The sequence below is a fragment of the Rhizobium sp. L51/94 genome (genome assembly GCF_019355555.1).
GTDB lineage: Bacteria > Pseudomonadota > Alphaproteobacteria > Rhizobiales > Rhizobiaceae > Rhizobium > Rhizobium rhododendri.
The window spans coordinates 226,894-284,178 of record NZ_CP072144.1 but is presented as its reverse complement, the minus strand read 5'-3'; the positions used below and the strand labels follow the sequence as shown (position 1 = coordinate 284,178).

General features: G+C 60.9%; 53 protein-coding genes and 1 riboswitch (1 of these 54 only partly in view). Of the genes, 28 read left to right on the top strand and 25 right to left on the bottom strand.

The window, feature by feature from the left end:
• Positions 1–13: 13 nt before the first annotated feature.
• The 6 genes from ptsP (at position 14) to J5274_RS27080 (ending at position 7,960) form a co-directional block, all read left to right on the top strand.
• Entirely contained in the window at positions 14–1,978 is a 1,965-nt protein-coding gene (ptsP, locus tag J5274_RS27105; protein WP_142825008.1) for a phosphoenolpyruvate--protein phosphotransferase, read from the top strand.
• Positions 1,979–2,096: 118 nt separating this feature from the next.
• A complete protein-coding gene (locus tag J5274_RS27100; RefSeq protein WP_224128035.1) occupies positions 2,097–3,113 on the top strand; it encodes a sugar-binding transcriptional regulator in 1,017 nt (338 codons plus the stop codon).
• Positions 3,114–3,312: 199 nt separating this feature from the next.
• Entirely contained in the window at positions 3,313–4,638 is a 1,326-nt protein-coding gene (locus tag J5274_RS27095) for an NAD(P)H-dependent oxidoreductase (RefSeq protein WP_142825009.1), read from the top strand.
• A 2-nt stretch (positions 4,639–4,640) separates the two neighbouring features.
• Complete coding sequence (locus tag J5274_RS27090) at positions 4,641–5,675, top strand: thiamine pyrophosphate-dependent dehydrogenase E1 component subunit alpha (RefSeq protein WP_307877655.1); 1,035 nt, start codon at positions 4,641–4,643, stop codon at positions 5,673–5,675.
• On the top strand, positions 5,675–6,673 hold the full coding sequence (locus tag J5274_RS27085) for an alpha-ketoacid dehydrogenase subunit beta (RefSeq protein ID WP_142825011.1): 999 nt from the start codon (positions 5,675–5,677) through the stop codon (positions 6,671–6,673). Before J5274_RS27090 ends, J5274_RS27085 begins: the two co-directional genes overlap by 1 nt.
• Before the next feature lie 3 nt (positions 6,674–6,676).
• Positions 6,677–7,960: a dihydrolipoamide acetyltransferase family protein gene (locus tag J5274_RS27080; RefSeq protein WP_142825012.1), complete on the top strand. Its 1,284-nt coding sequence runs from the start codon at positions 6,677–6,679 to the stop codon at positions 7,958–7,960.
• A gap of 118 nt (positions 7,961–8,078) precedes the next feature.
• Here the strand turns inward: J5274_RS27080 and J5274_RS27075 are convergent, their stop codons facing one another.
• Complete coding sequence (locus J5274_RS27075) at positions 8,079–8,729, bottom strand: hypothetical protein (RefSeq protein WP_202617147.1); 651 nt, start codon at positions 8,727–8,729, stop codon at positions 8,079–8,081.
• 91 nt (positions 8,730–8,820) lie between these two features.
• The gene (locus J5274_RS27070; RefSeq protein WP_142825013.1) at positions 8,821–9,561 is read right to left on the bottom strand and encodes a hypothetical protein; all 741 of its coding nucleotides are present in this window, start codon (positions 9,559–9,561) and stop codon (positions 8,821–8,823) included.
• A gap of 361 nt (positions 9,562–9,922) precedes the next feature.
• Positions 9,923–10,034: riboswitch (TPP riboswitch) on the top strand.
• Between the two features lie 94 nt (positions 10,035–10,128).
• On the opposite strand from J5274_RS27070, the gene thiC reads away from it, so the two are divergent.
• Genes thiC through thiD form a run of 6 tightly spaced genes read left to right on the top strand, consistent with a single transcriptional unit; the run spans position 10,129 to position 15,338 of the window.
• On the top strand, positions 10,129–11,964 hold the full coding sequence (thiC, locus tag J5274_RS27065) for a phosphomethylpyrimidine synthase ThiC (protein WP_142825014.1): 1,836 nt from the start codon (positions 10,129–10,131) through the stop codon (positions 11,962–11,964).
• Positions 11,964–12,950 (top strand): glycine oxidase ThiO, encoded by a 987-nt coding sequence (gene thiO, locus J5274_RS27060; protein WP_142825015.1) that lies wholly within the window; start codon positions 11,964–11,966, stop codon positions 12,948–12,950. Before thiC ends, thiO begins: the two co-directional genes overlap by 1 nt.
• Positions 12,947–13,147: a sulfur carrier protein ThiS gene (thiS, locus tag J5274_RS27055; RefSeq protein WP_142825016.1), complete on the top strand. Its 201-nt coding sequence runs from the start codon at positions 12,947–12,949 to the stop codon at positions 13,145–13,147. The genes thiO and thiS overlap by 4 nt, the downstream gene beginning before the upstream one ends.
• Positions 13,148–13,150: 3 nt before the next feature.
• Positions 13,151–13,924 (top strand): thiazole synthase, encoded by a 774-nt coding sequence (locus J5274_RS27050; RefSeq protein ID WP_142825017.1) that lies wholly within the window; start codon positions 13,151–13,153, stop codon positions 13,922–13,924.
• A complete protein-coding gene (locus J5274_RS27045; RefSeq protein WP_142825018.1) occupies positions 13,921–14,544 on the top strand; it encodes a thiamine phosphate synthase in 624 nt (207 codons plus the stop codon). Before J5274_RS27050 ends, J5274_RS27045 begins: the two co-directional genes overlap by 4 nt.
• Positions 14,541–15,338: a bifunctional hydroxymethylpyrimidine kinase/phosphomethylpyrimidine kinase gene (thiD, locus tag J5274_RS27040; protein ID WP_142825019.1), complete on the top strand. Its 798-nt coding sequence runs from the start codon at positions 14,541–14,543 to the stop codon at positions 15,336–15,338. The genes J5274_RS27045 and thiD overlap by 4 nt, the downstream gene beginning before the upstream one ends.
• A gap of 66 nt (positions 15,339–15,404) precedes the next feature.
• Here thiD and J5274_RS27035 read toward each other — a convergent pair whose 3' ends face one another.
• The 5 genes from J5274_RS27035 to J5274_RS27015 are packed head-to-tail and all read right to left on the bottom strand — an operon-like array spanning position 15,405 to position 20,229.
• Positions 15,405–16,310 carry a MurR/RpiR family transcriptional regulator gene (locus tag J5274_RS27035; RefSeq protein ID WP_142825020.1) on the bottom strand — a complete coding sequence of 302 codons (906 nt, stop codon included), beginning with the start codon at positions 16,308–16,310 and terminating at the stop codon, positions 15,405–15,407.
• Positions 16,311–16,361: 51 nt separating this feature from the next.
• Entirely contained in the window at positions 16,362–17,285 is a 924-nt protein-coding gene (locus J5274_RS27030; protein ID WP_142829472.1) for an ABC transporter substrate-binding protein, read from the bottom strand.
• 54 nt (positions 17,286–17,339) lie between these two features.
• Complete coding sequence (locus tag J5274_RS27025; RefSeq protein ID WP_142825021.1) at positions 17,340–18,392, bottom strand: iron ABC transporter permease; 1,053 nt, start codon at positions 18,390–18,392, stop codon at positions 17,340–17,342.
• Positions 18,389–19,384, bottom strand: coding sequence for an iron ABC transporter permease (locus J5274_RS27020; RefSeq protein WP_219276068.1), 996 nt, complete (start codon positions 19,382–19,384; stop codon positions 18,389–18,391). Before J5274_RS27020 ends, J5274_RS27025 begins: the two co-directional genes overlap by 4 nt.
• 8 nt (positions 19,385–19,392) lie before the next feature.
• Positions 19,393–20,229 carry an ABC transporter ATP-binding protein gene (locus tag J5274_RS27015; protein ID WP_142825023.1) on the bottom strand — a complete coding sequence of 279 codons (837 nt, stop codon included), beginning with the start codon at positions 20,227–20,229 and terminating at the stop codon, positions 19,393–19,395.
• Between the two features lie 388 nt (positions 20,230–20,617).
• Between J5274_RS27015 and J5274_RS27010 the strand changes: the two genes are divergently transcribed.
• Positions 20,618–22,822, top strand: a complete 2,205-nt coding sequence (locus tag J5274_RS27010; protein WP_142825024.1) for a TonB-dependent siderophore receptor — start codon at positions 20,618–20,620, stop codon at positions 22,820–22,822.
• 188 nt (positions 22,823–23,010) lie between these two features.
• Here J5274_RS27010 and J5274_RS27005 read toward each other — a convergent pair whose 3' ends face one another.
• The 11 genes from J5274_RS27005 to J5274_RS26955 all read right to left on the bottom strand — a co-directional run bounded on the left by J5274_RS27005 (position 23,011) and on the right by J5274_RS26955 (position 34,040).
• Positions 23,011–23,718, bottom strand: a complete 708-nt coding sequence (locus J5274_RS27005) for a hypothetical protein (RefSeq protein ID WP_142825026.1) — start codon at positions 23,716–23,718, stop codon at positions 23,011–23,013.
• Positions 23,719–23,723: 5 nt separating this feature from the next.
• Positions 23,724–25,250 (bottom strand): glycosyltransferase family 2 protein, encoded by a 1,527-nt coding sequence (locus J5274_RS27000; RefSeq protein WP_142825027.1) that lies wholly within the window; start codon positions 25,248–25,250, stop codon positions 23,724–23,726.
• A gap of 18 nt (positions 25,251–25,268) precedes the next feature.
• Positions 25,269–25,994 carry an HAD family phosphatase gene (locus tag J5274_RS26995; protein ID WP_219276066.1) on the bottom strand — a complete coding sequence of 242 codons (726 nt, stop codon included), beginning with the start codon at positions 25,992–25,994 and terminating at the stop codon, positions 25,269–25,271.
• Positions 25,991–26,653: a hypothetical protein gene (locus tag J5274_RS26990; protein ID WP_142825029.1), complete on the bottom strand. Its 663-nt coding sequence runs from the start codon at positions 26,651–26,653 to the stop codon at positions 25,991–25,993. Before J5274_RS26990 ends, J5274_RS26995 begins: the two co-directional genes overlap by 4 nt.
• A 235-nt stretch (positions 26,654–26,888) precedes the next feature.
• Positions 26,889–27,389, bottom strand: coding sequence for a hypothetical protein (locus tag J5274_RS26985; protein ID WP_142825030.1), 501 nt, complete (start codon positions 27,387–27,389; stop codon positions 26,889–26,891).
• Positions 27,390–27,499: 110 nt separating this feature from the next.
• Positions 27,500–27,952, bottom strand: a complete 453-nt coding sequence (locus tag J5274_RS26980) for an RpiB/LacA/LacB family sugar-phosphate isomerase (protein WP_142825031.1) — start codon at positions 27,950–27,952, stop codon at positions 27,500–27,502.
• 39 nt (positions 27,953–27,991) lie between these two features.
• Complete coding sequence (locus J5274_RS26975) at positions 27,992–28,759, bottom strand: triose-phosphate isomerase (protein WP_142825032.1); 768 nt, start codon at positions 28,757–28,759, stop codon at positions 27,992–27,994.
• Between the two features lie 81 nt (positions 28,760–28,840).
• A complete protein-coding gene (locus J5274_RS26970) occupies positions 28,841–29,773 on the bottom strand; it encodes a sugar phosphate isomerase/epimerase (RefSeq protein WP_142825033.1) in 933 nt (310 codons plus the stop codon).
• Positions 29,774–29,837: 64 nt separating this feature from the next.
• Positions 29,838–31,349 carry a glycerol-3-phosphate dehydrogenase gene (locus J5274_RS26965; protein WP_142825034.1) on the bottom strand — a complete coding sequence of 504 codons (1,512 nt, stop codon included), beginning with the start codon at positions 31,347–31,349 and terminating at the stop codon, positions 29,838–29,840.
• Positions 31,350–31,431: 82 nt separating this feature from the next.
• Positions 31,432–33,000 carry an FGGY-family carbohydrate kinase gene (locus tag J5274_RS26960; RefSeq protein WP_142825035.1) on the bottom strand — a complete coding sequence of 523 codons (1,569 nt, stop codon included), beginning with the start codon at positions 32,998–33,000 and terminating at the stop codon, positions 31,432–31,434.
• 74 nt (positions 33,001–33,074) lie between these two features.
• Positions 33,075–34,040, bottom strand: coding sequence for a sugar-binding transcriptional regulator (locus tag J5274_RS26955; RefSeq protein ID WP_142825036.1), 966 nt, complete (start codon positions 34,038–34,040; stop codon positions 33,075–33,077).
• A 687-nt stretch (positions 34,041–34,727) separates the two neighbouring features.
• On the opposite strand from J5274_RS26955, the gene J5274_RS26950 reads away from it, so the two are divergent.
• From J5274_RS26950 to J5274_RS26915, 8 genes are all read left to right on the top strand, one after another.
• On the top strand, positions 34,728–35,384 hold the full coding sequence (locus J5274_RS26950; protein ID WP_142825037.1) for a DUF2291 family protein: 657 nt from the start codon (positions 34,728–34,730) through the stop codon (positions 35,382–35,384).
• Positions 35,381–36,925 (top strand): sugar ABC transporter ATP-binding protein, encoded by a 1,545-nt coding sequence (locus J5274_RS26945; protein ID WP_142825038.1) that lies wholly within the window; start codon positions 35,381–35,383, stop codon positions 36,923–36,925. The genes J5274_RS26950 and J5274_RS26945 overlap by 4 nt, the downstream gene beginning before the upstream one ends.
• A gap of 23 nt (positions 36,926–36,948) precedes the next feature.
• A complete protein-coding gene (locus tag J5274_RS26940) occupies positions 36,949–38,049 on the top strand; it encodes an ABC transporter permease (protein WP_219276064.1) in 1,101 nt (366 codons plus the stop codon).
• A gap of 70 nt (positions 38,050–38,119) precedes the next feature.
• Entirely contained in the window at positions 38,120–39,079 is a 960-nt protein-coding gene (locus tag J5274_RS26935) for a D-ribose ABC transporter substrate-binding protein (protein WP_142825039.1), read from the top strand.
• Between the two features lie 309 nt (positions 39,080–39,388).
• Positions 39,389–40,282, top strand: a complete 894-nt coding sequence (locus J5274_RS26930) for a DeoR/GlpR family DNA-binding transcription regulator (protein WP_142825040.1) — start codon at positions 39,389–39,391, stop codon at positions 40,280–40,282.
• Between the two features lie 172 nt (positions 40,283–40,454).
• Positions 40,455–41,987, top strand: coding sequence for an FGGY-family carbohydrate kinase (locus J5274_RS26925; RefSeq protein ID WP_142825041.1), 1,533 nt, complete (start codon positions 40,455–40,457; stop codon positions 41,985–41,987).
• The gene (locus J5274_RS26920; RefSeq protein WP_142825042.1) at positions 41,984–42,757 is read left to right on the top strand and encodes a DeoR/GlpR family DNA-binding transcription regulator; all 774 of its coding nucleotides are present in this window, start codon (positions 41,984–41,986) and stop codon (positions 42,755–42,757) included. The genes J5274_RS26925 and J5274_RS26920 overlap by 4 nt, the downstream gene beginning before the upstream one ends.
• Positions 42,754–44,469: a glycerol-3-phosphate dehydrogenase/oxidase gene (locus J5274_RS26915; RefSeq protein ID WP_142825043.1), complete on the top strand. Its 1,716-nt coding sequence runs from the start codon at positions 42,754–42,756 to the stop codon at positions 44,467–44,469. The genes J5274_RS26920 and J5274_RS26915 overlap by 4 nt, the downstream gene beginning before the upstream one ends.
• Positions 44,470–44,582: 113 nt before the next feature.
• Here J5274_RS26915 and J5274_RS26910 read toward each other — a convergent pair whose 3' ends face one another.
• Complete coding sequence (locus J5274_RS26910) at positions 44,583–45,068, bottom strand: helix-turn-helix domain-containing protein (protein ID WP_142829415.1); 486 nt, start codon at positions 45,066–45,068, stop codon at positions 44,583–44,585.
• A gap of 107 nt (positions 45,069–45,175) precedes the next feature.
• Here J5274_RS26910 and J5274_RS26905 point away from each other — a divergent pair, with 107 nt between their 5' ends.
• A complete protein-coding gene (locus J5274_RS26905; RefSeq protein WP_142825045.1) occupies positions 45,176–46,417 on the top strand; it encodes an MFS transporter in 1,242 nt (413 codons plus the stop codon).
• A 166-nt stretch (positions 46,418–46,583) separates the two neighbouring features.
• Entirely contained in the window at positions 46,584–46,910 is a 327-nt protein-coding gene (locus J5274_RS26900) for a DUF1236 domain-containing protein (RefSeq protein ID WP_142825046.1), read from the top strand.
• A 68-nt stretch (positions 46,911–46,978) separates the two neighbouring features.
• On the opposite strand, the gene J5274_RS26895 is transcribed toward J5274_RS26900, so the two are convergent.
• The 3 genes from J5274_RS26895 to J5274_RS26885 form a co-directional block, all read right to left on the bottom strand.
• Positions 46,979–47,980, bottom strand: a complete 1,002-nt coding sequence (locus tag J5274_RS26895; protein WP_142825047.1) for a sulfate ABC transporter substrate-binding protein — start codon at positions 47,978–47,980, stop codon at positions 46,979–46,981.
• 171 nt (positions 47,981–48,151) lie between these two features.
• The gene (locus J5274_RS26890) at positions 48,152–49,075 is read right to left on the bottom strand and encodes a glyoxylate/hydroxypyruvate reductase A (protein WP_161990950.1); all 924 of its coding nucleotides are present in this window, start codon (positions 49,073–49,075) and stop codon (positions 48,152–48,154) included.
• A gap of 100 nt (positions 49,076–49,175) precedes the next feature.
• A complete protein-coding gene (locus J5274_RS26885; RefSeq protein ID WP_142825049.1) occupies positions 49,176–50,534 on the bottom strand; it encodes an aspartate aminotransferase family protein in 1,359 nt (452 codons plus the stop codon).
• 271 nt (positions 50,535–50,805) lie between these two features.
• On the opposite strand from J5274_RS26885, the gene J5274_RS26880 reads away from it, so the two are divergent.
• The 4 genes from J5274_RS26880 to J5274_RS26865 all read left to right on the top strand — a co-directional run bounded on the left by J5274_RS26880 (position 50,806) and on the right by J5274_RS26865 (position 54,144).
• The gene (locus J5274_RS26880) at positions 50,806–51,132 is read left to right on the top strand and encodes a hypothetical protein (RefSeq protein ID WP_142825050.1); all 327 of its coding nucleotides are present in this window, start codon (positions 50,806–50,808) and stop codon (positions 51,130–51,132) included.
• A 151-nt stretch (positions 51,133–51,283) separates the two neighbouring features.
• Positions 51,284–51,988 carry a TIGR02117 family protein gene (locus J5274_RS26875; protein ID WP_142825051.1) on the top strand — a complete coding sequence of 235 codons (705 nt, stop codon included), beginning with the start codon at positions 51,284–51,286 and terminating at the stop codon, positions 51,986–51,988.
• A 70-nt stretch (positions 51,989–52,058) separates the two neighbouring features.
• A complete protein-coding gene (locus tag J5274_RS26870) occupies positions 52,059–52,727 on the top strand; it encodes a response regulator (RefSeq protein ID WP_111221015.1) in 669 nt (222 codons plus the stop codon).
• Entirely contained in the window at positions 52,717–54,144 is a 1,428-nt protein-coding gene (locus J5274_RS26865) for a sensor histidine kinase (protein ID WP_142829412.1), read from the top strand. Before J5274_RS26870 ends, J5274_RS26865 begins: the two co-directional genes overlap by 11 nt.
• A 53-nt stretch (positions 54,145–54,197) precedes the next feature.
• On the opposite strand, the gene J5274_RS26860 is transcribed toward J5274_RS26865, so the two are convergent.
• The 3 genes from J5274_RS26860 to J5274_RS26850 form a co-directional block, all read right to left on the bottom strand.
• Positions 54,198–55,079 carry an ABC transporter permease gene (locus tag J5274_RS26860; RefSeq protein ID WP_142825053.1) on the bottom strand — a complete coding sequence of 294 codons (882 nt, stop codon included), beginning with the start codon at positions 55,077–55,079 and terminating at the stop codon, positions 54,198–54,200.
• Between the two features lie 14 nt (positions 55,080–55,093).
• Positions 55,094–55,912, bottom strand: a complete 819-nt coding sequence (locus J5274_RS26855) for an ABC transporter ATP-binding protein (protein WP_142825054.1) — start codon at positions 55,910–55,912, stop codon at positions 55,094–55,096.
• 97 nt (positions 55,913–56,009) lie between these two features.
• Positions 56,010–57,023, bottom strand: a complete 1,014-nt coding sequence (locus J5274_RS26850) for an ABC transporter substrate-binding protein (RefSeq protein ID WP_142825055.1) — start codon at positions 57,021–57,023, stop codon at positions 56,010–56,012.
• Positions 57,024–57,226: 203 nt separating this feature from the next.
• Between J5274_RS26850 and J5274_RS26845 the strand changes: the two genes are divergently transcribed.
• On the top strand, positions 57,227–57,285 hold the 5' end (the start) of the coding sequence (locus tag J5274_RS26845) for a hypothetical protein (RefSeq protein WP_142825056.1). The gene runs 244 nt beyond the window's last position; only the first 59 of its 303 coding nucleotides appear in the window; its start codon is at positions 57,227–57,229; the stop codon falls past the right edge of the window.

Below are 57,285 nucleotides of genomic sequence, written 5' to 3'. Positions count from 1 at the left end.
AATGGATGTTTTTATGGAACGCTCAACAATTGTGCGCGTGAAGGAAGGTCTTCATGCTCGTCCGGCAACTCGCTTCGTCAAGCTGGCGAAGAGCTTTGCGAGCGAAGTGGAGATCGTCAAGGATGCGAAGGTCGTCAGTGCGAAAAGCTCGGTAAAATTGATGCTGCTAGCGGTCAAGGAAAATGACTCTGTGGCGCTGCGAGCGACTGGCGCCGACGCACTGGAAGCGCTGGATGCACTGGTGGAGTTCCTGGAGAATCCGGAGTCGGGTCTCGACGGCGTCACAAATGCCTCTGCGGCCCCAGCTGCAAGTGACGCTACCGGCAATGCAGCGCCTGAGCGCGCCGGCGTGCTTCAGGGGATCGCCGCCAGCGAGGGCGTCGGCCTGGCGAAGATATTTCGCTATTTTCCGAAGAAATTCAAACCTATGCAACGCCGGTTGCGGGACGATGAAATCCTCTTCGAAATCGAGCGATTCGAGAAGGCGATCTCGTCTGTCAGACAGCAGATGGAGGCAGCCCTCGCTGCCAAGGGATTGTCTGAAACGGACAGCAGCATCATTTCCGCGCTTGTCGAGATTGCCGGCGATCCTGAGATCATCGACGGCGTCGTGGTTGCGATCGGCGAGGGCCTCGATGCGACCGATGCCGTCTTGAAGGTTACGGACGAAACGGCAGCCTCCTTCGGTCGCGTTTCCGATGCCTATCTGAATGCAAGAGCCGACGACGTAAAAGCCATTGCGCGACAGATCTGTCTGGCGCTTGCCGGCGAGCGAGATATCGGTCTCGATGAAATCACGGAGCCATCCATTGTGCTGGCGGAAGACATCGGCGCCTGGGACCTGGCGCGCGCACCGGTTAAACTGATCAAGGGCGTTATCTGCGCCCACGGTGGCGCCACGTCGCATATCGCCATCATTGCAAGGGCGCACGGCATTCCGGCTGTCCTCGGTCTCGGCAATGGTATCGACGCCCTCGTCGCGGCCACGGACGTTGCCATCGATGGCGGCAAGGGACTTATCTATCCCGATCCGGATGCGGCGTTACGCGAGACGTTCGCCCGGCGTCTTGACGCGGCGGCGAATGAGGAAGTTCGTCTGCGTGCATTCAAGGATGTGCGGCCGCATCTCGCGGACGGCACGCCGATCGAGGTTGCCGCAAACATAGGCTCCATCGAGGAACTCGAAGCCGCCAAGGAAGCCGGTGCGATGGGCATCGGCCTGTTCCGTACCGAACTCCTGTTCATGAAGCACGGCGGATTGCCGAGCGAGGACATGCAGTTCGATATCTATTCTCAGGCAGCGCGGGGAATGGCACCCGATCCGGTCATCATCCGGACGCTCGACATCGGTGGCGACAAGCCAGTGTCGGGCATCGTGTTTCCCGAGGAGCAGAACCCGTTCCTGGGTTGGCGTGGTGTGCGCATGTGTCTCGACAGGCCGGATATCTTCAAGCCGCAACTGCGGGCACTGCTGCGCGCCGCAACGCAAGGCAATATCAAGGTGATGTTGCCGATGGTATCCACCATCGAAGAGGTCAAGCGCACGCGGGATCTGATCGGCGAATGCACGCGCGAACTTGCCGCGGAAGGAAAGCCTTTTGCGAGCTTCGCTCTCGGCGTGATGATCGAGACGCCCGCAGCGGTGATGATTGCGCCGTCGCTGGCAAGAGAGGTCGATTTCTTCTCGATCGGCACAAACGATCTGACGCAATACATCATGGCGGCCGACCGGATGAACCCGCAGGTGGCGGCACTCAATGACGTCGGCAATGCGGCAGTCCTGACGGCAATCGAGATGGCAGCGAGGGCCGGCAAGGAGGCTGGTATCATGGTCGGCATGTGCGGGGAGGCCGCTGCCCGCCCGGACCTGATCCCGTTGTTCCTGAAATTCGGTTTGACCGAACTCAGCATGAGCTCCGCCTCCATTCCGCGCGCGAAGAAATGCATTTCGGAACTCGGCTCCGCAAGCGCCGGTTGATCTGCCGGAGCCGGATATCGAAACCGTAATGACGATTTCCAATTGCGCCTACTGTTGTTAAGGGTAGTTTTTTACTTCCTAAGACGCGGGAGCCAACTTGGCACGTTCGAAGAAAGACATCTCAAAATCCGAAGGCGCAGAAGATCAGGCCCCATCGGCCGGCCAGACTTCGGGCAACCGGGCTGACAGAATGCGCATTCGGGCTGCCTGGATGTATTTCGTCGAGCAAATGACCCAGAACGACATCGCGGATATTCTGGGCGTCGGGCGCGTCACCGTCGTTCGCATGCTGGCGGAGGCGCGAATTCGCAACGAAGTAAAAATCGCCATTGAGGGAGAGCTTGCGGAAATCGTCGGGCTCGAGCGATCGCTCGAGATCGCCTTCGGAATAGAGCAGGTGGTCGTGGCACCTTTGTCCGATCCGGAAGCGGACCCCATCCCGACGATCAGTGCAGCAACCGGTGCGTTTCTGTCTAACGCGATGAAGCCGGGAATGACGGTCGGTGTCGGCTGGGGCAGGACGTTGTTTGCCTGTCTTTCGTCGATCAATGCCCGTAATCTTCAGGATTTCAAGGTGATTTCGCTTCTGGGCGGTGTCAGCCAGGCGCGCCGATTCAATCCTGCCGAATTTGCCTGGCGCTTTGCCCAGGTGTTCCAAGGCGACGGCTACCTCATTCCGGCGCCAGCGATGGTCGACAGCCTGGAAACGAAGGAAGCGCTGATCAAGCGATGCGGTCTCCAGGATATTTTGGACATGGCCGACAATATGGATGCGGTGGTTGTCAGTGTCGGCGGCATCGATTCTGCAACAACCTTTTATCGCGGCGGCTTTCTTACCGAGAAGCAGAGAAGCGAACTGGAAAAGCTGGGCGCGGTTGGCGACCTGCTATTCCATTTTTACGATCGAAATGGCGATGTGCTGAATCATCCGATCAACAATCTCATCATGTCGGTCGAGGTCGATCGTATCCGCCGAACTCCCTTGCGGATCCTCGCTTCGGGCGGAATAGACAAGCGCGAATCGATGCTCGGCGCCATGCGCCTTGTCCAGCCAACGGTCCTCATCACCGATGAGGAAAGTGCACGGCGCCTGTTGCAGGGCGCAGATGATTTCCTGGCAGCAGAAGCGCCATAAACCTCGCCTGAACTACCCATTTATCCGTGAAATTCGAGAGCCGGCCGATCCCACATCGGTGGCATGCGTACGCTGTTGCCTGATCGGAGCAGCGCATCTTTGAGGTCTCGAAATGAACATTCGCGTTGACAGAAAGACAAATGTACGAATACAGTCGTACTGAAAGACACGGTCATTAATTAACTTGGGAGGAGTTTCTATGGCTATCAACGTCGCGCCAACGGGCTTGGCGCGTGACCTCATTGCACGCGCTGAAACAGGACGTCCGGTTCGTATCGGCTTGATCGGCTCAGGCGAAATGGGAACCGACATCGTTACTCGCGTAGCCCACATGACGGGCATCGAGATCGGTGCAATCTGCGATCTCAATCTTCCCGCCGCGTCACGCGCGGTCGACATTGCCTACCAGGAAACCGGACATGCACGCGAAGCCGACAGCGCAAGCGCGCTGACGGCGGCGATGGAAAGCGGCAAGATCGCCGTCACCAGCGATGCCAATCTCATCCTGCAGAATGGCCTGATCGACGTCGTGATCGATGCGACCGGCGTGCCCGCCGTTGGCGCTGAAATCGGCCTCTCCGCCATGGAAAATGGCAAGCACCTCGTCATGATGAACGTCGAAGCCGACGTGACGATAGGGGCTTTCCTGAAGAGCGAGGCCGAGCGCCTTGGCGTTACCTACTCGCTGGGCGCCGGCGATGAACCGTCTTCCTGCATGGAGCTGATCGAATTCGTCTCGGCGATGGGGCATCCGATCGTTGCGGCCGGCAAGGGAAAGAACAATCCCCTGAACATCGATGCCATACCGGACGACTATGCAGAGGAGGCCGCGCGCCGACACATGAATGTCCGTATGCTCGTCGAATTCGTCGATGGATCGAAGACGATGGTCGAGATGGCGGCAATCGCCAATGCGACCGGGCTGGTTCCTGACAAACCCGGCATGCACGGCCCGGCAGCAACGCTCGACCAGCTTGCAAAGACGCTTGTGCCTGAAAAGGACGGTGGCGTGCTGTCGCGCATCGGAGTCGTCGATTATTCCATCGGCAAGGGTGTGGCGCCCGGCGTTTTCGTCGTTGCCGACATGTCGCATCCGCGGATTTCGGAGCGAATGGAAGACCTGAAGATGGGCAAGGGCCCGTACTTCACATTCCATCGGCCCTACCACCTGACGTCTCTCGAAGTGCCGCTGACCTGCGCGCGCGTCGTGCTTTACGGCAAGGCCGACATGGTGCCCCTGTCGAAGCCGGTCGCAGAGGTCTGTGCTGTCGCCAAGAAGGATATGAAGCCGGGCGAAAAACTCGATGCAATCGGCGAATATTGCTACCGCGCCTGGATTATGACGGCGCCAGAGGCGCGCAGCGCGTCGGCCATTCCCTGCGGCTTGCTGCAGGGCGGCACTGTGACGGCCGCCATCAAAAAGGGTGAGCTGATCACCTATGCCAACGCGGCAGTGGCGCCGGGCTCGAAGATCGCAGCGCTGCGGGCGCGTCAGGACAAGCTTGTTTACGGGGCAGGAGCTTAAGGATGCCAAACAGTCCGACAGCCGAGGCAATTGTTGCTGAAACAGGCAACATGCCTTTTCTCTACAGGAATTTCAGCCGCGAGCAGCTCTTGAAAGCCTTGCGGAAGATGCATCTGATCCGGAAGTTCGAGGAAGGCGCCGAGGAGAGTTATACGCGTGGTCTGATTCATGGCACCATGCATCTTTCCATCGGTCAGGAAGCGAGCGCCATGGGCATCTGCCTGGCGCTGACCAACGAAGACCAGATCACCTCGACGCATCGCGGTCATGGCCATTGCATTGCCAAGGGTGCGGATGTGAAGCGCATGTTCGCGGAGTTCTTCGGCAAGACGACCGGCTATTGTGCCGGTCGCGGTGGATCGATGCACATCGCCGATGTGACGACTGGAAACCTCGGTGCCAACGGCATCGTCGGCGGCGGCATTCCGATTGCGGTCGGCGCTGCGCTGACATCGAAGCGGATGAAAACCGGCAAGGTCGTCGTCTGTTTCTTTGGCGACGGCGCCAACAACGAAGGCGCATTCCATGAGGCGCTGAACATGGCGGCGGTCTGGAAGCTGCCGGTCGTCTTCGTCTGCGAGAACAACAAATACGGCATGTCGACTTCGACCGAGCGCTCGACCGCCGTCCCGAACATTGCCGATCGCGCGGCCGGCTATTCGATGCCGGGTGTCATCGTAGACGGCAACATCCTGTCGGATGTCGCGGAAGCCTCGCAGGCTGCCGTCGAGCGGGCGCGATCCGGTCTGGGGCCATCGCTCATCGAGTGCAAGACTTACCGGCATCGTGGCCATTCCAAGAGCGACCGCAACCGCTACCGGACGAAGGACGAGATAGACGACTGGATGACCAATCGCGACCCGATAGACATGTTCGAGAAGCAGCTGGCCGAATTCGGCATAGCGGACGAGGCGACGCTGGCAGGCATTCGCGACAGCGTTCGCGAGGAGATTGAAGCAGCCATCGAATTTGCCAAGTCCAGCCCATCGCCCGAAACGGCTGATCTCGGACAGAACGTATATACGGAGCAGTCGTAATGGATGCGGCAGTGAGAGAGCTGAGCTATTCCCAGGCTATTCAGGAGGCGATGGCGATTGCCATGGAAGCCGATGAGCGCGTGTTTCTCATGGGCGAGGATATCGGCGTGTACGGTGGCGCCTTCCAGGTGACCGGCGATCTGATCGAGCGGTTTGGCCCCGACAGGGTCATGGACACACCGATCTCCGAACTCGGCGGCGCGGGCGTGGCGGTGGGCGCTGCCCTGACCGGTATGCGTCCGATTTTCGAATTCCAGTTTTCCGACTTCGCGGCCCTGGCCATGGAGCAGATCGTCAACCAGGCGGCGAAAATTCGCTACATGCTGGGTGGAGCGGTTTCCGTACCGCTGGTCATGCGCTTTCCGGCAGGCTCGGGAACCGGTGCGGCAGCACAGCACAGCCAGAGCCTCGAGGCATGGCTCGGTCACGTTCCCGGCCTGAAGGTCATCCAGCCGGCCACGCCGCACGATGTGAAGGGCATGCTGCTGGCGGCCATCGAAGACCCGGACCCGGTGATGATCTTCGAGCACAAGCTGCTTTACAAGATGAAGGGACCCGTTCCCGAAGGCCACTATATCGTGCCGATCGGTAAGGCTGCCATCGCGCGCGAAGGCCGCGACCTGACGATCGTTGCGACGTCGATCATGGTGCACAAGGCGCTGGAGGCTGCCGATACGCTGGCGGCCGAGGGTATCGATGTCGAAGTCGTGGATCTTCGCACCATTCGCCCGATGGACCGGGAAACCGTCATCGCCAGCGTCAAGAAGACTTCCCGGCTGATGTGTGTCTACGAGGGCGTCAAGACCCTCGGTGTCGGTGCCGAGGTCAGTGCGATGATCGCTGAAAGCGATGCCTTCGATTACCTCGATGCACCCATCGTGCGGCTTGGGGGCGCCGAGACACCCATTCCTTACAATCCCGAGCTGGAGAAGGCAGCCGTGCCGCAAGTCGCCGGCATTCTCGCGGCGGCACGCGATCTGGTGAAGGGAGTGCGCTGAGCCATGGCAATCGAAGTCATTCTTCCGAAGGTTGACATGGACATGGCAACCGGCCGGATATCCAAGTGGTTTTTTGAAAGCGGCGCCACGGTTAAGAAAGGCGATGTGCTTTTCGAGATCGAGACCGACAAGGCAGCCATGGAAATCGATGCCCCGGCAAGCGGCATCCTGCGCGACGTGGTAGGCGCCGAGGGTGTCGATATCGCCGTCGGAGCGCCGGTGGCGTGGATCTACGAAGACGGCGAGGCTTATTCGCCGGGCTCCAGCGCTGCACCCGCCGCGCCCCAGGCAACAAAAACTGAGGCCGTTCCGGAGCAGCCGGCATCCGTTGAAGCCCCTGCAAGCACCGTGGAAACGGGCGAGGGCATCCGGGCCACCCCGCTTGCCCGGCGATTGGCGCGCAATGCCGGGATAGACATCAGCCGCATAACCGGATCCGGACCAAATGGCCGGGTGACACGCGCCGACGTGGAAGGCTACACACCGCCTGTTCAGCAGGAAGAACCCGTTGCCGCGCCTACCGCTGCTCCGAAGCCTGTGGTTGCCGGACCGTCGAGCGAGCAGACCCGCAAGCTCTTTGCCGAGGGAAGCTACGATCAGGTCGCCCATAGCAACATGCGCCGGACGATTGCGCGCAGGCTCGTCGAGGCAAAGAGCACCGTACCGCATTTCTATCTGACGATCGATTGCAACATCGACGCTCTTTTGAAACTGCGGGCCGAGGTGAATTCCTCGACGCTTCCGATCGGCGGCAAGCCAGCCAACAAGCTTTCCGTCAACGACATGGTCATCAAGGCCTACGCAATGGCACTCGCCGCAGTTCCTGATGCCAACGTGTCATGGACTGACGACAGCCTGATCGTCCATCGGCATGTAGATATCGGCGTTGCCGTATCCGTACCCGGCGGGCTTATCACGCCGATCGTGCGAAATGCCGAGACAAAGACCTTGTCTGTCATTTCGACCGAGATGAAGGACCTCGGTGCCCGCGCCAAGGAAGGCAAGCTGAAGCCCGAGGAGTACCAGGGGGGGACCGCCGCGATCTCCAATCTTGGCATGTTCGGCATTCGCGAATTCGCAGCCATCGTCAATCCGCCGCACGCCACCATCCTTGCCGTCGGCGCCGGAGAAAGACGCGCCGTGATCTCCGGGGAGGCCGTGGTACCCGCGACGCTGATGACCGTGACGCTATCGACCGATCACCGTGCAGTGGATGGCGCGCTCGCGGCAGAGTTGATCGGAGCTTTCAGGACATACATCGAAACGCCGATGGCGATGATCATATAGTGCAAGTCCGGGTGGATCAGATTCACCCGGATGCCCCAAAGTCTCTTTGCGAAGATAGCCTGGAGGAAAAGTCTAACTTCCATGCCGGAGCGATCATGAAGGCCGATCGCCGCGGCGCTCAAATTGTCGGCGCTACCAGCCGTTCTGTGCTCGGGGCCCGATCGAGCTTGTTTTCCGCATTTTGCCGGGCGAGCATGCCGACGCGCATCTCTGGCAGATCAGGTGTCGCCCAGTTGGGCTCGCCGCCAAAAAACTTATCGAGAAATGCGACCGCATAGGCAGGCATCTCGCTGGTGTTCTCCTTGAACGACCACCAGGTCCGCAGATCATCCACACCGCCCGACAGGGGTAATGTCGACTGGAATTCCTGCTGATGCACCGCTATGACCGCACTGATGCAATAGTTGGTATAAAGAAAACCCTCGGGCCAGAAGGCCACAATCCCGGGGACCGGAACGGCACTTTTTGCCTCTACCAGATCGACTTTCGCAGGCCGCGCCTTGATCAGTTCTTTCAATGCGAGACCGCCGGCAAAAACGATGAAATCCGCACGGTTCACAGTCGCCAGGCTCTTCTTCGCATCCAGCACCTCGACCCAGTCGATGAATACCTTTGCAAGCTTGTCCTCGTCGATGGTGACAGACAGTCCGTAACGCGCAGATAGCGTCTGCGCACTGCTGCGAAATGACTTTCGAAACCATCTGAGTTGGCGGAGCCGATGTCCGAAATCAGGCTCTGCTGCAATCTCATTCTGGGTGAGCAGATCCAAGCGCGTAACTCCGGCAGGACAAATTATCCCGAATGTTGCGCTTAATTTGTACAATATGCATAAGAAACTGTCAAATGTTCAGCGCACAGCTTCAGGGAAGGTGTCTGAGAAGGCTCGTGCAGGTTTTAATCAGCGCTTCGGTTCGCGAGCCGGACCTGATGGCTTCCTGAAAGACCTCGCTGCGGAGATTGCAAACCGTGATCGCATCCGGCGTAAACGACTGAAACTCGCTTCCCGTGAGGCGATCTGAAATCGAAAGTGCGAACGCAAGCGACAGGGCCGCGTAGAGTTTCCAGGTTTCGCTGTCATGGGCATTACCGACGCTCGCGATTGGCTCGTGCTTTACGAACGCGATGAAAACTGTTGCGCAGCAGGTGCCGAGGTCGTCCACGGTCCATCGCTCGCTTCTGGACATCGTCATGACTTGCCTTGCCGCTGCCGTGACACGCGCTTTCAGGATGAGCCGGGCCGGGCCGACGCCCTTGGTGATGAGCTTGAGCGCCGCGTAAAGGTCGTCGGTGAGTTCGTCCTCGTCGCCAGAGATTGCTCCGCCCGCTGCACCGAAGTAGAAGGAGAACTCCCGGAACCCTGCCTCCGGCGCCCGCAGATCCCGCAAAGGCGTGACGAGCGATTGCAACGTTGTCATCACCCCATCCACCGTCTGCAAAGTGCCGCCGACAAGACGGCTTAGCTCTGCCGGAAGGGGTGGCAATGGCTGGTTGGCGACGCTGATGGCGGGTGCCTCGGAGCTCAACGTGTGGATGAGATGCCGGAAGCCCCGAAACTGGTCACCGATATTGTCTTTCAGGTCCCGTCGAATGGTAGAAAGCATGGCACAGCCTCTATCTGAAGAACGCCCGGCCGAGCCGAGGCATTTCGTCAGATTATATCCTATGTCAGGGCAATATTGTACGCCCTTCGTCGCAGAAATAGTGCCTTCCGGTTCACTTGTATGACACTTCGCAACCACGCCAGGATGCGTGTGCGGGTGTAGTGGCCGTTTGGTCGCAATGGGCCTTGATGCGCGCGCACCTAAAACGCAGCGCCCGGCCAGCGCATATCTCTGCCCGCATCAGGAGTTCCAACTTCCACCGGTTCAGCTCTCATCAAGCCCCGCGGCTGTGTTTCGCACTGTGGCAATGACATCATCTTTCATCCCCTTGACGCCTTCGTCGGGCTGCCATAGGCTTTGTCGTATTCACCAGGGGTGTCCCGTCAAGGGGCTGAGATTCTGCTATCGCGCGCAGTGACCCGTTGAACCTGATCCAGTTCATACTGGCGTAGGGACGGTGCAAAGCGCTGCTGCAGTTACAGATCCGCATCCCGGATTCCGTGTCGGCGTTCTTCCATCATTCCGGCTCTAGGACTGGGTCTCCAAACGCAAACTTGGAGCCTCACGATGAATATTGCCGCTAAAAACCAGAGCCCGACGGTCACCTCGGGCGCATTCCCGGCCTCCCGCAAAATCCATGTCGAAGGCCAGCGATATCCCCACATTCGCGTGCCGATGCGCGAAATCTCCCTGCATCCGACTGCGGGGGAGCCGCCTGTTATCGTGTATGACAGCTCGGGCCCGTATACCGATCCAGGCCATATCGTTGCGATCGATCGCGGTCTTTCGCGCCTGCGGGAAAACTGGATCCTGGCGCGCGGCGATGTTGAGCGTTACGAAGGCCGCCACGTCATGCCGGAGGATAACGGCTTTGCCACCGGCGAGCGATTGACGCCGGAATTTCCCGTTCGCAATGCGCCTCTGAAGGCCGCTCCCGGCCGGGCCGTCACCCAGCTTGCCTATGCTCGCGCCGGCATCATCACGCCCGAGATGGAATTCATTGCCATCCGCGAAAATCTCGGACGCCAGGCTGTCCGTGAAGCCTCGTTGCGGGATGGCGAAAGTTTTGGCGCTCACATCCCGGATTTCGTAACGCCGGAATTCGTGCGCCGCGAGGTGGCCGAGGGCCGCGCCGTCATTCCGGCCAATATCAACCATCCCGAAAGCGAGCCGATGATCATCGGCCGTAATTTTCTGGTGAAGATCAACGCCAACATCGGCAACTCTGCTGTCACCTCGTCCATGGAGGAGGAGGTCGAGAAGATGGTCTGGGCGATCCGCTGGGGCGCCGATACGGTGATGGACCTGTCGACCGGCCGCAACATCCACAATATCCGCGACTGGATCGTCCGCAATTCGCCCGTGCCGATCGGCACCGTGCCGCTCTATCAGGCTTTGGAAAAGGTGGGTGGCATTGCCGAGGATCTTTCCTGGGAGGTCTATCGCGACACACTCATCGAGCAGGCCGAACAGGGCGTCGATTATTTCACCATCCATGCCGGCGTCCGTCTCGCCTATATCCACCTCACCGTGAACCGCGTGACCGGCATCGTGTCGCGCGGCGGGTCCATCATGGCCAAGTGGTGTCTGCACCACCACCGCGAAAGCTTTCTCTACGAGCACTTCGACGAGATCTGCGATATCGCCCGCGCCTACGACGTGACGTTTTCGCTGGGCGACGGACTTCGTCCGGGCTCGATTGCCGACGCCAACGATGCCGCCCAGTTCGCGGAGCTGGAGACGCTGGGCGAACTGACGAAAATCGCCTGGGCAAAGGATTGCCAGGTGATGATCGAAGGACCGGGCCATGTTCCGATGCACAAGATCAAGGAGAACATGGACAAGCAGCTGGAGACCTGTGGCGAGGCGCCGTTCTACACGCTTGGACCGCTGACCACCGATATCGCCCCCGGCTACGACCACATCACGTCGGCAATCGGCGCCGCGATGATCGGCTGGTTCGGCACCGCTATGCTCTGCTACGTGACACCGAAGGAACATCTGGGCCTGCCCGACCGCGACGACGTCAAGACCGGCGTCATCACCTACAAGATCGCCGCCCACGCCGCCGATCTCGCCAAGGGACATCCGGGCGCACGCCTGCGCGACGATGCCCTGTCTCGCGCCCGGTTCGAATTCCGCTGGGAGGACCAGTTCAATCTTTCGCTCGACCCGGATACGGCGCGCAGCTTCCACGACCAGACGCTGCCTAAGGAGGCGCATAAGGTGGCGCATTTCTGCTCCATGTGCGGACCCAAATTCTGTTCGATGCGGATTTCGCACGATATCCGAGCCGAAGCGCAGAAGGAGGGGCTGGAGGCGATGGCCGCCCGTTATCGCGATGGCGGCGATCTCTACATGCCCGTGGAAAACGCGGCCGAACACGTGGTAGGTGAAGCCTGATGGCAGGGGTGCTCGTCAGGGGCGCCGGTGTCGCCGGACTGGCTGTCGCCTATGAGCTGCGCAAGCGCGGCCATGAGGTCGATATTGTCGATTGCCGGGATGCGGCAGGGCTCGGGGCATCGTCCTTCGCCGGCGGAATGCTCGCGCCCTATTGCGAAAGCGAGGCGGCGGACGAGAGCGTTCTGACACTGGGTCGCGGGGCGGCCGATTGGTGGAGCGACGCCGTTCCGGGCGAGGTCGTGCGCAACGGCACGCTGGTGGTGGCGCAGCCGCGCGACCTGCCGGATCTCGTCCGGTTCGCCTCCCGCACGACAGGCCACGTCTGGCTCGACCGGGATGGTATAGCCGAACTCGAGCCATCGCTTGGCGGTCGCTTCGAAAGGGCGCTGTTCTCTTCGTCTGAAGCCCATCTCGATCCGCGGCGGGCGCTGACCTGCCTGGCCGAAGCTCTCGTCCGGGGTGGCAGCCGGTTTCACTTCGGTGCCAGCCAACCGCCGGAACGGCACTACACTTCCACAATCGATTGCACCGGACCGGCGGCTATCCCCCACATTACCGGGCTGCGTGGCGTACGGGGCGAGATGCTGCATCTGGAAACCGATGAGATCAGTTTGTCGCGTCCGGTGCGGATGCTGCATCCGCGCCATCCCATCTATGTCGTGCCGCGCGCCAACCACCGTTTTATGGTTGGCGCGACGATGATCGAGACGGAGGATGACGGGCCGATTTCGGCACGTTCGCTGATGGAGCTGCTCAATGCGGCCTATGCGCTTCACCCGGCCTTCGGCGAGGCGCGGCTGGTGGAAACTGGTGTCGGCATCCGTCCGGCCTTCTCGGATAATGTCCCGCGCGTGGTTGAAACCGGGGAGGGGCTGGCGATTGCCGGCATGCACCGCCACGGCTTTCTGCTGGCGCCCGCCATGGCCGTGAAGGCCGCAACACACCTCTCCAATGGAACGTCCACCAGGAAGGAGTTTTCCCGATGAAACAACTCATCGTCAATGGTGAAACCCAGGCTCTGCAGGCGGCAACGCTGGCGGAGCTACTTGCCGTGCTGGAATACGAAGGCGAGTGGCTGGCCACAGCAGTCAATGGCGATCTCGTGCACCGCGAGGATAGGGCGGACAGGCGCCTCGAAGACGGCGATCGGATCGAAATCCTGTCGCCCATGCAGGGGGGCTGATCAATGCTGAAACTTTACGATACCGAACTGTCGTCGCGCCTGCTGCTCGGAACGGCGCGTTACCCGTCTCCGGCGGTGCTTGGCGAGGCGGTCAGGCGGTCGGGTGCCGAGATCGTCACCGTGTCGCTTCGCCGCGAAACCTCCGGCGGCAGGGCAGGCGGTGCATTTTTCGAACTCATCCGCCAACTCGGGGTGCGTGTCCTGCCCAACACGGCCGGATGCCATAGTGCCTCGGAGGCCATTCTGACTGCCAGGATGGCAAGGGAGATCTTCGCGACAGACTGGATCAAGCTGGAAGTCATCGGCAATCACGACAGTCTGCAGCCGGATGTGTTCGAGCTTGTCGAAGCAGCGCGGATCCTCGCAGGCGAAGGGTTTTGCGTCTTTCCCTACACGACGGACGATCTCGTCGTTGCGGAAAAACTGCTGGCCGCTGGTTGTCAGGTGCTGATGCCCTGGTGCGCGCCGATCGGTTCGGCGGCGGGTCCGCGCAATGCGTCGGCGCTCGTTGCCTTCAGGGCGGCCTTCCCCGCGATCCCGCTGATCGTCGATGCCGGCCTCGGGCGGCCGTCGCATGCGGCCGCGGTCATGGAACTGGGTTACGACGCCGTTCTGCTCAACACCGCTGTCGCCATGGCCGGCGATCCGCCTGTCATGGCCGAGGCGTTTGCGAAAGCAGTCGATGCGGGGCGGCTTGCCTATCTGTCCGGTATGCTGGAGCCGCGTGACATGGCCGTTCCCTCGACGCCCGTCATCGGCAAGGCGGTGTTTCAATGAAGTTCGATCCCTTCTACCTCATCGTCGACAGTGCCGACTGGATCGAGCGCCTGGTGCCGCTCGGCGTGAAACTCGTGCAGTTGCGCGTCAAGGACAAGTCTGAGACCGAGTTGCGGCGGGAAATCCGGCGCGCCAGTGCCGTGTGCCTGGCTCACGGATGCCAGCTTATCGTCAACGACTACTGGCAACTGGCGATCGACGAAGGATGTGACTTCGTCCATCTCGGACAGGAGGACCTTGCCGGGGCAGACCTTGCCGCCATTCGCGCGGCCGGATTGAAGCTCGGGCTTTCCACCCATGATGTCGCCGAACTCGACACGGCGCTTGACGCTCGACCGGATTACGTCGCGCTTGGGCCGGTCTGGCCGACCATCCTCAAAAAGATGAAATGGCAACCACAGGGGATCGAACGGGTTGCCGAGTGGAAGCGTCGTATCGGCGATCTTCCCCTCGTTGCCATCGGCGGCATCACTGCCGAGCGGGCACCGCTGGTGTTGGAGCATGGGGCTGCGTGCGCAGCTGTCGTTACCGACATCACCCTTCATGAAGACCCGGAAGGCCGGACACGGCAATGGCTTGCAGCAACGGCACCGTGGAGACTTGGGGAAATCGAGAAATGACGCTGATAGCCCTTACCATCGCCGGATCGGACAGCGGCGGCGGCGCCGGTATCCAGGCGGACCTCAAGACATTCTCCGCCCTCGGCGTTTACGGCGCAAGCGTGCTGACCGCCGTCACTGCGCAGAACACGTTGGGCGTTTCGGCCATAGAGGATATCTCTGTTTCCATGGTTGCAGCCCAGATGCAGGCGGTGCTCGCTGATCTCGTCGTCAACGCGATCAAGATAGGCATGCTGTCGCGCGAGGACACGATCCGGACCGTTGCCGAGGGCTTGCGGGGCTTCGACGGACCTGTCGTGCTCGATCCCGTCATGGTGGCAACATCCGGAGACAGGTTGCTCCGCGACGATGCGGTGGCTGCGTTGAAACGAGCACTGATGCCGCGAGCCGATATCATAACGCCGAACCTCTTCGAGGCGGCAATCCTGACAGGCCTGCCTGTCGCGGACACGCCTGAAGACGTTGCACGGCAGGCACTGCAGTTACGCAACGAGGGCGCACGTGCGGTGCTGATCAAAGGGGGTCATGGCAAGGGTAGCGAATGCGTCGACACCCTTTTGACCATCGACGGAGCGGTCCATACCTTCAGATCCCCTCGTCTGGAAACACTCAACGGTCACGGAACCGGCTGCACCCTGTCAGCAGCCATTGCCGCCCAACTCGCACACGGCCACGATCTGCCGACTGCTGTTGGAATGGCAAAGGAATACGTGCACGCAGCCCTGGCCGCTTCACAGGATCTGCGGATCGGAAAGGGCCGGGGTCCGGTGCACCATTTCCATGCCCAGTGGTAGGAGTGGTGAAGCGGTTAGTCCATTGAGCGCAAACGGCAAGCTTCCGGAGCCGATCGTATCGCGGCGTTATTTCTTGCTCGGCCTGACGGCGCTGCGCAACTCGATGAGGCGATCAAGCGATTGCAGTGTCCTGTCGCGCGCAACTGTGGCCAGCGCCAGCATCAGCGCTTCGATGCAAACCATGGTGGAGCCGTGCAGAGCGACGTGTTCCGTCTTCGCCCGGGGAATGACGATCGATGCGTCCGCATACCGGCGCAACACGGTGTCGGGCTGTCCTACCAGCATGACGATGGGGATGCCGAGACGCTTGGCTTCGCCGATCGTGGCCATGGCCTCGCGATGTGGTCGGCCATATGCCATCATAATGAGCGCGTCACCGCTTTCCATCGACAGCAACTGCTCGGCAAGAGCGATCCCTGTAGCGTTCAGCGTATAGGACCGGTAGCCGTTTCTCTGGAAAAGACGGGAAGCGTAGCTTGCGATGATGCCGGAAGCGCCTATCCCGAAGACCCCGATGGATCGTGCCTCGAGAAGCAGGGGCACCGCCAATTTCAGGGCGTCGCGACTGGAAGGTTCCGCTAGTGCCGCCATCGCCTTTCGATGATCGTCGATGACAAAATCGATCGCGGCATCCGCGCCGCTGTCGAGTGCCTCCGTCGTCGCGGCCATCTTTTCGGAAGGCGAGTCCGTTTCGCCGATATGAGCCTCGAGCGTATCCTTGAGGTCGATGAGGCCTTCGAAGCCGAGCGCCTGAATCGCGCGAATGACGGTTGCATCCGAGGTCACGGTGTCAGCGGCAATTTCGAGCGCAGATTTTCCAAGGACCGCATGCCGGTGCTGATCGATGTAGTCCACAACGCTGATCAGGCTTGGCGAAAGAGACCCCCGGCGGCTCTTCAGTCTCTCGCCAAAGCGATCGATGCGTCGGGGCCGCCGTGTCCCGCCAGGCGCGCCATCTGGTTCTTTTGGCATCGTCTATTCCCAAAGTTTTAAGGCCAAAGCGTCGTCTTGCCCCACACGGTTCTATTTCGACGGCATCGGTGGCTGCCGGCCTGAAATTTGAGACTGGACGACGGAGACCATCAGCGAAAGTGCCGCGTATGAATTGGAGATCGCTTCCTCCCTGGGCAGGACAATATAACGGCCTTCGCGGCAGGCTGCGAGGAAGCGGCAATAGTCCGGCAGTATCTTGTTCATGGCAGCGATCTCGTCTGCAGGCGTGCCGCCGATATCCGACCGATATGTATCGAAGATATAGTCGGCATCGAGCTCCGGCAGTCGTTCGGCACTGACTTCCACGCGGCCGCCCTCCGGAATGCTGTCGATGATCTCGGGGAACCTGAAACCGGCATCTCGAAGGACACGACCAAGCGAACGATAGGTGTGGTAGATGCTCACCTTGCCATTCTGCGCCTGCATTACGGAGACGGTGACCTTGGAGGTATCCACCAGCTTTTTCAGTTGCTCTATCTGGACCTTGTAGCGCCGGTCGAGCACCGCAAGGCGGCCTTGAGTTCCCGTCAGGTCGGCAAGTTTCTCGTATATGTGCGGCGCCCCGCCCGAGGTATCGTCGATGACGACTGTCGGGGCTATTTTAGCGAGTTGTTCGACGGGCGTCGTGCGCCCCGGTTCGGTGATGATAAGGTCTGGTCCTGCCGCGACCACAGCCTCCATGTCGGCGGTGACAGCGCCAATGTACTGAATGCCGGAATTGTCGAAATCCACACCTGTCAGGATCGGGCTCGAGCGCAGATATGGCTTGCCGTCGACGCCGGCGCGGCCATGGCTGGCGACAGGGGGTGCGCCGAGTTCAATCAGCGGTATGGTGATATCGAGGTCGTGCATCGAGACGATCCGAAGCGGGCGCTTCGGCACTTCGACGACCCTGCCGGCGTCGTCGGTAAAGGAGCGCATCTCTGCCGCGTGGGCTGCAGTAAACGAGGCCATCGACAGAGCGATGATGGCGGCGGCAAATGCGGTAGATCTTTTCATTCTGTCATCCTAAAGCTGATCGCGGCGTTTCCAGAGAAGCGTCAAGAGAACGGGGACGCCGACGATCGACATGACGATGCCGGCCGGCAACTGGTGTGGAGCAAATGCGGCGCGCCCGATCGTGTCTGCGGCCAGAACCAGTGCCGCGCCACAGAGCGCGCTTGCGCCCAGCAACGCGCCCTGGCTGCCACGAACCGAAAGCCGGGCGAGGTGGGGGGCGATCAAACCCACGAAGCCAAGACTTCCAACCAGCGCAACGCAGGCAGACGTCAGCAGCACAGGTGCCGTGAATCTTATTATTGCGAGTGTTTTCAGCGACACGCCGAGGCCCGCTGCTGCCTGAGGGCCGAGCATCGCGGCATCGGCTGCGCCTGCAGTCAGGAAGAGCAGGCACGCACCCATGAACATCGCGGCAAAGGCGATCGGCACAGCTTCCCATGAAGCGCCGTTCAGGCTTCCGGCAAGCCATACCAGGGCCGCCTGGACATCGCGGATATCGGCAGTCGTGACGATGACGGAGACGACTGCGGCTGCAAGCCAGGACGTGCCGATGCCGACCATCACGAAGCGCATGCGGGTCACGCCGCGGGCGATGAGAACAACAATGAGCGCAATGGCAAGCCCGCCCGCCATGCCGGCAGCAGTCCGCCCGTAAAGCCCGGCAAAAGGGGCGTAAAGCGAAAAGACGATCGCTGCGGCGCTGGCACCTTCCTTGACGCCAAGCAGGCTCGGATCAGCAAGTCCGTTGCGCGTCAGCGTCTGCATTGCCGTGCCGGCAAGCCCGAGCATGGCGCCGACCATAAGTGCCAGGAAGACACGTGGCAGGCGCAGATCCCACAAGATGCGCATGGTCTGATTGCTGAGGCGCCCCGGATCCACGACGAGATTGAAGGCATCCCTGAGGTTTATCGGTTGGCTTCCGGCGAGGATGGCAAACAGGGTCAGGCAAAGTGTGCCGAATGCCAGGCCCAGAATAGTGATCGAGGTGGCCACATGAATGCGTCTCGAGAAAAACGGACCGCTGACGACTAGGTGCGGCTTCGGAGTGTCGTAACCGGTCATTTGAGAGCCCGCGAGGCGATGGCGACGAAGAGAGGCGCTCCCAGCATGGCGGTCATGATGCCGGTTGCCAACTCGTACGGCGTAAACAGCGTGCGTGCGCCTATGTCGGCGGCGACGAGCAAGGCGGCACCCAGGAGTGCGGCAAGCGGCAGGGCGATGCGGGCATCTCCGCCGGCAGACCATCGTGCGATTGCAGGCACGATCAGGCCGACAAACCCGATCGGTCCTGCGATGGAGACAGCAGTTCCCGCGAGAATTGCCGTTGCGCAGAGGCCAACGAACCGCGTTGTCCAGATCGGAACGCCGAGTGCCAGCGCGTTGAGTCGTGGGCCAATGAAAAACGCAAGCAGGAGGCCAACAGCTATCGGCCCGAGCGCTGCGGCAATAGTGCCGTAGCTGACGCCGGCCAGATCGCCCGCGAGCCAGAAGCGCAAGGATTGCAGCGTCTCCTCGTCGAAAAGCAGTATGGCCGAGGTGATGGACGAGGCCAGCGAAGACAGCGCGATGCCGCAGAAGGTAACCTTGAGCATCGTCGGGCCGGACCGACCAGCGGAAGACACTGCCAGCACAAGAATAAACAGGGTGGCTGCGCCAACGGACGCGATCAGTGGGCGACTGAGACCACCAGACAGGAAAGGCACGCTGCTTGTCGCCGTGACCGCCAATGCGGCACCGGCATTGAGGCCGAGAATATGAGGCTCGCCCAGCGGATTGTGCAGCAGCCCCTGCAGGAGAAGCCCGGAGACGCCGAGTGCCGCACCGACGAGGAGGGCGGCTGCCAGGCGCGCAAATCGCAACTTGACCAGCAGTTGATGATCGAAATTAGCGGGATCGAAATGGAAGACCGCTTGAAAAAGGGTCAGCGGTGAAACCGCTCTGGCACCGATGCTGATATGGATGCAGGCCAGTGTGAGGATCGCCAGGAGAAGCGCGCCCGTTACAAGGCCAACGCGAATCCCGCTCGAGGGCTGGCGCCTGGTATCCGAGGACATGACATAATTCACGTGATCGGCCCCGCGCCATGGGCAGGAACGAAAACCGGTTTGTCAGTCTGCGGATGGGTTAGTCGAATGACCTGCACGCTGAAGACGTCCTCTATGAGTTCGGCGGTGCAGGTGCCCGGCTCCTCCGCAATGTGCCGAATGGACCCGTTTTTCAGGAAGACGACGCAATCGGCATACTGGACGGCGAAATTCAGGTCGTGCAGCACGACGACGATCGTCCGGTCGTGATCCCGGGCCAGATCCCTCAGCAGTTCCATGACCTCCACCTGATAGTGGAGGTCCAGATAGGTCGTCGGTTCATCCAGCAGGATAACCGGGGTTTGCTGCGCGAGAGCCATGGCGATCCAGCACCGCTGCCGCTGACCGCCGGAAAGACTGTCCACCGGCCGGTGGAGGAGATCGGAAAGGTCTGTAACCTCGAGTGCTTGCCTGACCGCTTGCTCGTCCTTGTCGGTCCACTGTTTCAGGAAACCCTGGTGCGGATGGCGGCCGCGCGACACGAGGTCATAGACCGTCAAACCTTCCGGAACCACGGGGCTTTGCGGCAGAAGGCCCAGCTTCCTCGCCACCGACCGCGTCGGCAAAACGTGAATGTCGTGTCCTTCCAGAAGCACATTGCCAGCGCTGGGCTTCATCAGGCGGGCGATGGTCGCCAGCATCGTCGATTTGCCACAGCCATTGGGGCCAACCAGCGCGGTCAACTTGCCTGCACCGATGTCGAGCGATATTCCGGATAAGACTGTCTGCCGTCCGTAGCCGGCAGAGACGTCGCGTGCGGAGAGGGGATGCCCTCGCTCGGCTCCTCGAGCTTTCGAGTTCAATCTGTCCGTCATGCCCGCGGCAGTCCTGTTTTAAAAATCCGACCTCTCCTACCGTCTGGAAACCGCACGAGAAAGAGAATTCTTGAGTGTAGTAGTCAATTTTAAATTCGAAAAGATGCGATTGCCGTTGTTGGTTGTGCCTGCGTGACAGCCATATCGCGGCTCACCTCTCCCGTAGGCGCACGCTCAACACATTGCTTCTATTTATATATTAGGGGTATCTCAGGGTCGAGAGCTTGACGGCAACGGGAACGCAGGCGAGCACGCCGGGCATAAAATTGCGGATATTCCACCAATTAAAGTTGACTACTACATTCATGAAATCATACCTGCCATCGGCTCGCAGGCGGGCAAGGGGTAATTTCTGACGAAGATATCCGCAAGGATATGGGGGTACGACATGATTGAACGGCGAGCCGCAGGGCGCTATGGTCCCAATATCCTGAGGGCTACTGCCTTGGCGCTGGCTGCCTGCGCCGCCTATCCGGCATTCGGCGAAGACGCTCAACCGGCTGCAACGGCGGCGACCGATGTGTTTCCCAAGGAAAGCCGGATAAAGGACGACACCGTGCTGAAGCCGATCGTCGTCGGTAAAGGCAGCAATGCCGCGACGCAGGGCTATCAACCGATCTCCACCGTAACCGCGACGCGTACGGATACACCTCTGCTCGATATCCCGCAGGCCGTGAACGTTGTCAGCCAGGACGTCCTGAGAGACCAGAATGCGCGGTCGCTGGACGACGCACTTGCGAATATCAGCGGTGTTGCGCAGTCGAATACGCTTGGCGGCACGCAAGAATCCATCATCCGGCGCGGTTTCGGGGACAACAGGGACGGTTCGATCCTCATCGATGGCATGAAAACCGCGATGTCTCGCAGCTTCAATGCGACGACCGATCGTGTCGAAGTTCTGAAAGGCCCGGCGTCGACACTTTACGGCATCCTCGATCCCGGCGGCATGATCAACGTGGTGACGAAGAAGCCGGAGCAGACTTTCAGCGGCAAGACCTATACCAGCGTTTCAAGCTTCGGCGGTGGATCTGCAGGGTTTGATTTCACAGGCCCGATCGAAGGTACAGATTTGAGCTATCGTGTCGTCGGAGACTACAAACACGTCGACTACTGGCGCAATTTCGGCGTCAACAAGGATTGGGTACTCTCGCCATCGCTGACATGGTCCGGTGAAGATACCGAAGTGACGGTCTCCTACACGCATGAAGACTATAGTGTCCCCTTCGACCGCGGGACGATCTTTGATCTCGCCACCGGCCATGCCGTCGATGTCGACCCGAAGATCCGCTTCGACGAACCCTATAACATCAGCAAGGGGCAATCGAACCTTGCGTCTGTCCACGTCAAGCGCGACCTTGGCGACGACTGGAAGCTGACATTCGATTACACCTACAGCATCAATACCTATTCGGATAACCAGGCACGCCTCATCTCCTATAACGCAGCGACGGGGATCCTGACGCGACGGGCGGATGCCACGCAGGGCTCGACGATCTACAATCACGCCGTTCGCACCGATCTGTCCGGTGACGTCGATATTGCCGGTTTCCGAAATGAGCTGCTGTTCGGGACGTCCTACGACTATGCGGATACGCTCCGGACCAAACTGATCCGCTGCGCCAATCGCACCGGGTTCAATATCAATAACCCGACTTACGGCACGCTACCGGAGTGCACCACCGTATCGGCTGCCGACAGTGACCAGACAGAGCAGATCTCGACAGCTTCCTTCTACGCTCAGGACGCTTTGCATCTCAACGATCAATGGATACTGGTCGGCGGTTTTCGCTATCAATATTATGACCTGATGGCCGGCAAAGGGCGCCCTTTCAACGAGAATACCGACAGCTTTGGCACTGCTTTCGTCCCACGCGGTGGTATTGTCTACAAAGTGACCCCGGACTTCTCGCTCTATGCGAACGCTGCCAAGACGTTCCGTCCGCAGTCTTCCATCGCCAGCTACTACGGCAATCTCGATCCTGAAGAAGGCGTGGCCTACGAGGTCGGTGCCAAATTCGACGTGCTTGACGGCATTACCGCGAACGTCGCGCTCTACACCAGCGACAAGAAGAATGTCGCTTATTCCAGCCTCGATCCGGTGACGGGCGATACGGTCGTGAAGACGGCAGGCCTCGTGCGGGCAAGCGGCATCGAAGCCGATATGGCGGGCGAAATCACCGATGAGATGAGTTTCATTGCAAGCTACGGCTACACGCACGCGCGGATCCTCGAGGACCCCGACTACGCCGGAAACGAGCCGGTCAATGTACCGCATCATACAGGCTCGCTCTACCTCACCTACGATTTTGGCGAGATCGACAGCCGTGGTGATTCACTGAAGCTTGGAGGCGGTGTTCGTGCTGTTGGACGGCGTGCCGGGATCAACACGAACGCCTATTACCTGCCGGGCTATATGGTGGCTGACGCATTTGCAGCCTACACCTGGAAGAACGACCGCCCGTTGACGCTCCAGCTCAACCTCAAGAATATATTCAACAAAACCTATTACACTTCATCGATCGGCACGACAGCATTGGGAAACCAGATCGGCGAGCCTTTCAGCGCGGTATTGTCGGCAAGCGTCCAGTTCTGACAGGTGGCTGAGATTGTCGCTTGTCAAAGGACTGTCGGGGCTGCTTTGATATGTTTCAGCCAGAACCGGCATCGTTACAATATAGAAGTTCCATAAGATTGATTACGCATTTTTGTGGTGTAGCCGGGTGGGTTCAAGGATGAAGTGCGACTTGCCGCCGCCTCGCCCGTAAACCTTCAAATGCCCATCTACTTCATATCCTTCACGTTTTCGACCTTGGTGGTTGTTACGGCGAGGGATTGGGCGAGGATGCCGTTGAATAGGGGGCAGACGAAGAAGAGGTCGCGGTGGGTTTGGGTTGGGGCGTTTTCGAGGGCGTGGGCGAGCGCTTTCAGGAGGACGGATCCGGAACGGAACGCGTAGGTTCCAGCCGAGGCTTCGCTGGAGATGACCTTTTTCTCGGCCGCCTCGACAACGTTGCCGTCGTCGTTTTTGCGGAGATAGCTGTAGAGCGGATTTTGGCTCTGGAAGGTCAGCGCGAGGCCGCCAACGTCAGCGTGCCGGGCAAAGTGGAGTGCTGGATCGAGGGCGGTCGAGTAGAGGATGTCGGCGAGATCGATGACGACAGGATTGTTGTGGGCGCCGAGTTGCAGGGCTGCACCGGCAAGGCTGCTGAAGGCTGCGCCGGTCGTGAAGTGCGACAGGAAGACGACGCGGCAACCGGGAAACCAGGCTTGGAGGTAGTCGCTTGCAAAGGCCCGTGTTTCCGCCCGATCATGGAGCACGAATGCGTAGCTGGAGGGGGCGGTGCCCCTCGCCCACGGCCGCTGCTTCAACGTCGCGAGGAGGAAGGGGTCGGCTTGCCCGATATCCATGAGTGCCTTGAGACTGCCGTCGGCGGATACGAAGTCCGGACCGGCCAGGGGCACGACGATATTGAGGCCGGAGATGTTCATCGGCGTTACGAGGCCATGGCGAGGGGCGCATCGGCCGAAGACGGCAAGCCGCTTGCGGCGAGGTATGCGTTGAGATCCTCCGGGGTGCCGAGGCCCTTCATGGCATCCGGGCTGACCTCGTAGACGCCGATCCTGGCGCCGTTGCGGATCATGTAGTTGTAGGCCGGGCAGGTGTAGAACTCGTTGTTCACCCGGTCGTTACAAGCGATCATGTCGACGGCGGCGCGGACGAAATCGGAGCCCCGACGGAAGAGATAGATGCCGACGGTGGCGAGATCGGAGATCGGCTTTTTCTCTGCCACCTCGGTGACCAGGCCCCGGTCGTCAACCTTGGCGAAGGACCATTTCGGGTCCATCTGCGCATCGCGAAAAACCAGGATCGAGCCGTCGAGCTTGCGCTGCAGGCAATCCTTGATGAAGGCGCTGCAATCGAAATCGACCCACTGATCCGAGTTGGCAATCAGCAGCGGCCGGTCGTTGTCGAAGCTGCTGCGGGCAAGCAGCACCGTGCAGGCGGTGCCCTCCGTCAGGCGGTCTACGGGCCTGATCGTGGTGCCCATTGCCCGCAAGAGCTGGACGTCTCCATCGCATGCCTTCATGTGCTCGGCACGCAGAAGCACGGTGGGGGTGGCGTTCGGCGGGCATACATTGCCGATGACATGTTCGAGCATCATCCTTCCATCGACATCGATGAACGGTTTAGGCTTGCGCCAGTTCTGCCGGGCAAAGCGGCTGCCCTCGCCGGCCGCCGGGATGAGCACGTTGATCGGCCGGTCATCCCGTGACTGGTCGCGCAGGCTTGCGGCGAGCTCGGTGGCGGCGAATTCGGCAATCTTTTCCGGCGAATAGAAGCTGTAATATCTGGAGGCCTCGATCTTCACATAGGCGACCTGTTCGTCGCTGAGGATGATCTGGTTAAGGGCGGCGGAGAAGTAATATTGGCCCTCGACGTCATCGCCGTTGAGGATCGCGCGGCGTGCCGCTGCGAAGAAGTCACCTGCCCTCCGAAAGTAATAGAAGCCGGCAACGGCGATATCGGAGACGACGCGCTTTTCTGCCGCCTGGGCAACACGTCCGTCGCCTTCGGGCACGATATAACACCAGCGCGGATGGACGGAGCGGAAGGTGACGACGCCAGAGGCAACGTCGTCTTGGCGAAACTTCTCCAGGATTTCCATCAGCGGCGCATCGATGATCTGGTCGCTGTTGCAGATGACGAGAGGCGCCTCCAGATCCAGTTCGTCGCCGGCCAGCAGCGCAGAGCAGAGGCCGCCCCTGGTCTCGCCGACCCGCTGGATGACCTTGGTCCCCTGCCCGCCGACAATCATCAGGGTCTCATCGAGCGAAAAGCGTCGTGCATCGTCGGCTGAAATGATGAAGCAGAAGCGGGCGTCGGCAATCGTCGTGCGCAGCGCCGAGACGACGCAGTCGATCATCGGCTTGCCGGCGATCTCGATCAGCGGCTTGGGAAAGAAATACTCCTGCTCTGGAAAGAACTGCGAGCGGCTGGCGATCGGCATGAGAATCTGCATGGAGAATCCTGCTCGGTGTTACGCTGTCTTGCGATGGGAAATTGCGGATGTGCCGGCATTTGCCGCTTCAGGCCTTGCTGGGTTGAGATCGGCGGCGCCCTGCCCCAGCATGCGGCCCATGTCTGCAAGCTCGATTTCATTGATGCGCTGCATGATCCGCTCATAGGTCACGTCGGCGGGCGTGCCGACGACGAGCACATGACCGCCGCTTGCGCGCGCCGCCCGGATGCCGTGCTCGTTGTCCTCGAGGATCAGGCACTCATGCGGCTCGACGCCGAAGCGCTGCATTGCCGAGAGGTACATTTCCGGATCGGGCTTTGCCTTTGCGACATCCTCGTTGGAGACGATGGCATCGATGAACGGCGACAGCGCTGCGAGGCGCATCATGACTTCGATGGAATTGCGGATCGAATTTGAGCAGACGGCAATCTTGCGCCCCGACTTGTGCAGGCGTGAGAGCGCCTTCTGGTGGTGGAAGACCGGCTTGCACCGCAGATGGGTGAGCTCGATGGTGTAATTCTGCTTCAGCCCGTTCAGCAGATCGTGCAGCCCGCGCGGCAGGCCATGAGCCGCCGTTAAAATCTCAAGCTTGCGACGTGTCGGCAGTCCATCGAAGGTGGACAGATGGGATTCGCGGCTGATCGTATAGCCGAACAGCTCGAGCGCGCGGTTCAGCGCCTCGTAATGCCAGTCCTTGGCGTCGATCAGGACACCATCCATGTCGAATAGAACGGCTTTGATCATGCTGCTTCACTCCCGAAATAAACAGCTGCGGCATCGGGAAAATCCGTGCAGAGCAGCATGGAGGTAAGATCCAGGTTTGGTCGATCCCGAAGGGAAGACCAGAAGGTTTCGTACGGGCGCTTGTGCAGCTCTGGCGAAACCAGCGCGATCGGCTTGCCATTCGTGGACAGTCGCTCTGCCACGTCGACCTGGGGAAAATCGCCGGTAAAATTGTCGAGCCAGATACCGGCCGATTCTGCCGCCAGCGCGGGCGTCGGCTCGTATTCGCTGACGCGCGTGTAGACCGGCATTCCAGCCCTGATGTACGCCAGCATGTCCGGGATCGACATATCGAAGACGAAATAGGAAGTGACGCCGTGGGCGCGCAATGCGCGGTGGGTCATTTCGGCAAGACCGTCGGCCTTGATGTTCAGCGCCAGCGTTCCCGTGCAGCCATTGACGGCGTAGAAATCGAGTAGCCAGTCGAAGGTGATGATGTCGTCGGAACGGGTTGGCGGATCGTGGGAGATGACGAGTGCGCCATCGAGATCGCGAATGTCGGTTTCCAGGCCGAACCCGGCGAGAAGGGCACTGCAAAGGGCGGTACGCGAATTTTTCGCGACGTTGTCATTCCAGCTGCCGCGATGAGCAAGGATGCTGCTTCTGGCAATCGTGCCCATTCTACCGCCCCTGCCCGAGATCACCGATCGGCACATGCTATCGCTGCATGGCCGCGCCACAGCAAAGCCATGAGTCGCGCTGTCGAGGTCATTGGAGGGGCTGCAGCTTGTGCCAGCCTTATGGTTGAACGATATGCGGGGAAAATCGCATGGTAGTGATCAAGTCAAGGTTGTGGGCCGACGCGATAAGGCTTCTTGCGCAATATCAAAGTATAAAGCCTGACGCTTGGCGCGATCAGTGCGCCCGCAGTTCCGTCGATTGCTCCGCAGACGCCGTTGCGTCCGTGGAAGCTGTACCCTGCTCAGCCATGCGCGCGGAGAGATCGAAGAGCTCCGTCAGTTCCTGATGCTCGCGGTAGGCCGACAGCCAGTTTTGCTCGCTGGCAGCCTTTGCTTCCGCAGCATCGTCTATCCATGACGCGAGGGGGTCGCGTGGTTGTTCCTGGTCGGAAGGGTCGTCGATCGGCTGGAACTGGGCGATCAGGAGGCCGATTTTCTGCAACTGGGAGCGCTGCTGCATCCGGCGTTCATTGGCGATCAGCAGCCGGAAGGCGTTCACCAAGGTGCCCTTCGGTGAGGGCAGTTCTTCCAGGTCTACAAGCCTTGTCTCGGCAATCGGGTTGGCTTTCAGGTAGACGAGAAACTCGCGGACGATATGACCGGCATGCAGCAGCGGCGCTGTGTCCATCGGTGTTTCCGACGTGCTCTCCTCGAGCGTTCTGTCCTGGAGTTCCATCTGTAAATCCTTACGATTGCGCTCGTTAACGCATTCGAAAGGAATTGGTTCAACTAACGCCCGGACAAGCATCCACGGCCTCAGTTGGCTGAGGCCGTGGAGGTTGTGCTTTAGTCGCGGAACTTGCTGTCGAGTTCGTTGATGGCGGCGACGTTGGAGGCGCTGCGGCCGTTTTCGTCGAAGGTCTGGGCGAGGTAGGCATCGGCGATGGATTTTGCGACTTCGCTGCCGATGACGCGCGAGCCCATGGTGATAATCTGGGCGTTGTTGGAGAGGGCTGCGCGTTCCGCCGAATAGGTGTCGTGGCAAAGGGCGGCGCGGATGCCGGGGACCTTGTTGGCGGAGATCGACACGCCGATGCCGGTGCCGCAGACGAGGATGGCGCGGTCGTATTTGCCGGCCAGCACATCGGCGGCGACGCGAGCCGACAGATTGGCGTAGAATTCGTCCGAGCCATCGGTGGGCTTGGAGACTTCGGAGACCTCGTGGCGGTCCTTCAGGTATTCGGCGAGGACGTGGGCGAGCCCGTTTCCGGCGCTATCGCCAGCGATTGCGAGTTTCATGGGTTTTCTCCTTCGTGTGTGAACTGGATATGGGGTTGATCAGAGAACGGCGCAAACACGGACCAGGATGTCGAGATAGCCGGTGACATTCCAGGCCGAGCGGCCGATGAAGAGGCCGTCGATATGGTCGCAGGCCGCGAGTTCGGCGCAGTTGCCGGGATTGACGGAGCCGCCGTAGAGGCACGGCACGCGGCGCCCGAGGATGCCCTCCGCGACCTTGATGATCTCGGCCTGGCGGGCGTCTGCATAATCGGCTTTCGCGGGGATGCCATTTTCACCGATGGCCCAGACGGGTTCGTAGGCGAGCAGCAGCGGTGCTGTCCGCTGTTCGGCGCTGAGCTTGCCCAGCGCGCCGCGCACTTCGGCGGCCAGAACCTCGTCGGCGCGGCCGCTCTCGCGGTCGGCCAACGTTTCGCCGATGCAGATCAGCGGGATCATCCCGTGCCGCACGGTCGCCTCGACCTTGAGGCCGACCGTCTCGTCGGTTTCGCCAAAGAATTCGCGTCGCTCGGAGTGGCCGAGTTCGACGACATCCATGCCGCAGTCGACCAGCATCAGCGGCGAAATCTCGCCTGTCCAGGCGCCGGATTCAGCCCAGTGCATGTTCTGGGCACCGACCTTCACTGCACTGTCCTTCAGCATCGCCTTGACTTCGCGGATAGAAGTGAACGGCGGGATGACGAAACATTGCAGGCGCGGATCGTTGACGATCTCGGCGCTGGCAAGCCCCTCGGCAAAGCTGCGCGCCTCTGCGAGCGTCTTGTTCATCTTCCAGCTCGTGCCGATCCAGAAAGGCGTCTCGGTCATGGTCTTCTCTCCCGGCGCTAAAGGTTGCGCCCAAATTCATGCTGCTAAGGTGACAACCGGCGCCGTCAAGGCGGTGACCGGCTAGAGGTTGAGGTCGGCAATCCCGGTGTCGATGTGCGGTGCCCAGAAGGCGATCGACTCGGCGATCTGCTCGATTACCTGCCGGTCGTTGGGCTCGCGCTCCTTGAACGACAGCTCCAGGCAGATTTCATTGTCTTTCGCGCCACCCTCGGCGAAAGCGGCCAGCAGCGGCTCCGGCTGCACACGCCCCTTGGCGTTGAATTCCGCCGTGAACGGACGGTGGCCGCCCTTGTCCATCAGCGATTGCTTGATGTGGATGATCGGCGACACCGGCGGCGCCGCGCGTGCCCAGGCATAGGGGTCGATATCGTCCGGATTGCTGCTGGTGACATCGCCGTGGTCGATATCGGCCATCATCCACATCGGCACCGCCATGTTGGCGGCGGTCAGGCGATCCTGAAGGGCAAAGCTGGCGGCGATGGTTTCGCCGAACTCGCGGCCGATCGACATCGGCTCCCAGAACACGTAGCTCAGACCCGCTGCCTTGGCATGCTCGGCCACTTCGGCCCAGCAATCGATGGCGATCTGAATCAGCTCTTCGCGCCGCGCCGCATCGTCGAAATCGCGATAGGTGAAAATGGCAAACTGCGTGCCGACGGAGCTGCCGCCGAGATCTGCGGTGATGTCGGCGAAGGTCTTGAACCATTCGACATAGTAGCGCCGGACATCCGCATCCGGATGGCCGAAATGGTTGAGGCGGCCATAGGGCCCTGTCATGCCGGAGGTGATGCATACGCCGGTACGGGTCAGGGCGGCGCGCATGTCGCGCGTCAGGCGCCTGATGACGGCAGCTGGCCAGGATGGGTTGATGAACTCATGCGTCAACTGCACATCGCGGATCTTCAGGTCATGTGCGATTGTGCCGATCAGGTCGGCCGGCTCGGCGTAGCGGTTGACCAGCGGGTTGGTGTTGAGCGACAGCGTCAGCCCCATCGGTAGCTCCTGTAAACGGCGCGTGGCCGATCTCGTCGACCACGCCTGTAAAAAATCGAAGCGCTCAGGCCGAGCGCGCCATCTGCCCATCGAACCAGGCGCCGAAAGCGGCCTTTTCGTCGGCACTCATGTGCAGGCCGTGCTTGGTGCGGCGCGTCAGGATATCTTCCGCCGTTTCGGCCCATTCCTGCTCGATCACGTAGCGCACTTCTGCCTCATAGAAGTTGGGCCCGAAACATTGGCCGAGGGCTGCCACCGATGTGGCACCGCCGATCAGCTTCGATGTGCGGGCGCCATAAAGGCGGGCATAGTGGCGGGCGAGCCCGCGTGGCAGCCAGGCATAATCGCGCTGCAGCTTTTCGAGAAAGCGCGGCACGTCGGCGCCCTCGATGTCGCCACCCGGCAGGATACCCTTGGCCGTCCAGTCAGGTCCCATCTTTGGGAAGGTCGCCTGCAACTTCTGGATCGCGTGCTCGGCGAGCTTGCGGAACGTGGTGATCTTGCCGCCGAAGACATTCAGCAAGGGCGCGCCGCCCGTCGTGTCTAGGTCGAAGACGTAGTCGCGGGTAACGGCGGAAGGGTTACCCTTGCCGTCGTCGTAGAGCGGCCGGACGCCGGAGAACGTCTGCAGCACATCCTCGCGGCGGAGCGTCTGCTTGAAGTAGCGATTGACGGCGTTGAGCAGGTATTCGATCTCGCTCTCGTCGGCCGAAACGGCTTCAGGCGCACCTTCGTAGGGGATGTCGGTGGTGCCGATCAGGGCCTTGTCGCCCTCGTAGGGGTTTATGAAGATCACGCGCTTGTCGTGGTTCTGCACCAGATAGGCTTGCGGTCCGTCCCAGAATTTCGGTGTGATGATGTGGCTGCCCTTGACCAGGCGAACGTTGCGGCTGGAATTGGTGCCGGCGACGCGGCCGATGATGTCGTTGACCCAGGGGCCCCCGGCATTGACCAGAGCCCGTGCCATGACGACGCGCTTGGCGCCGGTGCGCGTGTCGGTCATCTGAACCCGCCACAGATCGCCCTCGCGCCGGGCGGAGTTGCAGACGGTGCGCGTCAGCACTTCGGCGCCGTGTTCGGCGGCGTCCTTGGCGTTCAGCACGACCAGTCGGGCATCGTCGACCCAGCAGTCGGAATACTCGAAGCCCCTGGTATATTCGTCCTTGATCGGCGCGCCTTCCGGATCGCGCCTGAGGTCGAGCGTACGGGTTGCCGGCAGTTTCTTGCGGCCGCCGAGATGGTCGTAGAGAAACAGGCCGAGGCGTACCAGCCAAGCTGGCCGGTCATTGGGGCTGTGCGGCAGCACGAAACGCATCGGCCAGATGATGTGGCTCGCCGAATTCAGGAGCACTTCGCGCTCGATCAGGGCTTCGCGGACCAGTCGGAATTCGTAATATTCGAGGTAGCGCAACCCACCATGCACCAGCTTGCCGGAGCGCGACGACGTGCCCTGTGCCAGGTCGTCCTTTTCGCAGAGGATCACCGACAATCCACGGCCTGCAGCATCGCGCGCGATGCCTGCGCCATTGATGCCGCCACCGATGATGAACATGTCTACCGTTTGAATATCGCTCATCTGCATTCTCCTGCGGCACGTGCCAGTGTCTTGTTCCGGTTCTGCCGGATGTGATTGTCGATCGGGGTCATTCTCGTGAGGATCATGCAGCCGGCACCTGCTGAGCCGCGAGCAGGTCCCATATGGGCTCGAGTGCCTCGCGCGCCTGCCTGTAGGCTGGAAACGTCCGGTCGTAGACCGGCACCAGCGACGGGTCCGGTGCTGTACCCGCGCCGAGCAAGGGCGTGACCCATTCGGCGATGCAGGCGTTCATGTCGGGGTAGACGCCGACGGCCACTGCCGCCATCATCGCCGCACCGGCAGCCCCCGCCTCCTCGCGCGCCGAGACGCGGACACTGGCGCCGGTAGCCGCAGCAAGCACGCCGCCCAGTGCCTTGGAACGGGCAGCACCGCCCGTCAGCCGCAGTTCGCGCGGCAGTGCACCCATCGCCACGTAGCAATCCCGCGCTGCCATGCCGAGACCCTCGATAACGCTGCGCAGGAGATCGGGATAACGATGGCCGGCATTCAGCCCGATGAAACCGGCGCGCGCGCTGGCGTTGACGAACGGGCCTCGTTCTCCGGCTTCGGAGATGTAGGGGTGATAGAGAACGGCGCCAGGCCGGCTCGCCGCCATCCAGTTGTCGATGCGGGCGACCATCTCTGCGTGGGAAGGTGCAGTGCCACCCTCGCCGATCAGATCGGCGGCCACGTGCAGGATCCAGTCGAGATTAAGTGTCGCTGCCATGTTGGTCTGCATCTGCGTCACCATGCCTGGCACCGGCAGAGCCATGATATAGCCCGTTCCCTCGGCATTCAGTTGCGCATCGGCTGTTGCGACCGGACGCATGTGAACGCCGGTCGAGCCGATGACGGTGCAGGCGGCATTGAGGTCACCGGTCCAGACGCCTGCCCCCATGCCGGTCATCACCATGTCGACATAGCCGAGGCTGACAGGCGTGCCCTGCTTGAGGCCAGTTGCGGCAGCGGCGGCTGCCGTTAGCGGATGCGTTACCTCGGTTCCGTCGATGATTTCCGGAAGCAGGTGCCGGCGTGATGAAAGCCCCAGCGCCGCAATTACACCGTCGTCATAGGCGCGGCTGCGAAAATCGCCGAAGGTCCAGCACGCTTCGGATGGGTCCGTGGCACGAACCCCGGTGAGATTGAGATAGAGCCAGTCCTTGCAATGCAGCGCCACTTCGGCGCGGTCGAGCAGTTCGGGCGCGGTGGCAGACATGTGCGCAATCTGTGCGCCCTGCTGGCAGGTATTGAGGCCGGTTCCAGTGGTCTCGAAGCGCGCGCGCTCGCCGGATGCGCCGACCAGCTTTCTGACCGTTGGCGCTGCGCGCGCATCGAGCCAGATCCAGGCATCTCCGACCGGGGTATCGCCGGCGCCCACCAGCCAAGTGCCATCACCCTGTGCCGTTACGGCGACAGCGGCAGTCCGCGCGGCAAGCCCCGGCACCTTTTCGCCAAGTCCCCGGAGTGCGGCGGCACATTCATCCCAGGTTCGGGCAAGCGGTTGCGTCGCCGAACCGTCCTGTCCCGAATTATAGCGGTTTGCCACCGATGCCGAGGCGATCTGCCGTCCGGCAAGATCGAATGCCACGGCCTTGATCACCGAGGTGCCGGCATCGATGCCGACGAGGATGTCCTGTCCGGCATCAGCCATGGAACTTGGTTCCCGTTTCGGTGCGGCTCGATATCATGCTGTCGTCCATAGAACTCTCCCCCCTCGCCCGTCCCTCAGGCCAGGTCATCTCGCAGCAGCGCTTGCGCGGTGCGTTCGTCAGTGATCAGTCCGCTCAGCAATCCGCTTTTCATCACCGCAGCGATCGCCCCGACCTTGTTCTTGCCGCCGGCAATCGCAACGATGCGCCGGCCTTTCATAGCATCGAGACCCGGCGACAATGTTCGCGCCGACAGCGATGTCTCGACTGCCTTGCCGGTCTTGTCGAAGAAATGCCCGAGCACTTCGCCGACGCCTCCAAGTTCGCGGACTTCGGCGATCTCCGCCGCCTCTATCATATGCGACGCCACCAGCTGCGCGTCCGGCTCGACGGTGCCGATGCCGACGATCATCGGATCGGCGCCTGCCGCAAGTTCGAAAATCTCGCGCACGCCGCGTTGCGACAGGAGAACCTCGCGATCCTCCACGGTGTTGGCAAACAGCGGGATCGGCATGACGTAGGCGGCTGCCCCCGTCTTCTCGGTGAGGCGATGCATCACATCATGCGGGTTTGCCGCATAGTTTCGTGTTACCCCGCCGAGCAACGATACGAACCGTACCCGGCCGGCATCGAGGCGGGCCATTTCCTTGACGGCCGCCGCCAGCGTCCGGCCATGGCCGATGCCTATCACGCCGCCGTGGAAGTTCTCGATCTCGCGCTGCAGAAAGCCGGCCCCGGCCATGCCGAGTGCCTTGAGAGGCAACCCCTGTTCATGGAGATCAGGAACCACTTCCGCGTAGGTGAGGCCGTAGTCGCTCTCCAACCGGCGCTCGAGTGTCACGCACTCCGCGATGTCGCCTTCGATCGTCACCTTCACGGCGCCATTCTGGTTTGCGCGGGCGATCAAGCGGTGCGCCTTGACGCTGGTGATGCCGAGGCGGTTGGCGACTTCGGATTGCGTCAGGCCGGCAGCGTAATGAAGCCAGGCCGCGCGCACGGCGAGGCTGTCTTCATTGTCGCGCTTGTCGGCAAATCGCGCCATGTGCTTTCCGACGCCTCCGGGTTCAACTGAAATTATTGTCGCTTAGCGTAATTTTTTGCACGTTTTTATAACATAAGTCAACATTATCACATGTCGTATTTGGGGGAATTTCGGATGGGCTGCGAGCGGTCCCGCTCTTGCAAGTCTCCCTTCCATCACGCGGTAGTCTGAATGCTCAATCAGGTCTTACTAACCCGAATTTGCCAATAAATGCATAAATACTGGGCATTTGAAGCGGAAAATTGCCATGGATTGACGAATTTTGCATACCGAATAGACGCATCTCGTGCGCAATGCGGTATAAGTCCAGTGTATCCTGAGCCTCCGCATCACGCTCTCGTGTTGCACGCTCGGCCCGGAACTTTGTTTTTTGTGCTCTGTAAGGGTTCCGAGGTAATTGACAACATCCTGGGTATATCACATATTGAAAGTGGCTGATAACATAAATATACCACAGCCGGTATCGGCGGGTTGAGGAAACTCCGCTTCAAGTGACATTCATAATGCAGAGGGTTTTCCATTTGGAGCCTGACGCAATCCGCCGCTTGGAGGAGGGGCGACCATGCAAGTTTCAGCGCCTCACCCCGTTCGTCTTCATCGTTTCGCTGCCCCTGTCGCCATTGGCAGTGCGCTCTGGCGCGGCAGCCTCTCCCCTTCCCGCATCGTCAAGTCAAAGGTGGTCACACCATGAGCAATCTGGTCGGTACCTCGATACCCAATCCTCCCAAGCCCCGCCTCGGCCTGATCATCGGTTCCGTCGCCATCGTCGTGCTGGTCGCTGCCATGGCGCTCGATACCAAGGTGGTGAAGATCGGTTCGGAGGCGGGCGCGCAGCCCAATGCGTTCTCGCCCGAAACATTCGGTTCGACCGAGTTTCCGAAGATCCAGGCGGCTATCGAGAAGCGCGCAGTCAGCGCGGACACCTTGGCAACGGCGATTGCAGCGAACAAGGACGCGGCGGCTAAGCAGTACGGCGTACCCGGTGGTGTAGGGCCCGAAATTTCGGTCAAGTTCACCGGCGTCGTCGGTGCGGCCAAGTCCGGCATCTACACGGTAGCAGTTCCCGGCGTTCCGAGCACGGTGACGATCCGTGTCCAGACTGGGCCGGCGATCAACGGCACCGACCTGCGTGATTCGACCGGCACCGTGACTTTCGACCAATTCACCAACCAGATCGAATACCAGAATGCCGGCTCGGCCCTGAACAAGGAAATGAAGGCGCAGGTGCTCTCCAAGATCGACACTGCCAACCTCACCGGCAAGACCGTGTCGGTCGTAGGCGTCTTCCAGCTCATCAACCCGAACAGCTGGCTTGTCACGCCGGCCAAGCTGGATGTCCAATGAGCGCCGCCCTCAAGCCCGCACCGCAGAACGGCGACATCGTTCTTTCGGCTCATAACGTCGCCAAGTCCTACGGCAACGTTCATGCCCTGAAGGGCGTCAATTTCGATATCAGGCGCGGCAAGGTGACGACGCTGTTTGGTGAAAACGGCGCCGGCAAGTCGACGCTGATGAAGATTTTGTCTGGTGTGGTGACGCCGACCTCCGGGGATATCGTGCTCGATGGCGAACGCGTGGTGTTCAATTCATCGACGGATGCCCGCGATCGTGGCATCTCCATCATCCACCAGGAACTCAGCCTGGCGCCCAACCTGAGCATCCGTGACAATATCTTCATGGGTCGCGAGATCAGGGGCCCGATGGGCGTCGATTTCGCCGAGGAAGCCCGCCAGGTCAAGGCGCTGATGGCCGATCTCAACGAGGTCATCGATCCGATGACCCGCGTCGAGGAGCTCAGGCTCGGGCAGCAGCAGATCGTCGAGATCGCCCGCGCCCTTTCGGTCGATTCCCGCATCCTGATCATGGACGAGCCGACATCGGCGCTGAGCGCTACCGAGGTCGAGGTGCTGTTCAAGGTCATCCGCGATCTCACCAGCCGCGGCGTATCCATCGTCTATATCTCCCACCATCTCGAAGAAGCGCTGCAGATCACCGACTATGCGGTGGTCCTGCGCGATGGAGCCATGACGGCCAAGGCCGACGTCAAGGACATCGATCTCGAGTGGATCGTCCGCAACATGGTCGGCGAAAACTTCGATCTCGGCTCGCCGCCATCGGGCTACGAGTTTGGCGATGTCGCGTTGTCGGTCAGCGGCGTCAGTGTCGCCGATGCCACGGGCACCGGCTACTCCGTCGTCGATAACCTGTCGTTGGACGTGCGCGCCGGCGAGATCGTTTGCATCTACGGATTGATGGGCGCCGGTCGTACCGAGCTGCTCGAATGCGTTGCAGGTCGTGTCCCGTCGACCGGCGGCAAGGTGATGCTCGAAGGCCAGGACGTGTCGAAGCTCAGCATCGCAGATCGCATCGGTCGCGGGCTGGCGCTTGTTCCCGAAGATCGCCAGCGGGACGGGCTCGTCCAGACGATGTCGGTCGGTACAAACCTGTCGCTCGCCAGCATCGGCACTTTCGTCAAGGGCATGCTGCTGTCGCACAGCCGCGAAAAGGCGCTGATCGACGACTCCATCCGCAATGTCCACATCAAGACGGCGGGCGGCGGCGCGCCAATCGGGTCGTTGTCTGGCGGCAACCAGCAGAAGGTCGTCATCGGCAAGATTCTCGCCACCCATCCCCGCGTCATTCTCCTCGATGAGCCCAGCCGTGGCATCGATATCGGTGCCAAGGCCGAGGTCTTCAAGTTGCTCGCCGAACGGGCAGCGCAGGGGCTTGCGGTGGTGTTTTCGACATCGGAAGTCTCGGAATGCCTGAGCATCGCCCACCGCATCATCGTGATGAGCAAGGGCAGGATCTCGGCGCAGTTCGGGTCCGACGCAACAAAAGAGCAGATCATGGCCGCCTCGGGCGAAGCCGTGATCGAACAATGACGAAGAAGAACGGAGCCATGACCATGAGCGAAGCTGGTCCATCCCGCACAACCACCAAGCCTAGCCTCTTCAGCGGCGGCTTCGATCTCGGCCGCCTGCTGCTCGAGGGGCGCGCCTTCTTCGCGCTGATCCTCATCATCGTCGTCTTCTCGATGCTATCGCCCTACTACTTCTCGACCGCCAACTTCCTGACGATGGCCTCGCACGTCGCCATCTTCGGCATCCTCGCGGTCGGCATGCTGCTGGTGATCCTTAACGGCGGCATCGATCTGTCTGTGGGCTCGACGCTCGGCCTGTCCGGCTGCATCGCCGGCTTCATGATGCAGGGCATCACGCTGAAGGTGTTCGGCGTCATCCTGTTTCCGCCGGTCTGGGTTGTCGCCGTGCTGGCCTGCTGCCTTGGCGTGCTCGTCGGGCTGGTCAACGGCGTGTTGATTGCTCGCTTCAAGGTTCCAGCCTTCGTGGCGACGCTCGGCGTCATGTACATGGTGCGCGGCGTCGCATTGCTGATGACCAACGGCCTCACCTACAACAACCTCGGCGGCAAGCCCGAACTCGGCAATACCGGCTTCGATTGGCTCGGCTTCAACCGGTTGGCCGGCGTGCCGCTCGGCGTCGTCGTGCTCGTCGTCATCGCGTTCCTTGTCAGCGTCATGCTCAACCGCTCTGCCTTCGGCCGCTGGCTCTACGCTTCCGGCGGTAACGAGCGGGCTGCCGAACTTTCGGGCGTTCCGGTCAAGCGCGTGCAGATCCTGGTCTACGTGCTCTCCGGCGTCTGCGCCTCGATTGCCGGCCTGATCCTGTCCTCGCAGCTGACGTCGGCAGGACCGACGGCCGGTACGTCCTACGAATTGACTGCGATTGCTGCCGTCGTCATCGGCGGCGCGGCGCTCACCGGTGGACGCGGTAATATCCGCGGCACGCTGCTCGGCGCCTTCGTTATCGGCTTCCTGTCCGACGGTCTGGTGATCATCGGCATCTCGTCCTACTGGCAGACGGTTTTCACCGGCGCGGTCATCGTGCTCGCGGTGTTGCTCAATGCCATCCAGTATAGCCGCCGCGCCAAGAAACCCGTCTCGACGGGCGGCCAGACCACTTCTCCGCAACTGGGAGGTAAAGCGTGAAGGCTTGTTCCGCAGCCGAGAAGAATACCGGGTAACCGGGCATTACCATCAACCAAGGAGGAAAGTTTCCATGTTCAACAAGACAAGACTTCTCATGCTGTCGGCTGTCGTTCTCGCCGGACCGCTTATGGCCGCATCGTCCACCTCGGCATTTGCCGACGGCCTGATCTCGATCATCGTCAACGACCCGGCCAACCCCTACTGGCTGACCGAAGGCAACGTTGCTGCTGCCGAAGCCAAGAAGCTCGGCTATACCTCGAATGTCGGCGCCCACAAGGGTGATACCAACACCGAGAGCAACCTGATCGACACCGCGATCACCAACAAGTCGGTCGCGATCATTCTCGATCCGGCCAATGCCAGCGGTTCCGTCGGTGCCGTCAAGAAGGCCGTTGCCGCTAACATTCCGGTGTTTCTGGTCAATGCTGAAATCAACCAGGCCGGTCTTGCCAAGGCACAGCTCGTGTCGAACAACGCCCAGGGCGCTGCCCTCGGTGCGCAGGAGTGGATCAAGTCTGTCGGCGACAAGGGCAAATACGTCGAACTGCTCGGCGCGCCTTCCGACAACAACGCCGCAACCCGTTCTAACGGCTACGAGACCGTGCTGACCCAGTATCCGGACCTCGAAAAGGTCGGTTCCGACGTTGGCAACTGGGATCGTACCCAGGGTCACGACAAGATGCAGAACCTGCTGCAGGCCCATCCGGACATCACCGGCGTCATCAGCGGCAACGATGAAATGGCACTGGGCGCTATCGCTGCGCTGAAGGAAGCCGGCAAGCTCAAGGGCATCAAGGTCGGCGGCTTCGACGGTTCGCCGGATGCTGTGGCTGCCATCAAGGCCGGAGAACTGCAGTACACCGTTCTGCAGCCTGTCGCCGTGTTCTCGGCAAAGGCTGTCGACCAGGCAGATTCGTTCCTGAAGACGGGCAAGACCGGTGTCGACACCGAGAAGCAGCTCTTCGATTGCCTGATCATCAACAAGGACAACATTGCCAAGTATACGGCACCGTTTACTCTGTCCGAATAATCCGACTTTGGGGGCGGCCTTCGGGCCGCCTCCTCTCTTCATGACGAAAGCCCGGGATAGCCCGACTTGTCCACACTCTAGACCGTTGGCATGTCAGTCGCGACGCATTACCGTTTGTGACGACGCCCTGTTCGCGTCATAGATGATGGACGCCGGGCGGGACAACCGCCCAAGTGAACTCGAGCATGCCGGCCCGAACGTGATGATACTGTCCTCGCAGCTGCTGAAGACGACGGGTGATGTACATGATGCCTCTGCGACGTTGCTCGTGGTCGCATCCGACGGCGTGGCAGGCGTGGGCCGGTGATCATGGCTGACCACGACGATACCGGCGAAGCTGCGGACAATCCACTGATGCAGGAGCAGGTTCCGAGCGACACGCGGCTGGCGCGCCAGCTGGCCCGCCGCCAGCAGATGACCGAGACCGTCATGGCGGAAGGCTCGGTACGCATCGAGGATCTGGCCGAACGCTTCGGTATCAGCCTGATGACTGCCCACAGGGATCTCGACGAACTCGTCAGCCGTGGTATCCTGCGCAAGACGCGGGGCATTGCCTCGGCGGCGCCGACAAGCCTGATCGAATCCAGCGATGTCTACCGCTCCAGTCGCCAGTCGGTCGAAAAGCGTGCGCTGGCGCTTGCGGCAATGCGCTTCGTCGAGCCCGGACAGGCGATCTTCTTCGACGATTCCACCACTGTGCTGCAGATGGCGCAATTCCTGCCCTCCGCCGTGCCGCTTACCGTCATCACCAACTCGCTGACGCTGATGAACGATCTCAAGGGTATCCGCGACCTGACGTTGCTCGGCCTTGGGGGCCAGTACTACAACTGGTGCAATGCCTTCATGGGCCGCATGACCACCCATGAGATCTCGCAGCTGCGGGCCGACACGTTGTTCATGTCGATGTCTGCGATCACCGACGATATCGTCTTTCACCAGTTTCTCGAGATGGTCGATACCAAGCGGGCGATGTTCGATTCCGCCTCCACCCGCATCCTTCTCGCCGACAATACGAAATTCGACCGACGTGCCCTGCACGTGTTCTCGCCGCTTACCGATTTCGACATCGTTATCGTCGACGACGGTACGCCGCCGGTCCATATCGCCCGCATGCGCGACAAGGGCATCAATGTTGTTGTGGCTCCGACGCGCGGCTCAAGCCATGCATCCGCGCTGAAGCGATACGATCCCCAGGCCCGATAGCTCTCTGTCACGTCACTGAAACAAGGCGGTTGAAGCACCTTTTTACCCTTTGCTAAATGTAACATCACTTGACGTGAACTTACCATGTTTATATGATCCAGTGATGTTGCAGCTGTGGTACGAGCGCTCGTCTTGACGCTCCCGCACCCGGTCGTAAAAGGGAGCGAAAACCATGCCCAGCCTGCTAGGGATCGACAACGGCCTGACTGTCACCAAGGCGGTCATCTTCGATATCGACGGGACGCAGCTTTCGGTGGCGCGACGCCGGGTGCCGCAGTCGATACCCCGGGCGCGCTTTGTCGAGCGCGACATGGCAGGCCTCTGGCAGGCGACAGCAGAGGCGATATCGGAGGCGATAGCCCTTTCCGGCCGGCCGGCCGACGACATCAAGGCCGTTGCCGCCACTGCCCACGGCGACGGGATATATCTTCTGGACCACGCTCTCCAGCCGCTCGGCCCCGGCATCCTTTCGCTTGATAGTCGCGCCGGCGGTATTGTCGACCGCTGGTCGGAAGGATCGCTGTTTGACGAAGCGCTGGCCCTGACCGGCCAGGTGCCGCATGCATCTGCGCCATCGGCCTTGCTTGCCTGGTTGAAGGAAAACGATCCGGAGCGGTTCGGCCGCATCGGCCATGTTCTCGCCTGCAAGGACTGGCTGCGCTTCTGCCTCTCCGGCACGATCGGCACGGACCGGACCGAGGCAAGCACGTCCTTCACCGATGTCAGGACGCAAGCCTATTCGGCCGAGGCCTTGCGCATCTACGGGCTGGAGCAGGTGGAAAGTGCCCTGCCGCCCGTCGCAGATTCCAGTGATATCGTCGGCCATGTCACGGCCGCGGCCGCAGCTCTTACCGGGCTCGTCGAGGGCACCCCCGTTGCCTGTGGCCTGCACGATGTCACTGCTTCTGCGCTCGGCATCGGCGGCCATGTCGAAGGTGTGATCAGCATCGTTGCTGGCACCTATTCGATCAACGAGGTCGTCTCGGCGGAACCGCTCACCGATCCCCGCTGGTTCTGCCGCAACGCCATTGCGCCGGGCCAGTGGAACGCCATGTCGATTTCTCCGGCCTCGACGGCCAATTACGACTGGTTTCTCGACACCTTCTGCCGGAAGGAGCAGGACGCCGCCGCCACTGAGGGTGGCTCCATTCATGCGCTGCTGGCAACCGAGATCGACGCGGCGCTGCAGCGGCGCTCGACGATCCTCTTCCACCCCTATCTGTTCGGTTCGCCCTACGGCAATCTTGCCAGCGGCAGCTTCCTCGGCCTGCACGGCTGGCACGACCGGGGCGACATCCTGAAGGCGGTGCTGGAAGGGATCGCCTTCAATCACCGCACCCATGTGGATGCGCTCCGTGACGGCTTCTCCTTCACCCAGGTGCGGCTGACCGGAGGGGCCTCGCGCAACCCCGCCTTCGCCCAGATGTTTGCGGATATCCTGAACCTGCCGGTGACGGTCACCTCGACGGACGAGCCGGCGGCCTTCGGCGCCGCGCTTTGTGCCGGCACTGCCATCGGCGTCTACGCCTCTCCGCAGCAACCGCATCTGACCGTCGGCGCCACCAGCCGGACCTATCAGCCGGATGCCGCCCGCAGCGCCGTGTTCAACGAGCGCTTTAGCCTTTACTCGCGCCTCGCCGAAGCCCTGAAATCGGAATGGCCGGCTATCGAGCGGCTGGGCATGCCGACGGAGACCGTCGCGTGATCAAGGCCGACGAACGGCGCGAGGAAATCGCCAACTATGTCATAAAGTGCGGTCAGGTGCGCATCGATGATCTCGTGACGCATTTCGGCGTGTCGCGGATGACCATTCACCGACATATCGAGCAGCTGGCCCAGCAGGGGGTGTTGCGAAAGCTGCATGGAGCCGTCACCGTGCAGCCCTCCGGCATCTATGAAAGCACGTTCCGCTACCGCATGACAGTCGGGCGGGCCGAGAAGGATGCACTGGCCCGCGCCGCGCTGGAATATGTCGAGGCCGGACAAGTGGTGATGCTCGATGATTCCACCACGGCCAGCGCCGTGGCGCCGCTGCTGGCCGAGATCAAGCCGCTGACGGTCATCACCAACAGCGTGTCGACGGCCGAAATGCTGATCCATGTCGAGGACATGGATTTCATCTCCCTCGGCGGCCAGTATCACCGCACCTACAACGCCTTTATCGGCCTCGTCACCGAGAATGCCATCTCGCGGCTGCGCGCCGACATCCTGATCTGCTCCACCTCGGCCATCACCGGCACGACCGGGTTCATCCAGGACCAGCAGGTCGTGCGGGTCAAGCAGGCGATGATGGCCGCCTCCCGCCGCCGCCTGCTTCTCGTCGACCATGGCAAATTCGACAGGATGGCGCTGCACGTGTTTGACGAGCTGACGGCATTCGACGCCGTGCTGGTCACCGACGGCATCGCCGACGCAACAACGCAAAAGCTTGAACAGGCCGGTGTACGGCTGAAAATCGTAAGGATGGCATCATGACTTCCCCGGAAACAGCATCGGTCGATTTCGCCAGCCGCCTTGCGACGATGACCGCCGATGGCAGTGTCGATGTCGTCATCCTTGGCGCCGGCATCAACGGCGCCGGTCTCTTCCGCGATCTCTGCGCCCAGGGTATCAGCTGCCTGATCGTCGAAAAGACGGATTTCGGCGCAGGCACCAGCGCCGCACCTTCGAGGCTGATCCATGGCGGGCTCAAATATCTCGAAACCGGTGAATTCGGCCTGGTGGCGCAATCGACTCTCGAGCGCAATCTGCTTTTGAAGAACGCTCCCCATTGCGTCACCGCGCTGCCCACGATCATTCCGATCTTCTCCTGGACCAAGGGCATCTTCGCGGCGCTGCGCACCCTGTTCGGCTCCACCAGCGCACCCCGCAGCCGAGGCGCGATCCTCATCAAGATCGGCCTTTCCATCTACGACTATTACGGCTCGCGCGACCGGGTCATGCCACGCCACAAGCTTATCGGCCGCAAGCAGGCCCTGCGCGACATTCCGGCCATGACAAAGTCAATCGTCGCCACCGGCACTTACTACGACGCCAAGATCAGCCACCCGGAACGGCTGGTGCTGGAGCTGGTGACCGATGGCCTCGATGCCAATCCGCGTTCCGCCATGGCGAACTACACGACGCTGACATCCGCCAAAGACGGTGTCCTGACCTTCCAGCCGGAGAACGGCCCAGCCTTTTCAATGCGGCCGAAGTTCGTCGTCAACGCCGCCGGGCCGTGGATCGACCATGTTAACGCCGCCCTCGGCGCGCCGTCGAAAATGATCGGCGGCACCAAGGGATCGCATATCCTCCTGAAGCACGACGAACTGCTGAAGGCGCTGAACGGCCGGATGATCTACTTCGAGGCCGATGACGGGCGTATCTGCCTCGTCTACGACTATCTCGGACTTGCGCTGGTCGGTTCGACCGATATCCCCGCAGACAACCCCGACAGTGTCGTCTCGGAGCCGCAGGAAATCGACTATATGATCAACAGCCTCCGTGGACTGTTGCCGGGCATGACCTTCGATCACAGCCAGATCGTCTACGCCTATAGCGGTATTCGCCCGCTGCCGGCCTCGAACGCATCCATCCCCGGTCTGATCAGCCGCGACCATTCCGCACCTGTCGCCGAACCCGATAAGGCCCGCCCCTTCCCGATCATCTCGCTGATCGGCGGCAAATGGACGACCTTTCGTGGTTTTGCCGAAGAGGTGACCGACACCATCCTCAAGCGCATGGGCGCCAGCCGCAAGACCACGACGCGCGCCATGCCGATAGGCGGCGGTAAAGACTTTCCCACCACCGCTGCGGCCCGTGCCGAATGGTTGAAGCGGGAAAGCGCCGAGACCGGCCTCGATATCCCTCGCCTCGACCAGCTCCTGACGCGCTACGGCACCAAGGCCCGGGAGATCGCCCGCCACCGCGGCAAATGGACGGACCGTGACCGCTTGCCGGATTCGACGGATCACAGCCTCGCGGAAATCGACTACATCCTCCAGAACGAGGGTGTAGAGCACCTCTCCGACATCGTCATGCGCCGCACGACGCTCGCCATCACCGGATCGCTGACGCTGAACGACCTGCAACGGATCGCAGCCACCGTAGCCGTGATGCGCGCCTGGGATGAGACGCGGGTGTCAGCCGAGATTGAGGCGGTAACGACACAGCTCGCCAAGAGGAACCATATGCGGGTGAGGTGAGGTTGGTGGCGGGAGGTGGTGCCGGATATTGCCAATGGGCAAGAATCTTGCCGAATAGACAGTCGTTCACAGGAGACAGCATCGCCTCGGCAGCCGTGCTGCACCAGAGGCGATCATCGCGTGTTCGAAAAGTGAACCTTGCTAGGCTTTGGAATAACAGGGTTCTGGACCTGGGTGTCGCTCCAGATGAGTTCTCGACCATCCACCGATGTCACTTCGAGGCGGGAAACAAGAGCACCGTTCTTCTTGTCCACCAGTGAAGATCGCTCTTCCTCGGGAGCGAACAGATTTTCTTCACCCCACTGGCGAAGAGCCACGATGACGGGGAACAATCTGCTTCCCTTGGTTGTCAGCACGTATTCCCGATAGGCTGTGCCATCCGAGGCAGGCGCAGTTTCAAAGATTCCACGCTTCACGAGGTCGCGCAACCTGCTCGCTAATACGCCCTTGCCGATACCCAATCCGGTCTGGAATTCGCTAAAACGGCGGGCGCCATCAAATGCGTCGCGAATAATGAGCAAAGACCACCAATCCCCTATCACATCCAAGGAACGCGCTACCGGGCACCCTGAATTCCAAAGACTGACGCGCTTGACCATCGGCTCTCACTCCATGCAATCATTCTGGTTCTAACTTAGAACTAGAAATAACGCAATCCAGCGGGTCTCATGAACAACAGGATTGAATTCATGCAGAGGATTGCAAGATGGAAGACGGATCGACCTACGCGGCACTCGGACAACAGGTTAAGGGCTTGTCAACCACGCAGACATTGATCGTCGCAGCATCCGCGGGTCTAAGCGTGGCGAATGTCTATTATGCCCAGCCACTGCTCGATATCATGGCACTTGATTTTGGGATGTCATCCGCGGCCACTGGATCTATCGTCACGCTCACGCAGATTGGCTACGGACTGGGCTTAATCTTCATCGTACCGATTGGCGATCTTTTTGACCGTCGATGCCTTATCGTCGGCCAGGGCGTCCTTTCAGCAATTGTCCTGATGGTCGTGGCGACAGCCCGGACGGAGACAATCCTGTTTTCTGGCATGGCCGCCATGGGGCTTCTGGCTGTGGTCGCACAGGTTCTTGTCGGATACGCCGCCGCGTTGGCAACGGTTGCCCAGCGAGGCAAGGTTATCGGTACGGTCACAAGTGGCATCGTGATGGGCATTCTTGCCGCACGATCCATTGCTGGTTCGGTGGCCGACCTCGGCGGTTGGCGTGCGGTCTACATGCTGTCTGCAACGCTTACCCTGTTGATGGTCTGCCTTCTCTTGCGGGCCTTGCCTTCACATCATCCTGAACAGAGGTCAGAAACCTACATTTCTGCGGTCAGCTCGGTGCCGATCATGATCCTGCGTGAACCGGTACTGCTTATCCGAGGCATCCTCGCACTGCTCATTTTTGCTGCGTTCAGCACGTTTTGGACAGCGCTCGTTCTTCCCCTTACAAATCAACCTTTCTCCTACAGCCATACCCAAGTCGGTCTGTTCGGCCTCGTCGGGCTGGCAGGCGCGGTTGCTTCGACATATGCGGGCAAGCTGGCCGACCGAGGACATGCCCATTGGACAACGGGAATTTCCCTGTTGCTCCTGCTGATATCCTGGGGCTGGATCGCCTTTCTTCCAGTTTCAATTCCAATACTGCTGATTGGAGTGGTTTTACTCGATCTGGCAGTTCAGGCGGTGCATGTCACCAGCCTGAGCATCATCGTAGCCTTGAATTTGCAAAAGAGCGGTCGTCTGATCGGAGGCTACATGGTCTTCTACTCAGTCGGCAGTGCGGTCGGGGCAATTGCAACGACAGCGATCTATGCCCGTTTTGATTGGTCAGGTGTCAGCGCGCTGGGAGCAACGTTTAGCCTTGGGGCATTGGCACTATGGTTAGCCACATCTCGGTTCTCGAACATGGATCGGGGAGTCCATTTCCCTGATGGGACGGGCTAATGGCCGCTGTTGGCCGATCGCGCTCACCCGAGACTCCCGCGCCACCCCCTCCTTCACCTCCCATAACAGCCATCGCAAAGCGTGATGGCTCCTGAGCGTCCGGGGTGGAACGTACAGGGCTCCACAACCGTTCTCGTTATGACAATTCCATTTTGGAGAGCATACGATGGTTAAGGCCCTGATAGTCTCAGGCGCTCTTGCGCTTACAACTCTTACCGTTATCGGCTACGCAGCGAGTGCATCCGGTGCGGGTGCGGCTGGTGTCGAGACGATGGCTGCGCCTCCGGGTGCGGTGGTCTCGTTTGTCGAGGGGCAGCCTAACCCGGTGTCGACAGCACTTGTCGAGGAGCCCGTGGTCGTTGGGCAGGCGCTCTCGTCGCATGTGATCCTGGTGCCGGTGCCGGACAATGCGAATTACGCCTATGCGATCGTCAACAACCAGCGGGTGATCGTTGAGCCCTCAAGCCGCAAGGTAATGCAGATCATTCCTTGATCGGCTACTGCAGGCAGTCATGACAAACCCGCCGGTCGCCCGGCGGGTTTGTTCGTTCTGGAGGTCTATCAGTGCTTGCCGAACGACTGGTCGAGCAGGCCGCCGTCCGCGAAATATTCTTTCTGAACCTTGTCCCATGAGCCAAAGACGTCTTCGACCTTCAGCAGCTTGACGTCGGGGAAATCGGCCTTGAACTCGGCGGTGACGGCGGGATCGTTCACGCGGTTGCCGTTTTGCGCCAGGATCCGCTGGCCATCGCCTGTGTAGAGAAAGTCGAGGTAGGATTTGGCTACGTCGCGGGAGCCACGCTTGTCGACGACCTTGTTGACGATGGCGACCGGGAATTCCGCCAGCAGGCTGACTGCGGGCGTCACCACGGCGACCTTGTCGGCGCCGAACTGTTTGGCGATACCGCGCGTCTCCGCCTCGAATGTCACCAGCACGTCGCCGATGTCGCGTTCGACGAAGGTGGTTGTTGCAGCGCGACCGCCGGTGTCGAAGACCGGTACGTTGCTGAACAGCTTCTTGGCGAAGGCAGCCACCTTCGCATCATCGTTGCCATAGGCCTGCTTGGCGAAGGCGACGGCGGCAAGATAGGTGTAGCGGGCATTGCCCGATGTCTTCGGGTTGGGAAAGACGACCTTGACGTCGTCACGCACCAGATCGTCCCAGTTCTTGATGTTCTTCGGGTTGCCGGCCCGCACCAGGAAGGACGGAAAGGAGTAGAAGGGCGAGGCGCCGTTCGGAAACTGCTGCTTCCAATCCGCGGATACAGCGCCCTTTTCGGCGAGGTGGTCAATATCGGTCACCTGGTTGAACGTCACCACGTCGGCATCCAGTCCCTCGATGACGGCACGCGCTTGTGCGGAAGATCCGGCATGGGACTGCTTGACCGTGATGTCCCGGCCGGTGTCGGCCTTGTATTTGGCGACGAATGCCTTGTTGACCGCGACGAAAAGCTCGCGGGAAACATCGTAGGATGCGTTGAGGATCTTGTCCGGCGTTTCGGCCATAGCCGCGCCGGAAAGAGCAGCAGCCAAGGCTGCGCCGAACATCAAGGACCGATACATGAAAACCCCCGGGAAATTCTGAACTATGCCGCAAAATTATGCCAACCCACCTCGCGATACGAGGTATGGATTGGCATCGCTGGCCGCGACTTGGAAAATATTGCTCATTCATCCACATAAACGGGATGGGTATGCTGCAGCGCTATTTCCGGCCCGCATTGCTCCGGCGCGTCAGTAGCCGCGCGTCTTGTCGACCAGGTGCGGAATGGCCTCGCCGCGCTCGAAACGCATGACGTTGCGGGCTATTTCCAGTACGGCGATGCGCGGATGGGTGGGCGCCGCCACATGCGGGCTGACCCGGATATCGGGATGTCGCCAGAATGGATCGCTCTCGGGCAACGGCTCGATGCGGAAGACGTCGAGGACGGCGCCGCTGAGCTGGCCGCTGTCGACGGCAGCAACCAGGTCGGCATCGACGACATGGCCGCCTCGCGCGCCGTTGATGAAAAAGCCACCTCTGGCCTGGGCGTTGAACAGGTCGGAACCGACGATGTTTTCCGTCTCTGACGTCAGGGGTAAAAGATTGACGAGAACATCGGCGCCGGTGACTGCAGCCACCAGGCTATCCCTGCCGGCAAAGGATTGCGCACCCTCGACAGTGCGGCCGCTGCGGCTCCAGACGCGCGTCTTGAACCCGAAGGCGACGAAGTGCCTCGCAACGGGTGTTCCCAATGCACCGGCGCCGAGGATGGTCACGATGCGCTCATGGGCCAGCTTTTCGGCTTGCGGCTGCCAGCGCAATTCGCGCTGGAACCGTTCGTAGAGGCGGATGTTGCGGTGCCAGGACAGCGCCTCTGCCAGTACCCATTCCGTCATCCCTTCCGCCAGCCCATCGTCCACCATCCGCACGATCGGCGTCTTCTCGGCGATTTCGCCGGAACGCAGCAGGTGCTCGATGCCTGCGTTAAGGCTGAGGATAAGCTTCACCTCCGGCAATGCGACCATCAGGCCGGCCTTCGGACGGCCGACGACGAGATAGTCGATCGGCGCTTCGCCCAGCTGCGGCATGTCGATGAGGATCTCGTGGGCGGGAAGTGCCGCTTTGAAGAGGGCAGCCAGCTCTTCGCTGCCTTCGGCAATCAGTAGGCGTTTCATCATTCCATCCTGGTCTTGGCTGCTGTCCGTGCGCACGCGCTCGCCCTTCTGTCGACCATCAGGGCGATCGTCGACAGAAAGAGAGGGTACGGAGGCTAAATCAGTGGGTCGACAGTTCCGTCTGGAACTCTTCGATCGAGCGCTCGAAGATGTCGAAGATATCGTTGATCTGGCTCTGCGTGGTGATCATCGGCGGGCACAGCGCCAGCGAATCGCCGATGGCCCTGGCAATCAGTCCGTTGTTCTGCAGGATGGCAAACAGTTTCGGTCCGAGCATGCCGGGTGCAAAGCCTTCGCGGGGCGCAAGCTCCAGCGCACCGATCAGGCCGGCGCCACGGGCTTCGATTGCCAGTGGGTGTTCGGCCAGGCCCTTGAGGCGCGACAGGAAGTTGCCGCTGAGATCGCGGACGTTGCCAACCAGATCGCGCTCCTCGATGATCGCCAGGTTCTCCAGCGCCACCGCCGCAGCAACGGGATGGCCGGCGGCCGTCACGCCATGACCGAAGGTGCCGATGACTTTGGATTCGTCGGCTATCGGCTGGTAGACCCGGTCGTTGATCAGCAATGCCGAGATCGGCAGGTAAGATGAGGAAAGCTGCTTCGACAGGGTCATGATGTCGGGGCGCATATCGTATGTGATCGATCCGAACATGTTGCCGGTACGTCCGAAACCGCAGATCACCTCGTCGGCGATCAGCAGGATGTCATGCTTGGCAAGCACTGCCTGAATGGCGCTCCAGTAGCCTTCCGGCGGCACGATGACGCCACCGGCGCCCATCAGCGGTTCGCCGATGAAGGCTGCGATCGTTTCCGGCCCTTCGGCCATGATGATTTCTTCGAGCTCTGCGGCCAGCCGCGCCGAAAAGGCCAGCTCGCTTTCGCCGGGCTTGGCAAAGACGCGGTAGTGCGGGCAGCCCGTATGCAGGATACCCGGCATCGGCAGGTCGAACGAGCGATGGTTGTTCGGCAGTCCCGTCAGGCTGGCGCTCGCAAGCGTTACGCCGTGATAGCCTTTGACGCGGGAGATGATCTTCTTCTTGGCGGGAAGGCCCAGCGCATTGGCGCGATAGCGGATCATCTTGACGACGGTATCGTTGGCTTCAGAGCCTGAATTCGTGAAGTACGCCTTCGACATCGGCACAGGCGCCATGCTGATCAGCTTTTCGGCCAGGTCGACGGAGGGTGCGTGGCTCTTCTGCGTGAAGGTGTGATAGTAGGGCAGCTTCTCCATCTGCCGGGCCGCAGCCTCGACAAGTCGCTTTTCGCCAAAGCCGACGCCGACGCACCAGAGGCCGGACATGCCTTCGATGTATTTCTTGCCCTCGTTGTCGTAGACATAGATGCCTTCGCCGCGCTCGATGACCAGTGGCCCTTCGGCCTCGTTCTTCCGCGCGTTCGTATAGGAATGCATGTGGTAGGCGGCATCGCGCGCCTCGACGGAATTGGCTTTATAGGTCACGAGCGTCTCCTTGAATCATCCTCTGTCTACAGTGCAGCAGCGCGCCTTGTTGTCAACGACAGCGTCGCTAGGGCAAGCGATTGGGCGGATTTCTTGACGCAGACCTGCCACTCGGCCGCGAACGACTTTTCGACATTTAATAAGGCTCCCTTGCAGTCACGAATTAGTGAACAAGTGTGACCTTGCATCGGAACCTTTGTTCCAACGGCGGGTTACAGACCCTGTGATACTCAGCCGAAATCGGCTCGATATACGCATAGGGAGTTCAAACATGTCCAAGATGCTTTCTATCGCCGGCCTCGGCCTGGCTCTCGCCGGCAGCATTCTCGTCGGCTCGGCGACCATTGCAAGCGCCCAGAACCTCGACATCCAGGTTGGCCCGAACGGCATACGTCCGGTCATCCGTGACCAGGACCGCGACCACGGCCCACGCGGCGAGTGCAGCCCCCGCGAAGCCATGGCCGCTGCGCGCGACGAAGGATACCGTCATCCGCGCATCGTTCGCGTCACCGATCGCCGCGTGGTGGTCGAAGGCATGACGGAAGAGGGTCTCGACCGCATCACCTTCGCCAATCGCCCCGGTTGCCCGGAAACCTGATCGAAAAATATACCAACCGCTTCAGCCCCGCTTTCACGAGCGGGGCTTTTCATTGCGGTGAAGGCGCTCCTGCCAAGGGTGCTGGAGGTTATCGAGCGCCTGTGCAACAAGCGTTTCGCTGACGGGACGAGTGGGCTGGATAGAGACGGTCATGCGTTTGCTTTTGAAATTTTTGCGGGTCGTCGCAATCCTGGCCGGTGTGGTCGTTGCTTGCGGCATACTCGGCGTGCTCGTACCCCACCCGCCTGCCCGAGATGTCGCCGACGCATCCAGAAACCATCGCATACTGATCCTCAGCAACCCTATCCACACCGATATCGCCATTCCAGTCGATGACGAACTTCGCAGCGAGTTCGACTTCCTGCCATCCGCCGGTCTCGATTTTAAACTCGATGGTGTCCGCTATGTCATCTTCGGATGGGGCGGGCGGGCGTTCTACACGGAGACGCCGACATGGTCGGAGCTGAAGACCATTCCAGTGCTGAAAAGCCTGACCCTTGATCGCTCCGTCATGCATGTGGAACTCGGCGGAGAAATTCCGGTGGGCAGCCCCTATGCCATGACGGTCAATCTCGATGACGCCGGCATGGCAGAGCTGCGCAAGGCGGTACGTCGGAGCTTTGCTGAAAGCGCCGGCGCCCCTTCCGTTTTGAATGGCTTCGCCTACGGTCCCTACGACGCGTTTTACGAGGCCAACGGGTATTTCAATGTGATTGCGGGCTGCAATACATGGACTGCGGCCATGCTGCGGCGCGCGGGTCTCACCACGGGATGGTGGACGCCCATGCCCTTCATGCTGCGGCTGGCGCTCCGGCTTCACAACGGTGCCGACAGCCTGCCCGCCGTGTCGTCCTAGAACTCGGACGGCAGGCAGGCCAGCGGTGCCGGCTCTCGTCATATGGCGAGCTTGGCCTTATAGTCGCCGGATGAGGATTCTCCTGGTCGAAGACAATCGCGAACTCGCATCCTGGCTCGGCAAGGCGCTGAGACAGGCGCATTATGCCGTCGACATCGTCCATGATGGCGAAGATGCCGAGCATTCGCTGAAAGTTGCCTTTTATGCCGCCGTCGTTCTCGATCTTTCATTGCCGAAGCTCGATGGTTTGACGCTGCTCAAGCGCCTGCGGCAGGGCGGCAACAAGGTGCCCGTCATTATCCTGACGGCGAACGCAAGCCTCGACGGTCGCGTTGCCGGATTGGATAGCGGCGCTGACGACTACCTCGCAAAGCCCTTTGAGATGCCGGAGCTCGAAGCCCGCATCCGCGCGCTGGTGCGCCGCGGTCACGACCGGGCAGCACCCGAGATTGTCGTCGGAGATCTGTTCTTCGACGGCGGGACGCGCCAGTTCAAGCTGGCGGGCGATCTCCTTGCACTGACGCCGCGCGAACACTCCGTTCTGGAGCATCTTGTGATGCGGGTCGGCGTGACAGTCAGCAAGGACCGCTTGTCGGAAAGCGTCTTCGGGTTTGATGACGCTGCCGATCCGAGCGCCATCGAGATCTATGTGCATCGCGTCCGCAAGAAGCTGGAGGGCAGCAGCGTCCAGATCGCCACCCTGCGCGGCCTCGGCTATATGTTGCGCCATGCGGAGTGAGGGCGACACCGGCTTCTTTGCAAGGCCAACCCGAGTATTCGCAAGATTGCGCGACAGTCTGCGCGTCCAGCTGCTGACATGGGTGTTGCTGACGCTCGCCGGCGTTATCTGCGTCAATCTCTATCTAAGCTACAAGTCGGCGGAGGCCACGGCCGATCTCGTCACCGATCACACGCTGCTTGCCGCGACGCGGGTGATCGCCGAGGCGATGCGGGTCGATGCATCAGGCACGGTCGAGGCCAACATCCCGCCGGCAGCACTCGAGATGTTCGATACCGGTTTCGGCGACCGGGTGTTCTATCAGGTCATCACCGCCTGGGGCGGCCTTGTGGCCGGCCTGCCGGACCTGCCGCAGCCGAAGGCCCCGCAGCTGGCCGAGGACGGCGTCTTCCGCGGCGATCCGGTGCGGGCCATGACCTTGATCCACCCGATCGTCGGTCTCGGCGAGGACGGGACCATTTCGGTGACGGTGGCCGTCACCCATAACAGCCAATACGCCATGCGCCGCCGCCTTTGGCTTTCGGATTTCACCAAGCAGCTGGCGCTGGTGGTGATCGCCAGCCTGGTAACGATCATCGGCCTGCAGCGGGGGCTGGCGCCGGTGCTCAGGCTGCGCGATGCAGTCAGGGAACGCGGTCGCAATCGGCTAGATCCGCTGTCGCCCGATATGGTGCAGAGCGAGCTGCAACCCCTCGTCCATGCGCTCAACGACCATATGGAGCGGGTACAGAACCAGATGGCGGCCCAGCGCCGGTTTGTCTCCAATGCCGCGCACCAGCTGCGCACGCCGTTGGCGCTGATTTCGACGCAGGCAAGCGTCGCCGCGCGTGAAGGCGACCAGACGAAGCGCGACGAGGCGCTGCAGGCGTTGCGTTTGAGCACCCGACAGGTAACGCGCCTTGCCAGCCAGCTGCTGACGCTGTCGCGCGCCGAGCCCGGCAGTCGACGCCCACGCAGCGATGTCATCGATCTCGCCGCCACTGCTCGTCAGGTGCTGGAAAGCCAGGCGGAGGAAGCGCTGCGCCGTCACATCGATCTGGGCCTGGAGGCCGAAGGGCCAGTGCATGTCGAGGGCGACGGCACGATGCTGCGCGAGATGCTGGTCAATCTGGTCGACAATGCGTTGCGTTACGGCTGTCGCGAGGGCGGCGTCGTCACCGTTTGCGTGCAGCGCGATGGTGCGACGGCGATCCTGACGGTCGAGGACGACGGTCCAGGCATCGCGGAATCGGAGCGTGGACCGGTGTTCGAAAGGTTTTACAGGGTGATGGGCACTGAATCGGAAGGAAGCGGTCTCGGCCTGGCCATCGTGCGCGAGGTCGTTGACGGCGCTGGCGGCACGGTCGAACTCAGCGAGGCTTCGGCGGGTGGTCTGCTGGTCACCATTCGCCTGCCGCTGGCAGTCGTCCTGCCATAGAAAAGGCCGGGTTGGAGCCCGGCCCTTTCTGGATAGATAGGAAGATCTGATGCCTATTGGGCATCCATATGTTGCTGTGGCCGCCACTTGGCCAGTCGGTTCTCGACCATCGTCATGATGAACTCGGCAATCAGTGTGACGAACATAACGAGGATGATTGCAGCAAACATGCCGGCGGCATCGAAGGTGCCCTTGGCAATCGAGATCAACTGGCCGATGCCGTAGCGCGCACCGACGAATTCGCCGACGATGGCGCCGATGATCGCGAAGCCGAAGGACACATGCAGGCTGGCGAAGATCCAGCTCATCGCCGATGGCACGATCACTTCCCGTGTTACCTGCCAGTCGGAGGCGCCGAGGATGCGGGCATTGGCAATCATGTTGCGGTCGGCTTCACGCACGCCCTGGAAGGCGTTGGCGAAAACTACGAAAAACACCATGATGAATGCGAGCGCTACCTTCGACGCAAGGCCGAGGCCCATGATCATGATGAAGATCGGGGCAAGCACGACGCGTGGGATCGAGTTGATCGCCTTGATATAGACCGAGAAGATGTCGGCCAGGAACCGGTTGCGGCCAAGGCCGACGCCGACGAGGACGCCGGTGATCGAGCCTGCGAAGAAGCCGATAAGGGCTTCTTCCATGGTGACCCAGAGATTGTACCAGAGCGAACCTTCGGTCGTGCCCTCGGTCGCCCATTCGTAGAGGCGCGAGGCGATGGAGCTCGGACTGGAATAGAAGAACGGGTCAATTATGTTGAAACGTGACGTCAGTTCCCAGAGCGCGATCGTTATGACGAGAATGGCGATCTGCCAGAAGAGGACAAGCTGCTTGCGCCGGGCGATTAGCTTCAGCGCTGCTGCTTCGATCTCGGCATCCGAGGTGCCGGCGCGGAAAATCGGCGCGATGCCGGTTTCGAGTGTGGTGATTGACATGATCCGATCCTCCCTCAGGCTGCTTCGCTGGCGCGGCTATAGCTGGTCTCGACCTCCTGGCGGAGATCCTCCCAGATGGTCTTGCAATAATCGATGAAGGTCTGCTCGTAGCGGATTTCCGAGACGACGCGGGGACGCGGCAGATCGATCTTGTAGACCGACTTGACCGTCGCCGGTCCTGCTGTCAGCACGTAGACCTTGTCGGCCAGCGCCACGGCCTCCTCGAGATCGTGGGTGACGAAGACGACGGACGCCTTGCGTTCGGCCCAAAGCTTCAGCAGTTCTTCATGCATGACGGTGCGTGTCTGCACGTCGAGCGCCGAGAAGGGCTCGTCCATCAACAGGATTTCCGGCTCGTTGATGAAGGTCTGGGCCAGCGAGACGCGCTTGCGCATGCCGCCTGAAAGCTGGTGGGGATAATGGTGCAGGAAGCGGGTGAGACCGACGCGTGCCAGCCAGTCCTTGGCGAGGCGCTCGGCTTCCGCCTTCGACTTGCCGCGAAACAGCGGCCCGGCCATGACGTTGTCTATGACGTTCTTCCACGGAAACAGCGCATCCGTCTGGAAGACGAAGCCGACGCGCGGATCGATGCCGTCGACCGGACCGCCCATCAGGCGGACTTCGCCGGCGCTCGGCTTGTTAAGGCCGGTTACGAGATTGAGGGTCGTTGACTTTCCGCAGCCTGTCGGGCCGACGACGGCGACGAATTCGCCGCGTTCCACGGTCATGTTGAAATCGCGAAGTGCCGTCAGCGACTTGCCGGTCGGCGAGACGAAGCGCCGGCTGACATTGATCAGCTCGATCGCCGGTCCCTGGGCGTTATCCTGTTGCATTTTCATACCTGGTGCGTGCCTGTCTAGGGGCGTGCACGCCTTGCCCCGGACGATCGATGGACCGCTTCCGATGTCTGCCGGAAGCGGGCAAAAGCGTTTACTTGACGTTCTTGACGTATTCCGTCGTGTACGTCTTCGACAGGTCGATCTGCTTGCCCTTGACGTTCTTCGAGAACTCCGAGAGCACGGTCAGGACTGTCTTCGGACCATCTTCCGGCATCACGCCATCAGGCGTGAACATGCCCTTGCCGGCCTCGAGCGCCTTGATGTAGCCGTCCTTGTCGCCGACGTAGAAATCCTTCGGCATCTTGTCGGCGATCTCGGCTGCAGAATGGGTGTTGATGAAACGCAGCGTCTTGACGAAGGCGTTGGCCAGCTTCTGGGCCTCTTCCTTGTGGCTGTCGATCCACGCATTCTCCATATAAAACGAGGCTGCCGGATAGGTGCCGCCTAGGGCGGCGCGAGTCGATTCGACGGTACGCATGTCGACAAGGATCTTCGCCTCGTCTGTCTTAAGCATGCGCGAAATTGTCGGCTCGGTGGTCATGCCGGCCTGGATCTGGTCCTGCTGCATCGCGGCGATAAACGTGCCGCCGGCGCCGACAGGAATGGTGACAACGTCGCCCGGCTTCAGGCCTGCCTTGGATGCCATGTACAGCGTCAGGAAATTGGTCGACGAGCCGAGGCCGGTGACGCCGAGGTTCTTGCCCTTGAAATCGGCTGGCGACTTGATTTCGGGATGCTTGGTCGACACGAGCTCGACTTCGCCGGGCGCCTGGCTGAACTGCACGAGGGATTCCACGAACTTGCCCTTCGCCTGCAGGTCGACGCAATGGTCGTAGAAACCGACCACGCCCTGAACGGCGCCGGCCAGCAGCTGGTTCTCGGCGTCGACGCCGGCCGCTTCGTTCAGCAGCTCCACATCGAGGCCTTCGTCCTTGAAGTAGCCGAGTGCTTCCGTCAGCTTGGCCGGCAGGTAGATCTGCTTTTCGAAACCGCCGACCATGATGGTGATCTTGTCAGCAGCCTTTGCAGCGGTGGTTGCGCCGAGCGATGCAGCGGCCATGATGGCGGAAAGGGCGACGCAATGAAAAAATGCGTTGGAACGCATGGAATATCTCCTCCTGTTGTTGGCACCGTTCTCAGCCCTTGTCGGGCATGGGCTCCTCCACGATGCGTCTGCAACTTAGCGCTCCAACCTTTCATTCCGCTTTCAGTGGAAAACTTACGCGACACATCCCGTAATCTTTACTCGCGATGCCTGCGCGAAAGCGCTAGACCGAATATATTGCTGACGACCGAAGAGGGACAAACATGAAAATTGCGCTTGCAGCCTTGGCCCTGCTTTGCCTCGCCTCCCCCGCGCTGGCGAT

Bases quoted from the DNA above. Each gene is read 5' to 3' on its own strand.
- J5274_RS26865 (WP_142829412.1), top strand. From the start codon at position 52,717: ATGCGGAGTGAGGGCGACACCGGCTTCTTTGCAAGGCCAACCCGAGTA.
- J5274_RS26855 (WP_142825054.1), bottom strand. From the start codon at position 55,912: ATGCAACAGGATAACGCCCAGGGACCGGCGATCGAGCTGATCAATGTC.
- J5274_RS26995 (WP_219276066.1), bottom strand. From the start codon at position 25,994: ATGATCAAAGCCGTTCTATTCGACATGGATGGTGTCCTGATCGACGCC.
- J5274_RS26950 (WP_142825037.1), top strand. From the start codon at position 34,728: ATGAGCAATCTGGTCGGTACCTCGATACCCAATCCTCCCAAGCCCCGC.
- J5274_RS26910 (WP_142829415.1), bottom strand. From the start codon at position 45,068: ATGGTCAAGCGCGTCAGTCTTTGGAATTCAGGGTGCCCGGTAGCGCGT.
- J5274_RS27085 (WP_142825011.1), top strand. From the start codon at position 5,675: ATGGATGCGGCAGTGAGAGAGCTGAGCTATTCCCAGGCTATTCAGGAG.
- J5274_RS27035 (WP_142825020.1), bottom strand. From the start codon at position 16,310: ATGCCAAAAGAACCAGATGGCGCGCCTGGCGGGACACGGCGGCCCCGA.
- J5274_RS27020 (WP_219276068.1), bottom strand. From the start codon at position 19,384: ATGTCCTCGGATACCAGGCGCCAGCCCTCGAGCGGGATTCGCGTTGGC.
- J5274_RS26895 (WP_142825047.1), bottom strand. From the start codon at position 47,980: ATGTATCGGTCCTTGATGTTCGGCGCAGCCTTGGCTGCTGCTCTTTCC.
- J5274_RS26980 (WP_142825031.1), bottom strand. From the start codon at position 27,952: ATGAAACTCGCAATCGCTGGCGATAGCGCCGGAAACGGGCTCGCCCAC.
- J5274_RS26900 (WP_142825046.1), top strand. From the start codon at position 46,584: ATGGTTAAGGCCCTGATAGTCTCAGGCGCTCTTGCGCTTACAACTCTT.
- J5274_RS27030 (WP_142829472.1), bottom strand. From the start codon at position 17,285: ATGGCCTCGTTTACTGCAGCCCACGCGGCAGAGATGCGCTCCTTTACC.
- J5274_RS27095 (WP_142825009.1), top strand. From the start codon at position 3,313: ATGGCTATCAACGTCGCGCCAACGGGCTTGGCGCGTGACCTCATTGCA.
- J5274_RS26930 (WP_142825040.1), top strand. From the start codon at position 39,389: ATGGCTGACCACGACGATACCGGCGAAGCTGCGGACAATCCACTGATG.
- J5274_RS26985 (WP_142825030.1), bottom strand. From the start codon at position 27,389: ATGGAACTCCAGGACAGAACGCTCGAGGAGAGCACGTCGGAAACACCG.
- thiD (WP_142825019.1), top strand. From the start codon at position 14,541: ATGACGCTGATAGCCCTTACCATCGCCGGATCGGACAGCGGCGGCGGC.
- J5274_RS26860 (WP_142825053.1), bottom strand. From the start codon at position 55,079: ATGTCAATCACCACACTCGAAACCGGCATCGCGCCGATTTTCCGCGCC.
- J5274_RS26915 (WP_142825043.1), top strand. From the start codon at position 42,754: ATGACTTCCCCGGAAACAGCATCGGTCGATTTCGCCAGCCGCCTTGCG.
- J5274_RS27005 (WP_142825026.1), bottom strand. From the start codon at position 23,718: ATGAACATCTCCGGCCTCAATATCGTCGTGCCCCTGGCCGGTCCGGAC.
- J5274_RS27010 (WP_142825024.1), top strand. From the start codon at position 20,618: ATGATTGAACGGCGAGCCGCAGGGCGCTATGGTCCCAATATCCTGAGG.
- thiC (WP_142825014.1), top strand. From the start codon at position 10,129: ATGAATATTGCCGCTAAAAACCAGAGCCCGACGGTCACCTCGGGCGCA.
- J5274_RS27090 (WP_307877655.1), top strand. From the start codon at position 4,641: ATGCCAAACAGTCCGACAGCCGAGGCAATTGTTGCTGAAACAGGCAAC.
- J5274_RS26925 (WP_142825041.1), top strand. From the start codon at position 40,455: ATGCCCAGCCTGCTAGGGATCGACAACGGCCTGACTGTCACCAAGGCG.
- thiO (WP_142825015.1), top strand. From the start codon at position 11,964: ATGGCAGGGGTGCTCGTCAGGGGCGCCGGTGTCGCCGGACTGGCTGTC.
- J5274_RS26935 (WP_142825039.1), top strand. From the start codon at position 38,120: ATGTTCAACAAGACAAGACTTCTCATGCTGTCGGCTGTCGTTCTCGCC.
- J5274_RS27015 (WP_142825023.1), bottom strand. From the start codon at position 20,229: ATGACGGACAGATTGAACTCGAAAGCTCGAGGAGCCGAGCGAGGGCAT.
- ptsP (WP_142825008.1), top strand. From the start codon at position 14: ATGGAACGCTCAACAATTGTGCGCGTGAAGGAAGGTCTTCATGCTCGT.
- J5274_RS26990 (WP_142825029.1), bottom strand. From the start codon at position 26,653: ATGGGCACGATTGCCAGAAGCAGCATCCTTGCTCATCGCGGCAGCTGG.
- J5274_RS26870 (WP_111221015.1), top strand. From the start codon at position 52,059: ATGAGGATTCTCCTGGTCGAAGACAATCGCGAACTCGCATCCTGGCTC.
- J5274_RS26965 (WP_142825034.1), bottom strand. From the start codon at position 31,349: ATGAGCGATATTCAAACGGTAGACATGTTCATCATCGGTGGCGGCATC.
- J5274_RS27080 (WP_142825012.1), top strand. From the start codon at position 6,677: ATGGCAATCGAAGTCATTCTTCCGAAGGTTGACATGGACATGGCAACC.
- J5274_RS27000 (WP_142825027.1), bottom strand. From the start codon at position 25,250: ATGCAGATTCTCATGCCGATCGCCAGCCGCTCGCAGTTCTTTCCAGAG.
- J5274_RS26940 (WP_219276064.1), top strand. From the start codon at position 36,949: ATGAGCGAAGCTGGTCCATCCCGCACAACCACCAAGCCTAGCCTCTTC.
- J5274_RS26850 (WP_142825055.1), bottom strand. From the start codon at position 57,023: ATGCGTTCCAACGCATTTTTTCATTGCGTCGCCCTTTCCGCCATCATG.
- J5274_RS26955 (WP_142825036.1), bottom strand. From the start codon at position 34,040: ATGGCGCGATTTGCCGACAAGCGCGACAATGAAGACAGCCTCGCCGTG.
- J5274_RS26890 (WP_161990950.1), bottom strand. From the start codon at position 49,075: ATGAAACGCCTACTGATTGCCGAAGGCAGCGAAGAGCTGGCTGCCCTC.
- J5274_RS26970 (WP_142825033.1), bottom strand. From the start codon at position 29,773: ATGGGGCTGACGCTGTCGCTCAACACCAACCCGCTGGTCAACCGCTAC.
- J5274_RS26905 (WP_142825045.1), top strand. From the start codon at position 45,176: ATGGAAGACGGATCGACCTACGCGGCACTCGGACAACAGGTTAAGGGC.
- J5274_RS26875 (WP_142825051.1), top strand. From the start codon at position 51,284: ATGCGTTTGCTTTTGAAATTTTTGCGGGTCGTCGCAATCCTGGCCGGT.
- thiS (WP_142825016.1), top strand. From the start codon at position 12,947: ATGAAACAACTCATCGTCAATGGTGAAACCCAGGCTCTGCAGGCGGCA.
- J5274_RS27070 (WP_142825013.1), bottom strand. From the start codon at position 9,561: ATGCTTTCTACCATTCGACGGGACCTGAAAGACAATATCGGTGACCAG.
- J5274_RS27025 (WP_142825021.1), bottom strand. From the start codon at position 18,392: ATGACCGGTTACGACACTCCGAAGCCGCACCTAGTCGTCAGCGGTCCG.
- J5274_RS27045 (WP_142825018.1), top strand. From the start codon at position 13,921: ATGAAGTTCGATCCCTTCTACCTCATCGTCGACAGTGCCGACTGGATC.
- J5274_RS26880 (WP_142825050.1), top strand. From the start codon at position 50,806: ATGTCCAAGATGCTTTCTATCGCCGGCCTCGGCCTGGCTCTCGCCGGC.
- J5274_RS27050 (WP_142825017.1), top strand. From the start codon at position 13,151: ATGCTGAAACTTTACGATACCGAACTGTCGTCGCGCCTGCTGCTCGGA.
- J5274_RS26960 (WP_142825035.1), bottom strand. From the start codon at position 33,000: ATGGCTGATGCCGGACAGGACATCCTCGTCGGCATCGATGCCGGCACC.
- J5274_RS26975 (WP_142825032.1), bottom strand. From the start codon at position 28,759: ATGACCGAGACGCCTTTCTGGATCGGCACGAGCTGGAAGATGAACAAG.
- J5274_RS26945 (WP_142825038.1), top strand. From the start codon at position 35,381: ATGAGCGCCGCCCTCAAGCCCGCACCGCAGAACGGCGACATCGTTCTT.